The following is a 56,459-nucleotide window of genomic DNA, read 5'->3' as shown; positions in this document are numbered from 1 at the left end:
GATCGTCGCCGGCGGGAGCCCAGGCGAGATTCCCCTGCTGCTCGACAAGCTCTCGAGTATTTCAGATCTGGCGCGACATTTGAGTTTCAGTCATTCGCTTTGCCGGCTCCAAAACCCGGGCGCGCAGTCAGCTCTGCTGCAGACCGGTGATCATTGCGATGATCTCGTTCTTGTCGGTCTTCTTGGTCTCGCGCACGCCGATCTGCTTGCCGCGGCGAAGCACGCAGATGCGGTCGGAGAGCTTGAAGACCTGATCGAGGCTGTGGCTGATGATCAGGACGCCGATGTTGCGGGTCTTCAGCGAGGCGACGATCTCTTCCACCTTGGCGGTTTCCGCGACGCCAAGCGCGGCGGTGGGTTCGTCGAGCAGGATCAGCTTGCTGGCCCAATGCGTCGCGCGGGCGATGGCGACACCCTGACGCTGGCCGCCTGAAAGGTCGCGGATCGTTGAATGCGCGGAGGGGATGCGGACATCGAGTTCCGTCACCAGCTTTTCCGTCTCGGCGATCATCCGGCGCCGGTCGAGAAGGCCTAAGGCATTCGTCGGCTCGCGGCCAAGGAACATGTTCATATAGACCGTCTGCTGGTCGGCGAGCGCGAGGTCCTGGTAGACGACCTCGATGCCATGCGCACGCGCCATCGTCGCATTGGACATGGCGACGGTTTCGCCCTCGATGGCGATCGACCCGGAAGTCGGCAGGTACACGCCCGAGATGATCTTGATCAGCGTCGACTTGCCGGCGCCGTTGTCGCCGACCAGGGCGACGATTTCGCCTGGATAGACCTCCAGCGAAAAGTTCTCGATGGCGACGATGCCGCCAAACGTCTTGCGGATATCATTGAGCCCAAGAACGGGGCGGCCGCTGACGGCAGCGTTCGTCTTCATGCTCTGCCCTCTTCGATCGGCCAGGCGGTGGTTTCGCCGAATGAATTCTCGATGCTCTCCACCTTCGGCACGCCTGACGAAATGCCGGACACACCGACGACATAGGCCCGGGTGACAAACGCTTGTCCGCGGAATCCGAAGACGGCCGTGTCGCCGGGCTTTGGCGCGCCAGGGCCGGTCGCGTCGATCATCGCGTAGTAGTCGATGGCCGAGGGCGGCGGGATTTCGACGCTGCGCAAGGCGCCTGCCGCGACCGTCGGCTCGTCGGAGACGATGGCCTTGACGTCGTAGTCCGGGAAAATCGGGTCGATGTAGAAGCCACCACCGAAACAATAGGCCTTGCCGCCCGAGAGGTGGGAGACTTCGGTGAGATAGAGCATGGCGGGCAACTCCGGCAGGTCATCCACGACATGAAGGGCCGTGGTGCCATGCAGGCCATTGCCAGGCTCGCATTGCGTGGCGCCGGCTTCTGCCAGTGCGGCAAGCAGCACGCTTGAGGTCGTGCCGGGAGCGTTGACCTCGATATTCCGGCGCCCAACCCTCGCCAGCGCCTCAGCGGTTTTCGTCAGCGTTGCGAGATTGGGCGTCGGCAGGACCTTGCGGGCCTGGTGATCGAAGAGCAGCGCCGGGAAGGTGGTGATGCCGGCGAAACGGCCGCCATCGAGGCTGTCGAACATGCCGGCGACCTCAACGACGTCGGCCGCCTCGAACCCGCCTTCGTGACCGCGGTAGAACGTATCGCCTTCGGCATGGATGCGGGCGAGCAGGTTCTGTACGCGCCCGGCAGCCTTGGCGCCGGCTGCGGCCTCGCGCGCCTTTGTCTCATTGAACACGGTCCAGTAATCCGGCTGAAGCACCCTTGCAGCCCCATTGGCCTCGTGGCGGGCGACCTGCTGGAGATGGCCGAGATGGCCAAGCTTGAGGCCGGCCCTGTGGGTCGCCTTGGCACAGGCCATATCGACGGCCACGGAACGCTCGATGCCGCCGCGCAGGATCGCCTGGCAGGCCGAGCTCGAGCGGCCGAACTGCTTGGTCATGGCAAAGATCTTCAGGCCGAGCCGCGTCGCCTCGTCCTTGAGGACACCGGCGTTACGCTCGATCGTATCGAGGTCGATCACATAGGCATTGGCCGGGATCTTGCCCTCGCGGTGAAGTTTTTGCGCTGCTTCGACGAAGCCTGGATTGCGCCGGCGCAAGACGTCGAGAAACATTCGATCCTCCTCAGCGGGACTTTTCGCGCAGCGACACGGCGACTGCGGCAAGAATGATGAGACCGCGAACGATCATCTGGTCGGAAACGGAAAGGCCCATCAGGATGAGACCATTGTTGAGCATGCCCATCATCAGCGAGCCGACGAGCGCGCCGATGATCGAGCCCTTGCCGCCATTGAGCAGCGTGCCACCAACGATGACGGCAGCGATGACCGTCATCAGGTCGGTCTCGCCGAGCGTGTATTTCGCGGCTTGCAGGCGACCGGCATAGAGCAGGCCGGCAAGGCCGGCGAGCGCACCTGAGATCATCAGTACGGCAAGCCGCATCTTCGGCACCGAAATGCCGGAAACACTGGCCGCCCGGGCATTGTCGCCGATCGCCAGGACATGCGCGCCGAAACGGGTTTCACGATACAGGATATGACCGAAGGCGACCGCAATCGCCGTCCACCAGATGAGCGACGGAATGCCGAGCAGCGATCCGGAACCGAAGAAGCCGGTGAAGGCCTCATTAGTGACGGGAATGCTGCGCAGGTCTGTCATCGATCGCGACACACCGGCAAACAGTCCCAGCGTCGCAAGCGTGACAAGGAAGGACGGCAGCCTGACATAGGCGACGAGCACACCATTGACGAGGCCGATCAACAGGCCGCATCCGAGCCCCGCCAAGACGCCGGGGACGAGGCCGTAACCCTGCATGGTGACCGCGGCAGCAAGCGCTGCCACGGCAACCGTCGAGCCGATGGAGAGGTCGATCTCTCCCGCCGACATGACGAAGACGAGGCCGATGGCCATGATCGTCACCGGCGCGGTCTGCAGCACGATGTTCGAGAGGTTGCGGACGGTCAGGAACCCGCTGTCCTTCAGCACGATGGCGAAGAACAGGAAGATCGCCAGGAAGCCGACGTAGACGACATATTGCTGCAGGTTGACGCGGCCGGCCAGCCCCGCCGCGCGGACCGCGGCACCCTGATTGGTACTGGACATGATTTATCTCCGTGAATGAGAGCCGACCGGACGTGGCTTATTTCAGGGCATCGGCAATGGATTGCGGGACGTCCTTGTTCAGCGACGTCTTCCAGCCCTCCTTCACCGTGGCCTTGGTGACGGCTAGGGAATCGACGACGAGAAAGGGCGCAGCCTCCTTGCCGAGCATCGCGCCGGCCGCCGAGCGGGCTGCGGTTACGCCGATATTGTAGGCCTCGTCGGCGATCAGCGCCGCGACGCTGCCGCCCTTGACCATGTCGAGCGCCGCCGGCTCATTGAGGTCGAGGGTGACGATCCTGGTGTGGCTGTTGCCCGCCGAGCGCAGCGCGGACAGTACGCTCAGGGCCGGCTCAGCCCAGGTAACGTAGATGCCGTCGAGGTCGGGGTGCTGCGTCACCATCGCCTGGGCGATCTCCTCGCTGCGGGCGGGATCGGCCATGCCCTGCTCGGCGACGATCTTCATGTCAGGATAGTCCTGCTCGATGGTCTTCTTGAAGGCCTGGTCGCGCTGGTTGGTCACGTAGAAATCGGCGTCATGGAAGATGTAGCCGACCTTGCCCTTCTTGCCCAAGGCGTCGGCCATCGCGATGGCGGCCTTGCTGCCCATCTGGAACAGGTCGTCGGAAACGATCGTCACATAGTCCTTGCCATGTTCGTAGCCGGCCGGCGAATTGTCGACGAAGGCGAGCTTAACCCCGGCGGCGCGGGCTGGATCGTAGACGGCGGCGGCGCTGGCCGGATCGACCGGAAGCGACACGATGATCGATGGCTTCTTGGCCAGCACCGTCTCGACATCGGCCTTCTGGCGCGCGCCGTCAAAGCCGGCATCGGTCTGCGCAACGACCTCGATGCCGAGGCGCTTGAATTCGTCCTGGGCACCGGCATTCACCGCATTGGTGTATTCGCTCATCTCGTGCCAGACGAGGGCAGCGGTAAACCTGCCATCCTTGATGTTCTGTTCTTCCTCGGCTGTCAGTGTGACGGTGCTTGCGGCCGTCGGCCCTTCGCCATGCGGTCCTGTCGTCGCGCCGTCTGCCGCGTAGGCGTGAGCGCCAAGAAGGCCGGTCATCAAGGCCAGTGTCGTTGCAATGCGCATGGTTTCCTCCCGTGAAACTGCGATACTCGGGTTACGGGACTGCGGCGGCCTGGCGCCGCCGCAGTCAGGCGGTCACTTCGCTGCGTCGAGCACCGATTGCGGCGCGTCGCGGTTCAGCGAGTCTTTCCAGCCTTGGGACACATTGTCCTTGGTGACCGTCAGCGCCGGGGCAACGACGAAGGCCGGCGTCTCCTGACCGAGCAGCGACTTCATGCCGGCAGCCGCCATGGCGCGGCCGAGTTCATAGGCCTTGTCGGCGACCAGCGCCGTCACATTGCCGCCCTTGACCATGTCGAGGGCGACCGGCTCGGCGAGATCGAGCGTGACGATCTTCGTCTTGGTGTTACCCGCGCCGCGCAGCGCCGCCAACACGCCGTCCGCCGGCTCGGCCCAGGTGACGTAAATACCGTCGAGATCCGGATTTTTCAGCAGCATCGCATTGGCCAGCTCCTCGGCGCGCGCCGGATCGGAAATGCCCTGGTCCGCGACGATCTTGATGTCAGGATAGTCCTTCTCGATGGTCGACTTGAATGCCTGGTCACGCTGGTTGGTGACGTAGTAGGTGGCGTCGTGGAAGATGTAGCCGACCGTACCCTTGCCGCCGATGGACTTGGCCAACGCATCGGCCGCCTGCTTGCCCATCTGGTAGAGGTCGTCGGTAACGATCGCGGCGTAGTCCGTACCGTGCTTGTAGTCCTTTGGCACATTCGACAGGAACACCAGCTTGGCGCCGTCGGCGACGGCCTGGCGGAACGCTTCGGCCGACGTCACCGGATCGAGCGGCAATGCCAGGATGACGTTCGGCTTGGCGGCAAGTGCTGTCTCGATGTCGCTGCGCTGGCGCGCGGCGTCGAACTGGGCATCCGTCGTCACGGCAATGTCGATGCCGGCGCGCTTGAACTCATCGGTCGCGCCCTGGCCGACCGCATTGGTGAAGTCGGACGAGGTGTGCCAGAGCAGTGCTGCCTTGTAGCCCTTGTCCTTCAGCGCCGCGATGTCAGCGTCACTGAGCGTGACTTCGGAACTCGGCGTTGCTGCCTCACCGGCCGGGCCGACGGTCTGGGCAATGGCAGTTCCGGCGCTCATGATAAGACCGGCGGTCAAGGCTCCGGTCAGCCATTTTGTCATCTGCATGGTCTCACTCCCTTTGGTTCGGATGGTTCAGTCAACTGTTCCGCAAAAACGCGCCATGAAGGCCGCAAAGCCGATGACGCCCGCGAGAAATTCTTCGATCTCGACGTGTTCGTTGTAGGTGTGGCAATTCCGGATATCGCCGGGCGCGCAATAGACCGCGGGGATACCGAGCCGGTTCACGAAGAAGGGCGATTCCGACCAGAACGGCGCCCCTTGAATGGTGCCGCGCCCGGACAGCGCGCTACCGATCGCCTGCGACAGCATCGCGACCTCAGGGGAGCCCGCATCAATCTCGGCTGCCGTACCGCCGAGTGCATGGTCTCGGCCGGCAGGGTAGGAAAAGTCCACCGCGATATCCGGGTCGTCGATGGCGCCACGCACGGCGGCTTCGATCTCTGCGGCTGCCTGGTCGAGCGACTCGCCCGGCAGAAGCTTGCGGATCAGCGACAATTCGCATTTTTCCGGGACGGCGATGTAACCGCCACCGCTGAGCCCGGTGATCAGCAGGAAGGAACGGCCGACAAGCGCGTGCTCGGCGCGAGCGGAAATTACCTCGGAGTGTTTCCACAGTGCGCTCATCGCCGCGTGGCTGGCGCGCAGCGCATCCTTGCCGAGTTCCGGCACACCGAAATAGGCCGAGCGCCCAGTGATGGTAATGTCGGTGATGAAGAAGCCGATCTGCGCCGGGTAAACGGCAAGCTGCGTCGGCTCGACATAGATGACGAAATCAGGCCGCTCGACCTCGCCGGCCTCCATGCGTGCCACGTAGTCCTTGATGCCGGCCGAGACGCCGGTGCCCGGCTGGCCGCTCTCCTCGTCGCCGACAAAGGCGAAAGAAACGTCACCGGCAAGCTGGATCCCTGCCGCATCGAGAAGCGCCATGGCAGCAAGCGACGAAGTGATGCCGGCCTTGAGGTCGCCTGCCCCACGGCCCCAGATCGCGCCGTCGACGATGGCCGCGCCAAAGGGATCCTCACGCTCGGTACCGGCCCAGTTTTCGCGCCAGCCATCGACATGGACGACGTCGGTATGGCCGATGAAGAGCAGGCGTTTGCCGCCGCCGGCGCCTTTGCGCTCGCCCCAGACATTCGGCCGCCCGGGCAGGAAGTCTGCCGTCGTCACGTCGGAGAGGCCGAGCTTGCGCATCGCGTCGGCAAGATAGGCGACGACATTGGCCTCGTTGCCGGTGATGCTGTCGCGATGGATCGCACCGCGGAACAGGTCGATGGCTGCATCGCCATCGAGTGCCGCGCGAAGACGGCCGAAAAGGTCGCTTTCTACCGTCATTCTGCGGCCTCCTGGGAGGATTCCGCGCCGGTAGGCGGAAGGGAAAGGCCGGCATTCGGCGTTGCGACGCCGAAGAGCGTGTTGTGCAGCTGGCTGAGGCCAACCGCCGTCGCGCCGACAAGTGCCGCCCGCGCCCCAAGTTCGCCGGAGACGACGTCGACCGGGTAGGGAAAGCACTGCGGCAGGAAATGGCGTGCGCGCTCCAGGATTTCTGGTCGAAGGCCGATGGAGCCGCCGAGGATCACGAGTTGCGGGTTGGCGATGGCGCAGATAGCGGCAATGCCGCAGGCGACCTGGCGCGATGTTTCGTCGATGGCGGCAACGGCCGCTGCGTCTCCGGCTGCGGCGCGTTCAAATATGACGGGAACGCTTATGTTCTCGCCGGTGGTAGTTTCGTAGCGCTCGATGATACCGTGCGTGGCGACCGCGCGTTCATAGGCACCGACCCGAAGCGACTCCGGATCGAATGGATTGGCGCCAATCGGCAGGAAGCCCATTTCGCCGGCCGCGTTGGCAGCGCCGCGCACGAGATTGCCTCCAAGGATGAGCCCGCTGCCGATACCCGTGCCGAGCGCCACATAGGCAAGATTGTCGATACCCTGCCCCTGGCCTTGCCAACTTTCGCCGAGTGCCGCGAGGTTGACGTCGTTTTCAAGAACGACGTCGAAGCCAAGCGCTTGCCTGAAGGCCTCCAGCACATCCATGGTGTCGAAATCGCGGATATTCGGCGCAAGCAGCACCCGGCCGGTGCGGTTGTCGGGCGCACCGGGAACGCCCACGACTGCAAGCCGCAGTTTGTCACGCGCCACCTTGGCCCCTTCAGCGGCCGAAAGCGCCATACCGGCGATCTGCGTGACGAGCGGCCTGCCTCCGCGCAGATCAGTCGGAGCTGTATCTTCGATGACGATCTGTCCGGCAAGATCGGTCACCGCCACACGAACCTTGGTGCCACCCAGGTCGACGGCGACGATGAAAGCGGCATCGACGACCAGCTCATAGGTAACTGCCGTACGCCCGACATGACCACTCGTGCGCCCGGTCTCGCGCACCCAACCGCCATCCTCCAGGTCCCGGACGATTTCGGATATCGTTTGCTTCGAGAGCCCCGTCAGCTTGGCGATGGAGGCGCGCGAAATCGGCCCACCCTGAACGATCGCTTCCATGACGGAGCGCTGCGAGAATTGCCGGGAGATACGAGGTGCATCGGTCATATCGGCTCTATTAGTTCGTTCTGTCACCGAACTAAATATCAATATACCTGCTTCGTCAAGATGATTTCAAACTGTGTCGCCAGGCGAAGGCTTGCCTCCTCCTTCGGCGCCAGTCCGCAGTGTGGCGCGAGCGCAGACCGACCTGGCTGCAGCTCCGCCAACACGGGTCTTCCAGTACGACCGGCCCGATAGGCTCTTCAGGATGGGCGATGATGTCGCGTTCGAGATCGGCGATCTCAGTGTCCGATTACGCCGTCCGCATCGGGTAACAACGACGCGCGGATGGAAGAGTTGTCGAAATCGTTGACGGCGTTGGCGCAGTAGTCGTCAGATGCGTGCCAGGCACGCTGCACGCCCATGCTACGGCGCTCAGGCTGAAGGCGACGAAACCGGCTGCTGGCTCGCTGGCGCGCTGGGTCCGGCCGACGCCGGGCGCGATCCCGATGGCGGCGTTCGATGCGGCGAGCAGGAGGTTGCCGCGCACGATGTCGTCGGCGTTCGGCTCGGTCGGGAAGACCGAACTGTCGATCACCTGAGGCCCTCGATGCCCCTCACCTTCAGCTGGCCGTCGACGACGGCCATCGCATCCTCGCCCATGCGGCACGAGCCGCAAGGGTGGTAGGTGCTTTCCATCGTCTCGCGCACCCAGGCGTCGATATCGCCATTGTCGCGCACATGTTGGGGCCGGGGCGCACCTACGTGACCGAAACTCCAAATTGCGGCGTCGATTTCGCCTGGGCTGCGGCGACCCCGCACATGGAAGGCACGCTGCTGCTGTTGCTTTCCGGCGCCTACATCGGCTTTCTCCCCGACCATTATGCCGAGGAGTCGGTGGCAAATGCGATCTGCAGCTCCTGCTGCCCGAGCGCATGACCTTCGAGGATCCGTTTTACATCGCCTACCCCCGCTCGCGCCTCACGCGCGGCAGAGACCCTGGCCCAGGCGATCATCGGCCGCATTCGATGATCGCTTTACAACATCATCGAGCACCTGCGGTCTCTGGCGATGGTCCAAGTAGGCGGCGCCGCTCGACCGACACAGCGCCTTAAATGCCAATTCGCGAGTGAGGACTCCGGCGGGCGCTCCACCGTCCATGACCACGACGGCATCTTCATCCGCCAGGAGCAGAAAGCTCTGGCGAAGTGTCGCCGCAGCGTCGATGCATGCAGCCCTCTTCGCACTATCCGGCTCGCCTGAGGTAACAACGCGCATCTCCGTACCATGCGTGACGATCACCGCCGGATGTTGGCGCAACAGCGCGGCCGCCCGGCCGCCGGTGGCTTCCGCCTGCGCCAAAACGGGAACCTTGGCAAAGGCGTCGTTGGCATGGAGCGCGCGCGACAGGTCGACCTTGCGGACGAAACGCTCGACATAGTCGTCCGCCGGGCGGAACAGGATCTCTTCGCCGGTGCCGACCTGGCGCAGCTCGCCATCCTTCAGAATGGCGATGCGATCACCGAGATGCAGGGCTTCGTCGAGATCATGGGTGATAAAGATGATGGTCTTCTTCAGCCGTGCCTGGATCTGCTTCAGCTGTTCCTGCATGTCGCTTTTGATCAGCGGGTCGAGCGCGCTGAAGGCCTCGTCCATCAAGAGCACGTCTGCCTGCGTCGCAAGCGCCCGGGCGAGGCCAACCCGTTGCTGCATGCCGCCCGAGAGCTGGCGGGGAAAGCGGTGCTCGAACCCCTTGAGGCCGACGAGTTCGAGCTGCTCCATGCCGCGTGTCAGCGCCTCGCGCCGATCCACGCCCTGCAGGATCGGCCCGCAGATCGTGTTCTCCAGCACCGTCTGATGCGGCAGCAGACCGAAGCGCTGGAACACCATGGAAATGCCGCTGCGGCGAAACGCCAACAATTCCCTGGCGTTCATGTCCATGATGTTGCGGCCGTCGACCAGGATGCGGCCGGCCGTCGGCTCGATCAGCCGGTTGAAATGACGGATCAGCGTCGACTTCCCGGAGCCCGAAAGCCCCATGATGACAAAGGTCTCGCCGCGGCGGATCGAGAAATCGATCCCCCTGAGGCCAACGATGCAGCCGGTCTTCTTCAGGACCTCGGCCTTCCCGGCGCCAGCGTGGAGTGCAGCCATTGCATCGTCCGGCCGGCTGCCGAAGATCTTGTAGACCTCATCGACCTGAATTTTCACGTCCGAAACGGTCACGATCCTACTCCCCGTGCTCGAGGTGTTTCTGGGCACGCCTGCCGTAGGACTGTGCGATGCGGTCGAAAATCACGGCGAGGAAGACGATGGCGATGCCGGCGACAAGGCCACGGCTTGCCTCCAGCCGCTGGATCCCCTGCAACACCTGGTAGCCGAGCCCGCCGGCGCCGATCATCGATGCGATGACCACCATCGACAGCGCCATCATCGTCGTCTGGTTGATGCCGGCCATGATGGTCGGCAGGGCGAGCGGGATCTGGACCTTCACCAGCTTCTGGCTTGGTGTCGCACCAAAGGCGACAATCGCCTCGACCACCTCGCCGTCGACCTGGCGGATGCCGAGATCGGTCAACCTGATGACAGGTGGAATGGCGAAGAAGACGGTGGCGAGGATGGCCGGGATCTTGCCCGGCCCGAACAGCATGACGAAGGGGATCAGATAAACGAAGATCGGCAGCGTTTGCATGATGTTGAGCAACGGCAAGGCAATCGAGCGCAGCCTGTCGGACCGCGCCATGACGATGCCGAGCGGAATGCCAACCACAACGGCGACAACGGTCGCGGCGAGCATCAGCGCTACAGTCGCCATGGCGTCGTTCCACAGGCCAACAGCGCCGATGAAGAACAGCATGACGATCGCGCTGCCCGTCATTCGCAGGTTACGCGAGGCCGAGTAGGTCAAAAGGGCGATGCCGGCGATCGTGACATACCAGGGCAACCATTGCAGGAAGGCCTCCATGGCACCGAGCAGCTTGAGCAGCGGTGCAAGCAACCGCTCGAGCGTGTCGCCGTAATTGGCAACGACCCAGCTGAAACCGTCATCGATCGCGAAGCGGAGCCCGCGCGTGTCCAGAAGCTCGGGAAAATTGTCTGCCACGGCATGACCCTTTCAAGGTTGGCAACCCGCGGCTCTCGCGGAGGCGGCCAGTTGCCGACGTTCCGCGGACAAGCGCCATGGGCATCATATGCGAAGGGGCGGCCGCGCCCGGGGGAAGATACGCGGCCGCCAGGCTGCGATCAGAGCGCAGCCTTCACCTTCTCGGCGACATCGGCCGGGACCCATTTCGTCCAGATCGTTTCGTAGTTCTTGAAGAAATAGGCGGCGACTTCCTCGGGCGAAGCCTTGTTGTCGTCGCCCCAGGCCAGCACGTCGCTGATCTCGACGTTGGGCACCTGCATCTTCGACAGGAACTCGGCCACGGCAGGCGCCTTGTCCTTGAGGCTGGTGGTGGCCGCGACCGCAACTTCACCGACCGCCCAGCCCGTCAGTTCCGGCTTTTCGCATTTGGCATCGGTGAGGCAGGTGAATTTTGCCTGGTCGTAGGCCGGCATCTCGAGAACCTTGAGCTTGTACTTGCCGATCACTTCGGTCGGGCCCCAGTACCAGCCGATGAACGGCTTCTTGCGCGAGACCTGCCTGGCGATCATCGCCTTGAGGTTCGCACCCGAGCCGGTCGGATAGACCTCGTAGGTCGCTTCCAGGTCGAGCGCCTTGACCAGATTGTTGGTGATGATCTCGCAACCCCAGCCGGGCGGACAGGCATAGAAGCGGCCTTTGCCCGGGCTCGACGCGTCCTCGAACACCTGCCAGTTGTTCTTGAGATCGCTGACGGAGCGGATTTCCGGATGAGCCTCGGCGATGTAGTCAGGAATCCACCAACCTTCCTGGCCGCCGCTGGCGAAGATGTCTCCCGCCTTGTAGACGGTTCCCTTGGCCAACATCTGGTCCCATGTCGACTTGACGGTGGAGACCCAGAGCTCGGGTGCGATGTCAGGCTCTCCCTTGGCCAGCATGGAAGATGCGGTCGGCACGGTATCGCCGGGCACGATCTGGACGTTGCAGCCATAGCCTTCGGCCAGGATCTCCTTGGTGACATAGGCGAGCGTACCGGCAGACAGCCAGGTCATTTCGGCGATCGTGATCGGGTCCTTCGTCCCGCATTCCGTGGCCTCGGCGGCATTGCTGCCGAGCACCATGCAGGCAAGGCAAACTCCCGCAAGAATGGATGTCTTGAGCTTCATCGCAGTTCCCTTTGTTGTCGTTGTGATGGCCTCGAGGGATACGATGTCGAAAGCAGTCACTTTTATCAAACCGAAATAACTGATCCGGATTTCAGAAAAACTTTAGCGGCAGAGTGTTTCGATCCGATCCACGAGGCCGGCATCGACCCGCACGCCCTCCCGTTCATTGCGGCGCCGCGCAGCCTGGCGGCCGCTACCCGGGAGGCGGACATCGCCCTGATTGGCGATAGCTGCCACGAGACTTGCGACCTGATGTGAAAAGCCCGTCGAAAACGCCCTGGGGTCAAAAGCGATGAAACACTGTCCGGTTCTCGGCGGCCCGCCCGCCGTTCCGGAAAACGGACTGGCATCCTTGCTGAGAACGGCACCGGCAAGACAGGACGCCAGGATTTCGACGAGAAGTCCGACACCAAAACCCTTGTGGCCGCCGGCCGGCAGCATCGAGCCCTTCAGAGCGGCAGCCGGATCCAGCGTGTCAGCGCCATGTTCGTCGATGGCCCACCCGGGTTCGATCGGCCGGCCCTCCCGCGAGCGCAGAAGAATCTCCGATTTCGCCACCACACTCGCCGACTGGTCGAGCACCAGCGCGGCACCGCCTGCGCCATCCGGAGCGCCAAGCGCAAACGGATTGGTGCCGATCACCGGCAGGCGCCCGCCCGGCGGCGCTATCGACGCCGGCGCATGGGTGGTGCACAACCCGAGCAGTCCCGCCTCGGCGATACGCTCGGCATGGTGGCCAACTACGCCGCAATTGTAGGAATTGAACACCGTCATTGCAGCGACGCCGTTGCGCCGTGCGGCGGCAATGAAACGATCCCACCCGGCGTCGATGGCGGGATGGGCGAAACCGGTCGCCGCATCAACGACCACAGCGCCTGGGCGCGGCTGCGACACGGCGGGCCGTGCCTTTCCGTCGACCTTGCCGCAGCGGACATGATCGGCATAGATCGGCACATAGAGCAGGCCGTGGCTGCGGATGCCGTCGCGCTCCGCCAGCATCGTCGATCGGGCAACGGCCGCCGCATTGTCCTCGCTGGCTCCCGCTGCGGTCAGCGCACGCAGGCACAGCTGCTCGACCGCGGCGAGCGTCATTGTCCGCTCCGTCATGAAATCCCTCAATCGTTGTCGGTGGTGCCCGCGCCGGCGCCCTGGGCCCGCGACAGTTCCGAGGCCGGCACATAGGTCCTCGCCGCAAGGCCGAGCGCTGCCGCGTAGGCCGCAGCGTCCGTCGCAGCCGGTCGCGGCGATCGACGCGGCATAGGCATCCCGCCGTCGGGTGGGGAATGCAGCCGCAGGCTCAACGCCGACGCGGCCAGTTCCGCAGGATTCGCCGCCAGCGCCAGCGGCTCCACACCGCCATCATAACGCAGGGTGAGGTTCATCGCCGTATTGGCAGCCACCGCTCCGGCGAGGCCGATCAGCATCAAGCTGCAGCTTCGTCCCTCGAACGCAATCTCGGCAGTTTCACCACAGCAGAGTGCATCGATGGCCGACTGGTCGCCGAGAACCTCCGCTTGGCTGCCAAGCGCGTCGATCACGACCCCGACAGCGTCGATGCCGCGCGCCGAGAGCCAGACGGCTGCCTGGCCGACATCCTCCGCCACGCCATGAGGCAATCCGGCGCCGCAGGCTGCCTTGCGGGCGAGCGTCTGCACTTCGTTGTAGGACAGCAGGATCGTCGTCATCTGAGCACCGGAAGCCAGCAATCGTCGGTTTCGCCGGCAGCGATTTCGTCCCGCGTCGGCGCCCCCTGAAAAAGTGTGATGCGTGTCCAGCGATCCGAACGCGGGTCGAATTTCGATGCGCCGAAAAAGGCAAGCTTGCAGCGCAGCATGTTGATCGGCAGGCAGCGGTCCGAGAGCAGGTTGTCGCGGATTTCCGAATAGGGTGCGATCGCCGCCATCTGTATGCGGCGTACCGCATGGCGATGCTGAGGGAAGCGGGCAAGGAACGCGGCGACGGTTTGTGTTTCCGCCTCGTCCTCAAGGTCGGCGGCAAGGCGCTGCACCTGCCGGGCGATGTCGAGCGGAAGCTCGAGATCGGCGCCAGCTTCGGCGGCACGGCGGCCAAGCCGGGGCTCCAGCTTCTCCTCCGAAACATACCAGAACTGGGCGGTTTCCGCCGGCCTGTCGAACGCGATCGTCAGTGCCCAGCCATAGTGATCACGCAGCAGCCTGCGAAGCGCCGGAAGCCTCATGCCTGGCTGCAGCGTCGTTTCCCGCACCGCTGCCATGCCGTCTGTGAGATCGTCGTTTTCTGCCCCCGCCATTTCGATGACAAGCGCTGCAAGCAACTCCTGGAAGTCCACCGACATGAATTGCGAGCGCTCGAGCAGTGACGCCACCGGCGACGATACGGCCCGCAGGCGAGCGGGGTCGATCCATGCCTGAGCCTCGGCCCACTCTCCACGCAGGCCCAGGATGCGCGCCATCAAGGAATCGTCTTCGACCGACCATTGATCGAGATGCCTGCCCGCCTGCCGCCAGAGATCGCCGAGCCGATCCAGCGCGGCAGCATCCAGGTATCGTTTCGCCCGCACCCGCGCCAGCGCGGTCTCGCGCGCAAATACCCAGTTGTTCAGCAGCTGCGGATGATTGGCCAGGAACGGCGCCATGCCGAGACCGGTGGAGTTGCCGACTCCGATGTGGCGGCGCAGCTCCGGCGCAAGCGGCACGAAGGTTTCCGGCGAGCGGCGCCTGGCAACGTGCTCGACGAGATCGTGGGAGAATTCGCGGATCAGCCAGACCGTCAGCATCTCGGCCTGGAAGGGACCGGTGAGCCCCTCGCGTTCCGCCAGCACGCAACGGTCGGCGATGCCGAACTTGCCGTTGCCGTAGACGGCGGTGGTGCGCAGGAGATAGCCGACTTCACCAAGCCGGTCGCGTTCCGGCTGTCGCCCACGCGCCAGGCTGTCGACGACATGCTCGAAGAAACGCACGGACTTGTTGGCGCGGCTCAGCACCAGGTCGCGCGGTCCAAAACGCCCCGCCTCCTGGCGCGGCGCATTTTCCCGCAGCCGTTCGATCTCGGCCTTGTCGGGAATGCCGTCATAAAGCACGAAGCTGGTGTCCCAGGCCTCGGCGATGACGCGGTCGGAGCGCTGCTCGTCGGGAAGCGGACAGGAAAAGGCAACAAGGCTGTAGTCGTGCCCACCCAGCCTGAGCGTGTAGACCGCATCGCCGAACCCGTTGTCGTCCATGCTCCAGACCGGGCGGCGCACCGTCGCACCGCTTGAAGCAAGACGCCGGATCAGCGTGCGCAGGAAGCTGAGCCGTGTCGGAAAGGAAGCGCCCATCCGCCGCAGGCGCATGACGACGTCGGGCGAGCGCATGGCTAGCTGCGGCGCGGTCGCAATGGCTGTTGCCCTGTTGGCCATCACATCGGTCCAAACGATTGGGTGTAGAACCGAAGCCAGTTGCCACCCATGATGTCGCTGACTTCCTCATTGGAGAAGCCTACCTTGCACAGCCCGTCACGGAGATTGCCAAGGTCGGCATTGCTGGTGAACCAGCTCGGCTGCCGCGGAAAGCCGGCCGCCGAAGCCGAGCCTTCACCATAGTCCGTGACCTTCGACCAACGGCCATTGCGCATCCAGGCGACCACCGAGTCCGGTTGGTCCTGGCAGAGATCGCTGCCGATGCCGAGATGCGCGACGCCGTAACGCGAAGCGGTCTCCGCGACCATGGCGCAGAAGCTCTGCAGCGTGCAGTTCGAGCCGCCCTTCATGTGGTGGGGGTAGAGCGACAGGCCGAGCATGCCACCCGATCGCGTCAGCGCCTTAAGCACCGTATCGGACTTGTTGCGTAAGGCCGGATGCCACCAGTGCGGATTGGCATGGGTGATGGCGATCGGCCTCGCCGAGAGCTCGATTGCCTCAAGCGTCGAGCGCTCGGCGGAATGGCTCATGTCGACGACCATGCCGACACGATTCATCTCGGCGATCGCCTGGCGCCCGAAGCGGGTGATGCCGGGGTCTTCGCCCTCGTAGCAGCCGGTGGCAAGCAGTGACTGGTTGTTGTAACTCAGCTGCATGAAGCGCACGCCAAGCGCATGGCAGACCTCGATCAGGCCGATGTCGTCTTCGATCGGCGACGGGTTCTGCAGGCCGAAGAAGATGGCCGTGCGCCCCTCCCGCATCGCCCTTTCGATGTCGCTGCCGGCGCGACCTGGAAAGATGAGATCAGAATGGCGTTCGAAATGGCGGTTCCAGGCAATGATGTTCGCCACCGTCTCGCGGAAATTCTCATGATAGGCGATGGTGGCATGTACCCCATGCACGCCGCCCGCGCGCATCTGGGCGAAGACGTCCGCACTCCAGTTGGCATATTGCAGGCAGTCGACGACAGGGCTGGCGATCTTCGCGTCCATGACCTTACTCCGGCTCCCCTGCTCGAATATACGCTGTCTTGACCTGGGTGTAGAACTCGGCCGCCGAGCGGCCCTGCTCGCGCGAGCCGAAGCTCGAGCCCTTCCGGCCGCCAAACGGCACATGATAGTCGGTTCCCGCCGTCGGCAGGTTGACGGTGACACAGCCCGTCTCCGCATGTCGCCGGAAATGGCTGGCACGAGCGAGCGAGCGGGTGAAGATGCCGGCGACCAACCCGAAACGCGTGTCGTTGACGGCGGCGAGCCCTTCGTCATAGCAGCCGACCTTCTGCACGGCAGCGATGGGCGCAAACATTTCCTCGCGATTGAAGTCCATCGCATTGGTCGTCCCGGTCAAAAGCGCCGGCGCCATGTAGAAGCCGTCATGGGCAAGTTGCAGCCGCTCGCCACCAACCGCCACTTCGGCGCCAGCGGTCCGGGCACGATCCATCCAGGCAAGGTTCGCCGCAAGCTGGCGCGCGCTGACGACGGGACCGACCTGCGTGCCATCCGCCAGGGCGTGACCGACCTTCAAGCCACCGACGGCAGCGGCCAATTTCTCGACGAAGGCATCGTGGATGCTCTCATGTATGACGAGGCGCGAGGACGCGGTGCATTTCTGGCCTGTGCCCGAGTAACCGCCGCCAACGGCGGCCGCCACAGCCAGGTCGATGTCGGCATCATCCATCACCAGCAGCGCGTTCTTGGAGCCGAGCTCGAGCTGGAACTTCGTCAGTCTCGCGGCTGCAGCCACGGCCACCTGGCAGCCAACCTCGTAGGAGCCGGTGAAGGTGATGGCATCTACGCCTGGGTGGCCGGCAAGCCCGTTGCCGACAACCGCGCCTGGGCCCATCAGCAACTGGAACGCCCCATCCGGCAGGCCGGCGCGATGGATGATCTCTGCAAGAGCCCAGGCCGAGGCCGGTGTCTCGTTGGCGGGCTTCCAGATGACGGCATTGCCATAGGCAAGCGCCGGCGCGATCTTCCAGCTGGCGGTGGCGGTCGGAAAGTTCCAGGGCGAGACGACGGCCACCAGCCCCATCGGTTCGCGGCGCATGTCGATCTCGATGCCGGGACGCACCGATTCCGCGTTTTCGCCAAGCTGCCGCAGCACCTCGGCCGCGTAATAGGTGAAGAACTGGCCGGCGCGGAACACCTCGCCGCGACCTTCCGCCAGCGGCTTGCCCTCCTCGCGCGACAACAGCCCACCCAGTTCGGCTGACCGCTCCATCAGTTCATTGCCGATCCTGTTGAGGATGGCCTGACGCTGTTCGAGCCCGGTCGCCCGCCAGGCCGGCATCGCCGCCCGGCCAGCTGCGACCGCCTCGTCGACATCGCCCGTATCGGCCTGGGCATATAGACCGATCAGGTCGGTGACATCGGACGGGCTGCGATTTTCGTGGAAGCGATCGCCCTGCCGCCACCGGCCGCCGATCAGATTGGCGTAGCGTTCTGCCATGTCGATCTCCATTGCTCGCCTGAAAATCCGCCACCGCCCCACTTCAATCAAGCATATATTTCTGTTATCAATTTCAGAAGAATTGAAGTTGGTGTGATGATCAAACTGGAAGCATTGCGGGTCTTCGTCACGGTTGCCGAGAGCGGCAACATCAAGGACGCAGCCGATACGGTTGGCCGCACGGCCTCAGCCGTTTCGATGACCCTCAAGCAGTTGGAAGACGAGATCGGCGGACCGCTGTTCCAGACCGATCGCAAGAACAGCCTGACGGCGCTTGGCAATCTGATGCTCGATCTCGGCCGCGAGCAGATCCGCAGCTTCGACAAGTCGATCGGCATCATGCGGGCTTTCGCGCATAGCCGCATCGGCAGCCTGTCGATTGCCTCGGTACCCTCGGTCGCCACCAACGTGTTGCCGCCCATCCTGCAGCGGTTCCTGGAAACCCGACCACAGGTCGAGGTCGAACTGTTTGACATCGACAGTGCCCAGGTGCGGCGCATGGTGGAAAGCGGCGTCGCCGACATAGGCATTGCCGGCGAGAGCCGTGCTGGCGGCGGCGTCGAATTCACGCCATTGTTCAGCGACCGGTTCAAGCTGCTCTGCAAGGACGATCACGAACTCTGCCAGCTCGAACGTCCTGTCGAATGGAGCGATCTGCACGGCGCGACGCTGATCCGCAACGGCGCATCCGACAGGATCGATGCGGAGGCGTACAAGCAGCTCTCCGCACGGTCGCTGATGACCGTCTACAACGTCACCTCGCTGGTTGCTTTGGTGAAGGCCGGGCTCGGCCTGACCATCCTGCCGTCATTGACCATGCATGGCGCCCATGATGGCGTGGCGGTGCTCGAACTGGCCGATGCGGCGGCAAGCAGGCAAGTCGGACTGGTCGAACGGCGAGACGTCTCGCCCTCACCCGTGGCCGCTGCTTTCCGTGCCTTCGCCCTGAAAGAAATCCCGGCACTGGTTGCAAGTCGCCTCGAAGACTAGGTGATCGCCCTGACCGTTATGCCTCGCCGATCGGCTGTCGCTCTCTCATCGAGAGCGATCAAGCCTGCCAGCGCCACCGGGTCGATGAAGACGACCTCGGCTCCTGCCTTGCCTGTTGGCTATGCCGCGAAAGGCAGCCCTCATCAGCTCGGCCTGGCCATCGCCCAGGCGGTGACCAGATACCCGATCGTTGCGGCAGTGCCGGTGAGAGCGACGCCCCAGGCCATGTCGACGACGCTGACCGTCACCGACCAGTTCTTCAGCGTGGCCAGGTTTGTCATGTCGTAGGTGCCGTAGGCGACGAGGCCGAGAAGAGCGCCATTGATCAGCGCTGTCGTCCAGCTCGCGCCGTTCAGCGCCGGCATTGTCGCGAAGTGCACGATGCCTGCGACATAGACGAGGTAGAACAGGCCGGCGACGCCGAAATGGGGCTGGTCGAGAAGCAGGGCGCCGATGCGGCTGCGGTAGAAGTTCGTCGAGATGGTCGACAGCCACAGGAAATCGAGGCCGAAGAAGACGATGGCAGTGGCGACGTAGGCAGTGGCGTAGCTGGCGATCATAGGCTGCTTTCGAACAACGGACCGGTCAAATCCCAAGCAGAGGCTGGATCGCCCGCATGATCCAGCTGCGGAACTGCAGCGGCGCGTCGGTCACCGCAAGGCAGATACAGTCGGCTTCAGGCGTAGCTACCGGTTGGTGCGTCAGGCTGGCGTCGGCGTCCTCGAGGTCGCCACGCGCAAACAGACCCGTGCCATCATGAAAGCTGCCGGCCAGCACCAGCGTCAGCTCGCGGCCGCCATGGCTGTGCTCCGGCACCGGCTTGCCGGCGGGAATGCGCAGCAGCCTGACCATGGTTTCGCGATCGCCCGTCTTGATAGGGATCTGGTACGCGCCGCGTCCGAGCGGCCGCCATTTAAGCGTGTCGAAATCGCCACCGACATAGGAGCGCAACGGCTCCGGCAAGCCGCCGCTGTGCCCAACAGAGCTTTGGCGGGCGGCCGCGGTCTCGGGTTGCTGCAAACGGCTGCGCACGCTGGCCCAGGACTGGTCGACCGAGGCCTCGTCTTCCATCGTATCGAGCAACTCGCCGCCGACGGCCTCGGCCACTGTCAGGCGACGCCGGCAGGCTGGGCACAGCGCGAGATGCGTAGCCACCGCAATGCTCCAGCCCTCAGCCAGGCTGCCGGCGGCATAGCTGATGAGCAGGTCGTCGCTGATATGGTGACGAATGGTCACGACACGTCTCCGGAGCGGGCGAGCGCGGCCCGCAACTTGTCGAAGGCCAAGCGCATGCGCGACTTGACCGTCCCGAGGGGCAGGTTCAGGCGCTGCGCGATCGCGCTGTGCGACTGGTCTTCGAAAAACGACAGTTTGAGCAGCGACGCCTGTTCCGCAGGCAGGGCTGCAATTGCATGGTGAAGCTGTTCCGATGTCTCGCGCATGTCGAGCTCGGCATCGGCGGGAGCGACATCGTCGGGCACGAAGGCGGGATCTTCCGGGTCGAATTCCGGTCGCCTTTCACGCCGGAAAGCGTCGATGCGCAGGTTACGCGCAATGGTGAAGATCCAGGTCGACGCCGCCCCCTTCGCCGGATCGTAACGCTCCGCCTTGTTCCACACGGCGATCATGGTTTCCTGCATCAGTTCCTCGGCCTGCTGGCCGTTGCCACCCGTCCTCGCCATGTAGGCCTTCACGCGTGGTGCGAAGTGGCGAAACAGCTGTTCATAAGCTTCGATGTCCCGCCGGGCACCCACAGCGCACAGCAGTTCTCGCATGTCGGAACCATCGTCGACGCCAGTCGGGCGGTTCATGTCGGCAGTTCCCAAATCACCATGCCATGGCACGGAGCGCCAATGCCCCGCCTTGAAGCGTTTCTGCCACGCCGGAACGCCGATGGAAACGACCGTGTTCATGCTGTTGGTACGCCGGCGAGCGACCGCCGGATCACTCGCTTCGGAAAAATTTCGCGTCCCAGCGATCCGCCGGGGCCTGCGCTCCGTATCCAGCAGCATAAGGCGCAGCGGAAAGGCGAGACGTGAGCATCGACACCAGCAAGGAATTGCCCGATCACGCGCGCCGCGTCGCCGTCATCGGATCCGGCATATCAGGTCTTTCGGCAGCCTGGCTGCTCGGCCGAAAGCTTGATGTCACGCTCTACGAAAGCGAGCCTCGCCTTGGCGGCCATTCCAATACGGTCATGGTTCCGACCAACAACGGCGCCCTGCCCGTCGACACCGGCTTCATCGTCTACAACGAGCGCAACTATCCCAACCTCGTCGCCCTGTTCCGTGAAATCGGCGTGCCGACGGCAGCTTCCAACATGTCGTTCGCCGCCTCGCTCGAAGGCGGCAAGCTCGAATATTCGGGCTCCGGCCTCAACGGCCTGATCGGCCAGCGCGGCAATGTCATCCGGCCGCGCTTCTGGCGAATGATGCGTGACATCCTGCGCTTCTACCGCGAGGCGCCGGCGCTGCTCATTCGCGCCGACCTGCACGGCGTCAGCCTCGGCGAATATCTCGATCGCAACGATTATGCTCCGGCTTTCGTCGAGGACCATTTGCTGCCGATGGGAGCAGCGATCTGGTCAACAACGGCACGCGACATGCGCGCTTACCCACTGCTCGCCTTCGTCAGGTTCTTCGCCAGCCATGGCCTGCTCAGCCTGACCGACCGGCCGAAGTGGCGAACCGTGCTTGGCGGCAGCCGGGAATATGTTCGCCGGCTGAGCGCCAACTGCGCCGACAACATCAGGCTGAGCACGGCGGTCGGCAATATTGCGCGCAAGAACGGCCGGGTCGTCGTCACCGACACCAAGGGACATGCCGACACCTTCACCGATGTCGTCATCGCCACTCATGCCAACCAGGCGCTCGACCTGCTCTCCGACGCCGACCAGCAGGAGCGGGCTTTGCTTGGCGCCTTCCGCTACACCAACAATCTGGCGGTGCTGCATTCAGACGAGAACCTCATGCCGCGACGCAAGCGGGTCTGGTCAAGCTGGAACTATATCGGCGAGGACCGCGACGACAACAGCCAGCCGCTATGCGTGACCTACTGGATGAACCGGCTGCAGAACCTCGACATGCGCCATCCCCTGTTCGTGACGCTCAACCCGACGCGCCAGATCGATCCTGCAAAGATCATCGGGCGCTACGACTACACCCATCCGCTGTTCGACCAGCGCGCGCTCGACGCCCAGCAGCAGCTCTGGCGCCTGCAGGGCCGACGCCAAACCTGGTTCTGCGGTGCCTATTTCGGCTTCGGTTTCCACGAGGACGGCCTGCAATCCGGCCTCGCTGTTGCCGAAAGTCTCGCGGACATCAGGCGACCATGGAAGGTGCGCGACGAATCCGGGCGAATTGCGCTGATGCCCCGGCTGGAGGCAGCCGAATGAGCCTGCGCTCCGCGCTGTTTTCTGGCACGGTCACGCATACGCGGCTCAGGCCGCGTCGCCACAGGCTACACTACCGCGTCTTCTCGCTGCTGCTCGATCTCGACGAAATGCCCGGTGTCAGCGTGACTTCCCGACTGTTCGGCTACAACCGCTGCGCAATCCTCAGCTTCTGGGATGCCGACCACGGCGACGGCAGCGCCAGCGGCCTGCGCGGCTGGGTAGAGGCGCAACTGGCCAAGGCCGATAGGCTGGAGAGCGGCATGCGCATCCGGGTGCTCTGCTATCCCCGAATCCTCGGCTACGTCTTCAATCCGCTGACGGTTTATTTCTGCCACGCGCCCGATGGCCCGCTCAGGGCGATCCTCTACGAGGTCTGCAACACCTTCGGCGAACGCCACACCTACGTCATTCCGGTCGACGCCGGAGCGAGCGGCCCGATACGTCAAGGCTGCGCAAAGGAACTCTACGTCTCGCCCTTCATGCCGATGTCCTGCTTCTACCGCTTCCACATCGAGCCGCCCGGTGACAGGGTCCTGGTGCGCATCGATGAATCGGACGCCGAAGGCCCACTTCTTGCCGCCTCCTTTGCCGGCAGGCGTCAAGAGCTCACCGACCGCGCCTTGCTCGGCGCCCTCTTCCGCTACCCGCTGATGACGCTGAAGGTGACGCTTGGCATTCACTGGGAGGCGCTGCGCATCTGGTGGAAGGGCATCCCCGTCCACCGGCACAACGCCGCAGTTCAAAAGATCAGCACCACCGTCGTGACGACAAGGGTTCCGGAACACGCGCAATAGAGCCGGGTCCACCGACCTTCGCCGTGCCGTCAGTCGCGGACCATGCGCCGCGTGATCACAAAGCGCAGCCGCTCTGGCATCGCCGCCAGGAGCTTCATCGACAGCACCATCTTCCATGGAAAAGCGGTCATGAAACGCCGCGATTTCAGGCCAGCCATGATGTGGTCGACCGCAGCGTCTGCCGAGATCATGAACGGCATCGGAAAATCGTTCTTCCGTGTCAGGGGCGTGTCGACGAAACCCGGACAGACGAGGCTGAGCCGCACGTTCCGAGCCGCGAGTTCAGGGTGGAGCGCTTCACACATGTTGATCAGCGCTGCCTTGGTCGCGCCATAAGCTGCAGCGCCCGGCAGGCCGACGAAGCCTGAAACCGAAGACACCACGGCAACGTGCCCGCCCTGGCGCGCCAGCATGCGCGGCATCAGCGCAGCCAGGCAATGCACGCAGCCCATCAGATTGACGTCAACGGTGGCGCGAAAGGCGCCGGCGTCGAACTCAGCGGCGGCGTCGCGCGCATAGGTGCCGGCGTTCAGCACGGCGAGATCGATCGGCCCGATTTCGCCCTCTATGCGGGCAACCGTCTCGAGTACGGTCGCCTCGGCGGTCACGTCGAGCGGAAATGCACGGATACGACCCGGCGCCTCGGCGGCCAGTTCGGCGAGATCGCTCGCCGTCCGCGCGCTTGCCACGACCTGCCAGCCTTCGCTGGCAAGCCGCAACGCCAAGGCGCGGCCGATGCCGGAGCCGGCGCCAGTGACCCACGCCAGCCGCCTGTTGCTCACGACCCGCCCAGCATCGTTGTTCCGGCGCATGGCTGCTCCTCGGAATGCCCGTTCTCCCTCTCTTACGAGCAAAGCCGGGGATTGGTTCATGGCTCCCAGCATCTCGACGGCCGGCATAGCCGCGAGGGCACTATTGCTCATAGTTTATGCAAAAATCAGATCTGGGCAAAAAACTGGCAATATCTGCTGTGCAATGCACAAATCCTGGGACACCGGCTGGCGGCATGAGCAGCCATGCCTTCGGGTGCATTAGGCCAACCTTATGAAAATGCGCGACTTTCCCTGCCTCCAAACTGGCCCTGAGCGATTGGCATGACGGTTGCATGACATTGTTCAGTGCAACAAAGCCAAATGGGAGAATGGTAATGAGGGGACATTTCGCAAACTGGACCGCCGCAGCCATGGCCGGGATAGTCGGCGCCGGGCTCAGCCTGGCGTCGCCCTCCGCGGCGGCGGACGACACCATCAAGGTCGGCGTGCTGCATTCGCTGTCCGGAACGATGGCGATTTCAGAAACGACGCTGAAAGACACGATGCTGTTCCTCATCGAAGAACAGAACAAGAAGGGCGGGTTGCTCGGCAAGAAGCTCGAGGCCGTCGTCGTCGATCCGGCCTCGGACTGGCCGCTGTTTGCCGAAAAGGCACGCCAGTTGATCGAGCAGGACAAGGTCGCCGCCGTCTTCGGCTGCTGGACCTCGTCGTCACGCAAGTCGGTGCTGCCGGTCTTCGAGGAGCTCAACAGCCTGCTGTTCTATCCCGTCCAGTATGAAGGGGAGGAAAGCCAGCGCAACGTGTTCTACACCGGCGCCGCGCCCAACCAGCAGGCCATTCCTGCCGTCGACTATCTGATGAACGAAGAAGGCGTGCAGCGCTGGGTGCTCGCCGGCACCGACTATGTCTATCCGCAGACGACGAACAAGATCCTGCAGGCCTATCTGCAGTCGAAGGGCGTCGCCGCCGAGGACATCATGGTCAACTACACGCCGTTCGGGCATTCCGACTGGCAGACCATCGTCTCCGACATCAAGAAGTTCGGCTCGACCGGCAAGAAGACCGCCGTCGTCTCGACCATCAATGGCGACGCCAACGTGCCGTTCTACAAGGAGCTCGGCAACCAGGGCATCAAGGCCGAGGACATTCCGGTGGTCGCTTTCTCGGTCGGCGAGGAAGAACTCGCCGGCCTCGACACCGCGCCGCTGGTCGGCCATCTCGCCGCCTGGAACTATTTCCAGTCAGTCGATAGCCCCGCCAACGCCGAGTTCATCTCGGCCTGGAAGGGCTACACCAAGAACGACAAGCGGGTGACCAACGACCCGATGGAAGCCCATGTCATCGGATTCAACATGTGGCTGAAGGCGGTCGAGAAGGCCGGTACCACCGATCCGGACGCCGTCATCGACGCCATCGTCGGTGTCTCGGTGCCGAACCTCTCGGGCGGCTTCTCGACAATGATGCCCAACCACCACATCACCAAGCCGGTTCTGATCGGCGAGATCCAGGCCGACGGCCAGTTCGAGACGGTGTGGCAGACCGCGGGCCTCGTGGTCGGCGACGAATGGTCCGACTACCTGCCCGATTCCAAGGACCTGATAGCCGACTGGCGCGCGCCGATGTCGTGCGGAAACTTTAACGTCGCCACCGGCAAGTGCGGCGGCAAGGGCACGACCAACTAGCCCATCAAGGTGCCGGGCAGGCTATCTCGCCCGGCACCCCAATCCTAATCGCACACAGGTACCATTCCAGATGCAGTTCGTCCGCGGTCTAGTCCTGGCCATTGCCGTCATTTGCGCGAGCCTGCCGTCGCTTGCCCATGCCGACGAGGCGGGCTTGCGGGCATTGCTCACCCGGCTCGCCACGACGACAAACTTCCAGGAGACGGAATCCGTCGTCCGCGATCTTGCCGCCACCGGGGAGCCGGCCGTCGAGCGCATCCTGTCGGCCCTGGCCGACGGCAACCTCTATGTCAGAAAGTCCGACCAGGGCGTCTTCACAGGCAAGGAAGATGGCCAGACGCTTTCGCTGTCCGATCCGCTCGACGGAACGGCAGCCGGCACAGCTGCGAAGGCCGATATTGTCAAGGTCAAGGTCAACAACGCGCTCCGCCGCACCATCCGCGACGTCATGGGTGGGCTTACCCTCGGATCGGCCGATCCAACTGTGAGGCTGTCGGCGGCAAGCACCATGCTCAAGCGCCCCGACAAGACGGCGTTGCCAGCTCTCGACGCAGCGATTGCCGGCGAGACCGACGCCACGGTCAAAGCAGCGCTTGCCCAGGCCCGCGCCGCCGCAGTCCTGGTTTCCGACCTCGGCGAGGCCGAAAAACGCGCTGCCATCGCCGTTCTTGCAAACCGCGGCGACAGCGACGCGCTGGCCCAGCTGACAGCCTTCCAGGCCGCAAGCACCGGCGCATTGGCCGAGACGGCCGCCCGCTCGGTCGCGCAGATCGAGACCAGCATGGCCGCCTGGCAGGTGGCGCAAAACGTCTGGTACGGCATTTCGCTCGGCTCGGTGCTGCTGCTCGCAGCCATCGGCCTCGCCATCACCTTCGGCGTCATGGGCGTCATCAACATGGCCCATGGCGAGATGGTCATGCTCGGCGCCTACACCACCTTCGTCGTGCAGCAGGCGATCCGCGCCTTCGCGCCCGACCTGTTCGACTGGTCGTTGGCCATCGCTTTGCCTGCCGCCTTCCTCGTCGCCGGCGGCGTCGGCCTCGCCATCGAACGCGGCATGATCCGTTTCCTCTATGGCCGCCCGCTCGAAACGCTTCTGGCGACCTGGGGTGTCTCGCTGATCCTGCAGCAGGCTGTCCGCACCATCTTCGGCCCGACCAATCAGGAGGTCGGCGCACCGAGCTGGATGGCCGGCGCGTTCCAGCTCGGCCAGCTGACAATCACCTGGAGCCGGCTCTGGATCGTGCTGTTCTGCCTCGCCGTCTTCCTTCTGCTGGTCTTCATCATGAAGCGGACGAGCTGGGGCCTGCGCATGCGCGCGGTGACCCAGAACCGGCGCATGGCCGCCTCGATGGGCATCCGCACGCCATGGGTCGACGCCTTCACCTTCGCACTCGGCTCGGGCATCGCAGGGATCGCGGGGGTGGCGCTGAGCCAGATCGACAATGTCTCGCCCAATTTCGGCCAGGGCTACATCATCGACAGCTTCATGGTCGTGGTCTTCGGCGGTGTCGGCAATCTCTGGGGCACCTTCATCGGCGCGATGACGCTTGGCGTTCTGAACAAGTTCCTCGAGCCTTACGCCGGTGCGGTGCTCGGCAAGATCCTGGTGCTGGTGCTGATCATCCTGTTCATCCAGAAGCGGCCGCGCGGCCTGTTCGCGCTCAAGGGACGGGCGGTGGAAGCATGATCGCGCGTCGCCTGTTTTCCTCCGACCGGCGCATCGCCGTCACCATCGCCACGCTGCTCGCGGCTGCGGTCATCGTGCCAGTGCTCAATCTCGCGGTGCCGGCCGAGAGTGCCTTCCACGTGCCGAGCTACGTCGTGGCGCTGGCCGGCAAATATCTCTGCTATGCCCTGCTTGCGCTCGCGCTCGACCTCGTCTGGGGCTATTGCGGCATCCTGTCACTCGGCCACGGCGCCTTCTTCGCCCTCGGCGGCTACGCCATGGGCATGTATCTGATGCGCCAGATCGGCGCGCGCGGCGTCTACGGCAACCCTGACCTGCCCGACTTCATGGTGTTCCTCAACTGGAAGGAACTGCCCTGGTACTGGCTCGGCTTCGATCACTTCTGGTTCGCAGCGCTGATGGTCATGGCCGTGCCGGGCCTGCTCGCCTTCGTGTTCGGCTGGTTTGCCTTCCGCAGCCGCGTCACCGGCGTCTATCTGTCGATCATCACCCAGGCCATGACCTATGCCCTGCTGCTTGCCTTTTTCCGCAACGACATGGGCTTCGGCGGCAACAACGGCCTGACCGACTTCAAGGACATCCTTGGCTTCAGCGTCCAGGCAAGCGAAACGCGCTCGGCGCTGTTTGCCGCGAGCGCGGTAGCGCTGGCGCTCGGCGTGCTGGTCACCTGGCTGGTGGTCGGTTCGAAATACGGCAAGCTTCTGATGGCCGTGCGCGATGCGGAGAGCCGCACGCGCTTCCTCGGCTGGCGGGCGGAGAACGTCAAGCTGTTCGCCTTCACGCTGTCGGCCATGATGGCCGGCATAGCGGGCGCGTTCTACGTGCCGCAGGTCGGCATCATCAACCCCGGTGAATTCGATCCTGCCAATTCGATCGAGGTCGTGATCTGGACCGCAGTCGGCGGCCGCGGAACCATCGTCGGGCCGATTGTCGGTGCCATCGCCGTCAATGCCGCCAAGAGCTGGTTCACCGGCGCCTTGCCCGAACTCTGGCTGTTCGCACTTGGCGGCCTGTTCATCGCCTCCACCCTGTTTTTGCCGCGCGGCATCGTCGGCCTGTGGGACCGGTGGCAGCAGATGCGGGCCACGCGCGCGGTGCCGGCCGAAGGCAAGGCCGCCGCGCGGACCGAGCCCCAGCCGGCGGAGTGACGGGATGAGCATGAGCGGAACCATCCTCTATCTCGACGGCGTGTCGGTTGCCTTTGACGGCTTCCGCGCCATCAACGACCTGTCGCTGGTGCTCGACAGGGGCGAGATGCGGGCCATCATCGGCCCCAACGGCGCCGGCAAGACGACGATGATGGACATCGTCACCGGCAAGACCCGTCCCGACAGCGGCGAGGTCTTTTTCGACGGCCAGATCGACCTGACGCGTCATGACGAGGCCGAGATCGCTATGATGGGCATCGGCCGCAAGTTCCAGAAACCGACGGTGTTCGAGAACCATACTGTCGAGGACAACCTGCTACTGTCGCTCAAGGGGCAGCGCTCGATCTTCCCGGCACTCTTCTATCGCTCTTCGGCAGCCGACCGCCGGCGCATTGACGACATCCTCGGCGTCATCCGGCTCGGAGCCCGGCGCAACGAGCCGGCTGCCGGCCTGTCGCACGGCCAGAAGCAATGGCTCGAAATCGGCATGCTTCTCGCGCAGGACCCGAAGCTGCTGCTCGTCGACGAGCCGGTAGCCGGCATGACGGACGCCGAAACCTTCGAGACCGCCCGCCTGCTCAAGGACATCGCAGAGACGCATTCGGTCATCGTCGTCGAGCATGACATGCATTTCGTCCGCGAGCTCGGCGTCAAGGTGACCTGCCTGCACGAAGGCTCCGTGCTGTCGGAAGGCACGCTCGACTTCGTCTCGTCAGACGAACGTGTCGTCGAAGTCTATCTGGGGCGCTGACGATGTGGTGGCGCGGTACTTATCTAGCGACGGTCCCAAAGCGGGAAACTCCGGCATCGCCGCAGGCCATGTCGCAAACGAAATCCACCAACCTCCCCTGGCGCTCCGGAAGGGCCGCCACCCCCGTCCTGGCGACGGGGGCGCGGGGGGCCCAGTCGATGGAGCCGGGCGATGCTTGAGGTCAACGACGCCGTTCTCCACTACGGCGCGGCCGAGGCGCTGCGCGGCGTCTCGCTGCGTGCCGACGCCGGCAAGATCACCTGCGTGCTTGGCCGCAACGGCGTGGGCAAGACAAGTCTGATGAGATCGATCGTCGGCCAGCACAGGCTGACATCGGGTACGGTTGCCTTCGAGGGGAAGGCGCTCGACCGGAGCGCGGCATACGATCGCGCCCGGTCGGGCATCTCTTTCGTGCCGCAGGGGCGCGAGATTTTTCCGCTGCTGACGGTGCAGGAGAACCTGGAGACCGGCTTCGCGCCGCTGAAGCGGGGCGAACGCGCGGTGCCCGAACACGTCTTCGAGCTGTTTCCTGTTCTGAAGCAGATGCTGGCACGGCGCGGCGGCGACCTCTCGGGCGGTCAGCAACAGCAGCTGGCGATCGGCCGGGCGCTGGTCATGCGGCCGAAACTCCTGGTGCTCGACGAGCCGACAGAAGGCATCCAGCCGTCGATCATCAAGGACATCGGCCGTGCCATCCGCTACCTGCGCGACACCGCCGGCATCGCCGTGCTCCTGGTAGAGCAATATCTCGATTTCTGCCGCGAGCTCGCCGATGTCGTCTACATCATGGACCGTGGCAGGATCGTCCATACAGGCGCCGCCGGAGACCTCGATACGCCCGAAATCCGCAAGCTACTGACGGTGTGAGCCGCAAGGAGACTGGAAAACGACCCGACAAGGACAATACCAGTTTAACACCTGAAAAAAATTCTGCATAAAGGAGCGACTTTCCACAGGTGGCTCCGATGGGCGATCAGGCAATCCTCGACTTCCTCGCAAGACAGCTTTCCGGCGAGAGCGGCGAACCGCTGTACCGGCGGCTGGAGGACGCCATCAAGGAGGCGATCGGTGCCTCCCACCTCAAGCGTAGCGCCGTCATCCCCAGCGAACGCACGCTGTGCGATGCGCTCGGCATTTCGCGCGTCACCGTGCGCAAGGCGATCGACGGCCTCGTCTCCGACGGGCTGCTCGACCGCCGCCAGGGCGCAAAGACCGTCGTGTCGTCGCGCCTGGAGAAGTCGCTGGCAACCATGACCAGCTTTTCCGAAGACATGCGCTCGCGCGGGCTTGAACCCGGCTGCGTCTGGATTTCGCGAGAGATTTCACGGCCTTCGCCAGCCGAAATGATGGCCTTGGGCATCTCCGCCAGCGAAAAGGTCGTGCGCCTGCGCCGCCTGCGCACCGCCGACGACACACCCATCGCCATCGAGATCGCCACGCTGCCGGCACGTTTCGTGCCGGATCCCCAGGCGGTCGGGGAATCGCTCTACGAATATCTCGAGGCCACCGGCGCCCTGCCGGTCCGGGCACTGCAGCGCATGCAGGCCAAGCCCGCCACCGACGAGGAGCGCCAGCTTCTCGCCACGCCCGAGGACACCTCTTTGCTGGTCATGGAACGTCGCTGCTTCCTCGCCGACGGCCAGATCGTCGAGTTCACCCAGACCAAGTACCGCGGCGACGTCTACGACTTCGTCATCGAGCTGATGCGATAATACCAGTATAAAGCCTGTTGCAATCTGGTATTGGACTGCTACCGTCTGGGCATCACAGGAGATGCCCGCGTGCCGCTTGACTTCAAAGCCCTCGACAATGGCCTGATCGTGTCCTGCCAGCCGGTGAAGGGTGGCGCCATGGACAAGGCCGAGATCGTCGTGGGCTTCGCGCTGGCGGCCATCGACGGCGGCGCCGCTGCTCTGCGCATCGAATCCGCCGAATATGTCGCTGCCGTCCGCGCCGCCACCAACAAGCCGATCATAGGCCTGGTCAAGCGCGACCTTGAGGACACGCCCGTCCGCATCACGCCCTGGCTCGAAGACATCGACGCGCTGGCCGCCGCAGGTGCCGACGTCATCGCCTACGATGCCACCCAGCGCATCCGCCCGGTTGCGACCAACGCGCTGATCGAGCGTATCCATTCCCACGGCCGTGCCGCCATGGCCGACTGCTCCGTCATCTCCGACGCCGAGCAGGCGCTGGCCGAAGGCGCCGACGTCGTCGGCTCGACGCTCGCCGGCTACACCGGCCCGGTCGAACCGACCGAGCCCGACTTTGCGCTGATGGCGGCGATGCGGAAGCTGACGCCTCACGTCGTCGCCGAGGGCAATGTCCGCACCCCCGCCCAGGCGCAGCAGGCGCTGGCGTCCGGAGCCTCGATGGTCGTCGTCGGCTCTGCCATCACCCGGCCGGAATATGTGACCTCGTGGTTTCGCTCGGCGCTCGACGAAACCATCGCCAAGGCCGGAGCCTGATCACCATGGCTGAGGCCGTTCTTGCGCTCGACATCGGCGGCACCAAGATGCTCGCAGCCCTGGTGCGCGAGGACACGGTGGTCGAAACGCACAAGATGCCGACGCCGCGCAGCGGTGATCCGGAGCAATGGCTGACGTCTCTGTTCGACGCCATTTCAGGCTGGAGGGGCCGCTACGACACTGTAGGCGTCGCCGTTTCCGGCATAATCGACGACGGCTGCTGGTCGCCGCTCAACCGCAAGACGCTCGATATCCCCGACGGCTTCCCACTGGTCGCAACCGTCAAAAGGCTCGCCGGCACCGACGCGGTGCTCGCCGCCAATGACGCACAGGCCGCTGCCTGGGGCGAGTTCTCCTGCGGCGCCGGCCAGGGCGAGGACCTCGTCTTCCTCACCATCTCCACCGGCATTGGTGGCGGCATCGTCGTCAACGGCCGCCTGCTCGGCGGTCTATCAGGCCATTTCGGCCTGCTGCGCAGCCTCGACGAGAACGCCGGCGTCCTCGAGGACCACGTCTCCGGCAACTGGATGGCGGCACAAGCGGCACCGCGCCAGGCCGGTGCCACCGCGCGCGAGGTCTTCGAGGCAGCAGCTGCAGGCCAAGCCTGGGCGCAGGACATCATCAAGGCATCGGTGCGTCAGACCGCCCTTCTGTGCCGCAACATCCAGCTCATGCTCGACCCGGCCCGCATCGTCATCGGCGGCGGCATCGGTCTGGCACCCGGATATCTCGAATCCGTCCGGCAGGCACTGGGAAGCCTGCCGCCACGGCTCACCCCGCAGCTTCACGCGGCAGCACTCGGAGAGAGCGCCGGCGTCGTGGGCATCGCGGATCTAGTAAAACGTCAGAACTGAACTAGAGGGAGAACACGACATGACATTTTCGACGCTCAGAAAGGGCGGCCTGATCGCGGCTGCGATCGCCAGCCTGATGGCGAGCCCCGCCTTCGCCAAGGTGACCGTGCTCGGCTGGCCGGGCGGCCCAGAGGAGACCGCGCTGCGCGCCGCCGCCGACGCCTACAACGCCAAATCCGACACGTCCGACGCCAACAAGGTCGAGTTGCTGTTCTTCAACCGCGACGGCTTCTGGGACAAGCTGCAGGCCGACCTCGCCGCCGGCTCGAAGGCCTTCGACGTCAACCTGCTCGCCACATACTCCATCGGCCGCTATGCGCCGTTCATGGAGCCGGTCGAGCTTTCGGACGAGGCCAAGGCTGTCTATGGCGACTCCGTGCTCTCCACCATGCAGTATGAAGGCAAGCAGTTCGGCGTGCCGACCGATCTTTCGCTGCACTTCATGTATTACCGCAAGGACCTGGTCGAGGCGCTGCTCAAGGATGACGCAGCAAAGGCCAGATTCGCCGAGATTTCCGAGAAGCACCTCGGCAAGAAGCTCGAGCCGAAAAACCCGGACGAGTGGACCTGGGACGACTACGCGGCGACGGCGCTCTACTTCACCCAGGCCGTCAACCCGGACAGCCCGACCCGCTACGGCACCGTACTGCAGCTCAAGAACCTGCTGTTCAACATGATGGTGTTCCAGTCGCTGCCGCGTTCCTACGGCGGCAACTGGATGGACGAGAGCGGCAAGGTGACGGTCAATTCCGACGCCTATCGCAAGGGCCTCGAGACCTACAAGCTGCTCTATGACGCCGGCGCCACCCCGCGTGACTCGCTGTCCTACGAGTTCGCCGAAGCCAACGCCGCCTACGCCTCCGGCCAGGTTGCGGCAATGATGCAATGGAACGCGGCTGCCTCCGACCTGACCTCCAAGGAGAAGTCGCCGACGGTTGCCGAGGTCACCGAGACCATCGCCCCGCCGGCCGGACCCGAGGGCCGCTTCACCCACATCCATGGCCTCGGCTTCGGCCTCAACAAGAACGCCGAGAACAAGGATGGCGCCAAGGCCTTCATCAAGTGGCTGTCGTCGAAGGAAGCAGCGCTGATCTACGCCAGGAGCAGCGGCGCGCCGGCACTCACCCCCGACGTCGTGAAGGAAGTCGCGGCCGAGCGCCCCGACCTGGTCAAGCTCGGCGAGTTCGCCAGCAAGTATGGCTACGTCATGAACGGCGGCACCTCGGCCAAGGCGCTCTCGGTCTACGAACTCCAGGCCAAGGAGTTCACCGGCTACTGGTCGGGCCAGCAGTCGCTCGACGACGCCCTTGCCAACACCGAAAAGGGCATGACCGAGCTGCTCAAGTAATCGGCTGGCCGGCGGCAGCACCAGGCCGTCGCCGGCCACTCCTACAGGTTCGGGATTTCGGCACTTCTCCGCGCTTCTATGCCCCTGGTATGGCCGGGCGATCCTGGCATCCGTTTTGCTCCCACGGGTCCGAGGTGTCGAATCCTGAGCCCGTCCAGGTGCATGCCCCCGACACGACCGCCGCTTCGGGGGTCGGCCAGCCACCATTGCTTCCATTGGAACGCCGGCCTTAAATCCATTGGAACGCCAGCCTTAGATCGATTGATGACAACGCTTTCGCAACGCGCCCCCTCGTCCGAATTCCGTCTGCTGGCAGTGCCACTGGTGCTGTTCCTGCTCGTCTTCCTTGGCTTCCCGGCTGTCGTCAATCTCGTCTACTCGGTGTCCGAGGTCAGTTTCGAGACCCTGCGCAGGCCTGAGATCACGGGTTTCTCCAACTTCGCCGCCGTCTGGAACGACCAGTCGTTCTGGCAGGCGAGCTGGTTCTCCCTCCGCTTCGGCCTTCTGACCGCACTGCTCGAATGTGCGCTCGGCCTTTTCCTCGCCATCTTCCTGTCGCCGCTCATCGAAAAGCGCAGCTGGCTGATGGCGATCCTGATGTTGCCGTTGATGGTGGCGCCGGCGCTCGTCGGCCTGATGTACCGCCTCGTGCTGCACGAGTTCGTCGGCCCGGTGCCCAATTATCTCTGGACCTGGTTCGGCGCGAGCTTCTCGTTCCTCGGACCGGGCTCGGCTTTCTGGACGCTGGTCGTCGTCGAGACGCTGCAATGGACGCCGTTCGCCTTCCTGTTGTTCTACATGGCCTACCAGGCCATCCCCAAGGAGATCGTCGAGGCCTCCGCCATGGACGGCGCGCGCTACCGCCACCGTCTCTGGTACATCGAACTGCCGCTGATGGCGCCGACGATCGTGGTTGCCCTGCTCATCCGCTTCATCGATGGCTTCCGCGTCTTCGACAATGTCTATGTGCTGACAGGCAGCGGCCCGGGCGGCTCCACCGCTTCACTGTCGATCTATATCTACGAAGCCTTCTTCAAACAGGGAGCTATCGGCAAGGCGGTCGCGGCTTCGGTCATTCTGTTCGTGGTGTCGTTTGCCGTGCTCTACGGCCTCAACGCGCTTGCCGCCCGTCGCAAGGGAGCCCGCTGATGATCAACGCCCTCCGCTGGATCGTCTTCGCCATCGCCGCACTGGCGATGAATTTCCCGATCCTCGTCACGCTGTCGACCTCGTTCAAGAGCGCGCGCGAGCTGTCGACCAATCCGGGCCTCTGGGTCTACGCACCGACGCTCGAAAACTACGCCACCGTGTTTACGGTGTCCGACCGGTTGAACATTTTTCTTTATCTGGTGAACAGCGTGGCTGTCGCGGCCCTCGGCACGCTGCTTGCGGTGGCGCTGGCTTTGCCCGCTGCCTATGCGATCGCCCGCGGCAAGCTCGGCGAACGCACGCTGTTGCCGCTCATCGTCAATTTGCGCGCCGTGCCGCTGATCATTTTCGCCATTCCGCTCTACATGATGTTCCAGTGGCTTTCGCTGCTCGACACGCGCCTCGGCCTCGGCCTGATCCTTGCCATCGTCAATCTGCCGCTGGCGCTGGTCATCCTGGTCAACGCCATCCGCGACCTGCCCGGCGAACTCGACGAGGCGGCACTGATGGACGGCGCCACGCGTTTCCAGATCCTGACCAGGGTGATTGCGCCGCTCTGTCGCCCGGCCATCGTCACCAGCCTGATCTTCGGCTTCATCACCGCCTGGAACGAGTTCCTGTTCGGCCTGATGCTGACCACGTCCAAGGCCGTGCCCATCACCGTCGGCGCTTCGTTCTTCTTCGCCGCCAGCGGCGGCGGCGTGCAGTGGGGCGTCGCCTCGGCCGTCATGATCGTCGGCGCCCTGCCGCCGATGCTGCTCGGCCTCATCATGTATCGCCAGATCAGCGGCTCGATGACGGCAGGCGCGGTCAAGGGCTGAACGCATATCAGCCCGAAAATCCCGTGATTTTCGGCATGCGCGATGTGCAGAAGAGAGTTTCCAGGAGGATTCTATGGGTACGATTTCGCTCCAAAAAGCAGGCAAGCGTTACGGCGGCACCGAGATCATCAGGGATCTCGACCTCGACATTTCAGATGGCGAGTTCGTCGTCATTGTCGGCCCATCCGGCTGCGGCAAGTCCACGCTGCTGCGCATGATCGCCGGCCTCGAGGAAACCACCTCCGGCCACCTTTTGATCGACGGCCGCGACGTCACCAGGGCGCCGCCGGTCGAGCGCCAGCTTGCCATGGTGTTCCAGTCCTACGCGCTTTATCCGCATATGACCGTACGCCAGAATATGGGCTTTGGGCTCAAGCTGGCGAAACTCTCACCGGATGCGATCAAGGCCAAGGTCGACCAGGCCGCCGACACGCTGAAGCTCACCCATCTGCTCGAACGTTACCCGCGCCAGCTCTCGGGCGGCCAGCGCCAGCGCGTCGCCATCGGCCGCGCCATCGTGCGCCAGCCTGTCGCCTTTCTGTTCGACGAGCCGCTGTCCAACCTGGACGCAGCGCTCCGCGTCGACATGCGGCTGGAGATCGCCAAGCTGCACCGCTCGCTCGGCGCCACCATGGTCTATGTCACCCACGACCAGGTCGAGGCGATGACGCTGGCCGACCGCATCGTCGTGCTCAAGGAAGGCCGCGTCATGCAGCACGGCAGTCCGCACGAGCTCTACGAGCGGCCCGCCAATCTGTTCGTCGCCCAGTTCATCGGCAGCCCCAAAATGAACGTGCTCGCCTGCGCCCCTTCAGGTGACGGCAAGCTCGACCTGTCCGGGCAGGGCGCGCTGTCCCTCACCTTCGCTGGCAGGCCGACCCAGCTCGGCGCCCGCCCCGAGCACCTGACGCTCGTCGCCCCCGACAACGGCAACTGCCGCGGCACTGTCGAGGTCGCCGAATATCTTGGCGGCAACACCAGCGTCTTCGTCCGAAACGATCAGCTTGGCCTGATCAACGTCAATGCGCCCGCCGACACCCCAGTCCGGATCGGCGAGACTGTCGGCATCGCCATCAACGGCAAAAGGGTATCGCTGTTCGATGCTGACGGTGCGGCCATCGCCCGCGCGGCCTGACCGCCCATTCGGCTTGCGGCAGGCCGGCGTCAGCCGCGAGTCGGTGTGTCCGTCTCGCTCGACATACTCGGCGAGTACCTCAGCCGAGATGCCGCTCAGCCCTCGCGTGGACGCGCCACGTCGTTGGTGCCTTCGGCGTCGGGTGCCAGGCCATAGCTCATGCGGCGCATCTGATCGATCACCCTCCCCATCTCCTCGTCGGAAAGGACCGGCGGCTCACCGAGCATTAGCGCCTGGACATACATGCGCGACAGCGTCTCCACTTCGATCGCCAGCCACAGTGCGTGTTCGAGGTTGGTGCCGAGCGAGATCTGGCCGTGCTGGCCGAGCAGGCAGGCGAGCCGATCCTTCAGCGCAACAAGCGCGTTGTCCGACAGCGCCTGGGTGCCGAAGGTGGCATAGGCGGCACAGCGGATGGTGGTGCCGCCGGCAACGCCGGTCATGTAATGGAACGACGGAATGGTCCTGTGGTGGCAGGCGAGCGTCGTCGCATAGACCGAATGGCAATGCAGAACGACGCTGATGTCCTCGCGCGCCTTGAGTATGTCGCGGTGGAAACGCCATTCCGATGACGGGCGGCGGCCGACATAGGTGCCGTCGAAATCCATCTCGACGATGTCATCAGGGCCCATGATATCGTAAGGCATACCCGACGGGGTGATGAGGAAGCTGCGGCCCGACCGCACCGAAAGGTTGCCTGCCGTGCCCTGGTTGATACCGCTCGAATTCATGCGCCGGCAGATCGACACCATCTCCTCGCGCAGTGCCTTGTCAGTCATTGTCTACTCCAGATGAAAAACCTTGCGCAGCGGCACGACCAGCGGCTCGTCGCGGTCGGTGTACTGCATGATGTCGGCCATGAAGTCCCACCAGCGGCGGTTGACCTCGGTTTGCGGCAGCCTGTCCATATCGTGGTCATCGGTGCGGACCAGCGTGGCGAACAGGTGATTGGTCTCGGGATCGAGCCAGATCGTGTAGTCGGACACGCCCGCTTCGCGTAGCGCAGCACTGAGGTCCGGCCAGATCTCGTCGTGGCGTTTCTCGTACTCGGCGGCCTGGCCCGGATTGAGGACCATGCGGAAGGCGATGCGCTCGGGCATGTCCTGACCCCCTCAGACGATGCCGCCGCCACCGCCGACCGACGCCGGCCGCTCGGCCGCGACCTTCTGGCGGTAACCGCTGGCACGGTAGGCTGCGACCGGATCGATGGCGCCGCCCCGGTTCAGCCGCGCCATGGCAAGGATCGGCTCGACATCAGTACGGTAGGCCGCCTTCAGCGTCTGCGTCGCCATCAGTGCGTCATTGTCTTCCTGAAAGCCTTCGAGCGCCTTGCGGTCGACCAGCAGTGCGGCGGCATAGGCCCGCTGAACCTCGACGGCCGACAGCATCAGGCTTTCGATCGGGTCGGTGACGTTGTGGCTCTGGTCGAGCATGTGCGCAGGGTGAAAATCCTTGGCGCCGGAAAGCTCGGCGTCGACCAGTTCGTTGAAGACCAGGAACAGGCGATAGGGGTCGATCGATCCGGCATCGAGATCGTCGTCACCATATTTCGAGTCGTTGAAGTGGAACCCACCCAGCTTGCCGAACTGGATCAGCCGGGAGACGATCATTTCGATGTTGACGTTGGGGGCGTGATGGCCAAGGTCGACGAGGCAATAGGCCTTGTCGCCCAGTTCCTTTGATATGATGTAGTTGGTGCCCCAATCCTGCACGACGGTCGAATAGAAGGCCGGCTCGTACATCTTGTGCTCGGTGAACAGTCGCCAGTCACCTGGCAGCGCCGCATAGATGTCCTTCATCGCGTCAAGATAACGCTCGAAAGCCCGGGCGAAATTGACCTGGCCGGGGAAGTTCGAGCCATCACCGATCCACACCGTCAGCGCCTTCGACCCCAGGGTCTTGCCGATTTCAATGCACTCGATGTTGTGCTCGACCGCCTGGCGGCGGACGGCTGGGTCGGCGTGGCTGAGCGAACCGAACTTGTAGGACTGCCTCTGCCCCGACGCGTCGGAGAAGGTGTTCGAATTCATCGCATCGAAGCCGAGGCCGAAACGGGCCGCGGCCTGCTTCAACCTGCTGGCGTCGGCCTTGTCCCAAGGGATATGCAGCGAGACGGTCGGCGTCGCCCGCGTCAGCTGGTTGATGACGGCGCAATCCTCGACCTTGTCGAACACGTCGCGCGGTTCGCCCTGGCCGGGAAAGCGGGCAAAACGGGTGCCGCCGGTGCCGACGCCCCAGGACGGGATTGCGACGCCGAAGGCCTCGACCTTGGCAAGAATGGCATCGATGGTGATGCCGCGCCGGTCGAGCTGTTCTCCAAGGGCGTCATAGTCGGTGCGCAGGGCCCTCTCTCTGACGGCATTGCTGTTTTCGACGGCGCCGCCCGATATCATCGTTTCCATCATATCCTCCTCCCGCGCGGGCTCACCACGCAAATGTCCGCACAAGAAAGTCCGGGATAGCGGCATGTTCAGCGAACAGCCGTTCACGCTCGGTCTGACTGCTCGTCTCGAGAACGCCGGTCATGACAAGGGCGGTCCGCAGCCCAGCCCCTTGCCCACCTGATATGTCGTGCTCGATGCTGTCGCCGACGCAGACGACGCGCACCGGGTCGGGATTGCCAAGCATGTCGAGCGCAGCAGCGTAGATTTCGGGAAACGGCTTGCCGATCCAAGTCACCGCACCGCCAAGCTCGGCGTAGAGTTCGGCGATGCGTCCGGCGCCGAAGCGCGGTCCGACCGAGGTCAGCATGATCTTGTCGGGGTTGGTGCACAGGCACCTTGCGCCGCGCTCGGCGGCGGGCTGGAGCAGCCGGCGGTAGTGGTCGAGCTCGAAACGGTCGCCCTCGCTGGCAGAGAGCAGGACGATGTCGGCCTCTTCGCCGGTTTCGACCAAGGTCAGCGGCAGGTTTTCGACGGCGGACCGGTCGCCATCGCGGGCGATGAGCAGGCAGCGCAGGCCTGCTTCGCTGCCGAGCTGCTTGCACAGGCTCTGCCAGGCGACCTCGCCCGAGGAGAGAAAATGATCCCAGCTGCCGGGCACGAAACCGAGCCTGGCCAGCCGTGCCTCGTTGGGCGCCGAACGTTTGCCCGAATTGGACAGAAGCAGCGTCCGCTTGCCAAGCTCCTGCAGCCGCACCAACGTCTCGACCGCGCCAGGGTAAGGCGCCACGCCGTCGTGCAACACGCCGAACTGATCGAGGATGAAGACGTCGAAGCGCTCGGCCAGGTCGTGAATGCCTGCAAGCTGGAGGGCGGACATCACAGGTCTCCCACGGCTTCGAGGCCGATGAGCGCCAGTCGTGCGGCGCCGGCGGCGGCCTCCTGGGAATGCGCCGGCAGGAACGGCACGCCGAGCCTGTTCTGGCGGATCGCGGTCCAGGCTGGGTTGGATGCCCCGCCGCCGAGGCTACGCATGGACTGCAGAGGCGGTGCACCGAGTTCGGCCAACCTGTCATAACCGAGCTTCTCGATGGTGGAGATGCCCTCGAGCATGGCTTGCAGGAAGCCCGCATCATCGGCAGGGGGCGGCGTGAGCCTTGGCGGCCAGGCGGGATCAAGCACCGGAAAGCGCTCGCCCGGTTCGAGCAGCGGGTAGAAATCGAGACCGGTCGAAACATCAGGGTCGATGGCGGCGGACAGCCGTACGATCTCATCTGCGGAAAAGAAGTGGGACAAGACTTTGCCGCCGCTGTTGGAGGCGCCGCCGGCGAGCCACATGCCATTGAGGCGGTGGCTATAGATGCCGAATTCGGGCGCGAAGATCGGCCGGTCACACAGCAGCTTGAGCGTCAGCGTCGAGCCGAGCGCCGTGACGCCGTCGCCCGGCCTGTCGGCGCCGGTCGCCAGGAACGAGGCGCAACCATCGGTGGTGCCGGCGATGATCTCGACCTCTTCGCTCAGGCCGAGGGCCTTGGCCATGGCTGGCTCGATGGTTTCGATCGGCGCGCCCGGCGCCACCACGCGTGGCAGAAGTGCGGTCCTGAGCCCAGCTGCAGCGAGCCAGTCCGGCCAATGCCGGTCGATCGGATCGTAGCCGGTCTTCAGCGCATTGTTTTCGTCGGTGGTACCGAAATGGCCGGCGAGGCGTCCCGCGATCCAGTCGGCCTGGTGCAAGATTTTTGCGACGCCGGGCACGGATTGGAAGACCAGCGCCTTGGCCAGACCCGACGTGGTGCCGTGGGCCGCGCTTTCGGCCGGGATGACGGCGGCGATGCGGGCCAGCAACGCCTCATCACCGACCTTGTCGTCATACATCAGCGGTTCGGCGAGCGGCACACCCTGGCCGTCGACAGGCAGCAGCGTGCCGGAGGTGGCATCGACGGCAATGGCATGGACCCAGGTGCGGTCGACCTGGACAAGCACAGCCTTCAACGCCACCTCGACAGCCTGCCACCAGATTTTCGGGTCGCGCGGGTTGGCGCCGAAGTCCGCGAGTTTGGCCGCGCCCTGCGCCACGATCTCGAAGCCGGGCGTCATCACCACGGCGCGCGCACCTGACGTGCCGAGGTCGATGCCGATGGCGAGCGGGGTACTCATCTCAGGCGATCTTCTTGGCCGCGGCCTTGCGGGCGAGGTCCTGCCGGTATTTCTCGGCATCCCAGTCGGTCAGCTGCAGATGCTCTTCCGGTGTCAGCACCCGTACCGGCGCATTGTCCGGGACGCGTGCCAGGACATCGGCGAGGCAGCGGGCCATAGCATCGGCGCCCGGCGTCGCATCCCTGCGCATCAGCATACCCGTTCCGGGAAACAGGATCGAGACCGGCGACGTGCCCAAGCGTGCGACCACTGCAGCGACGTCTTCTCCGTCACGGGCGATGACTGAGCCGGTTCCAAGGAAGATCACGTGGTCCGGGTAAAGGCTGCCCTTGGCCGCCAGGTCGAGGCTCACGGGGTCGGTCGCAGCGGCATGCGCGGCATCGGCCGACGGAAGGCGATAATTCGTACCGTCGGCGAGTTGAGCGAGGCGAGCAGCATCGAGCGCAGGAGCGCTGCGCGGTGCCACCCGCAGCCTCGCCTTGACATCCTCAAGCGAGGCCTCAGCCCCCGCCACCGTATCGGCCGCGACGACGAGACCATGATTGCCAAGGATCAGCACGTCGGGCCTCTGGCCGCGATGTTCCGAGATGGCGAGCGCCAGCGGCAAGCCCGGCCGCGCATAAGGCACACAAGCCCAGTTCAACCCGGCGAGGCGCGGGCCAACCTGTTGGACGCAGTCATCGCGCACGGCCTGCGCAATGGTGTCGACGCAATGAACGTGCAGCACCACGCGCTGCGGCATCAGCGCATGCACCGTCGTCTCGATGGACGGGCGCAGGCCCGAGCTGTTGAGAGCAGCGATGGTGAACTGATGCGCTTGTTCGGCAGCGGGATCGATTGCCTCGACGGCCGCGATCAATGGCGCCATTTCCACCGGCACCATGATGTCGCGCTCCAGCGCATGCGCCAGCCAGGTGCCGGAGGCCTTGATCCAGAGCGTACCGCCGACCTTGAGCGAGGTGTTGCCGCCTGCGCCCTGCGTCAGCAGCGGGTCGCCGCCGATGCGGGCAGAGACGGCTTTCAGCTGTTCGAGTTCGGCTTGCCAGCCGGCCGCTTCTGGCATGGCGACGGTCCTTTCAAATGCGGGGTGAAGTTGGCCGGCAGCGCACTGCCGGCCAACCCCGAAATCAGAAGACGACCGGGGGGATGGCCGTCTCCCGTTTCGATCTCAGAAGTCGAAGTTGCCGATGTTGTCCTTGTTGAAGACGGTCGGTGCGCCGAGCAGAATTTCCGAGCCGTTGATGACCGAGAGATCGCCCAGCTTGCCGGCTTTCACCGAGGTCGCACCGGGAGCCAGCGTGCCGTCGGCGACCGCACGCAGCACGTAGGCTGCGGCATAACCGAGGTCGACCGGGTTCCACAGCACCACCGACTTGACGCAACCGGCGCCGACATAGGGCTTCATCGCATTCGGGGTGGCGAGGCCGACGACGGCGACGCTGCCGCACTTCTTGGCCTGGGTCACGGCGTCGGCGGCGGCCGGCGTCGCCACGCTGGTCATGCCGAAGATGCCCTTCAACTCGTCGCCATACTTGTTGATGAGCGTATTCGACTGATTGAAGGACAGGATATTGTCTTCCTGTGCCTCGACCGTCTCGAGCCACTTCATCTTGGGATGGCACTTGGTCTGGTAGGCTGCCATCTCGGCGATCCAGCGCGCCTGGTTGGGCGTGGTGAAGGTCGAGGTGACGATCGCGAAGGCACCTTCATCGCCGATCTCGGCGGCCATCGAGTCGACCATCGCCTTGGCAATGCCGTTGAACTCGGCCTGGTTGACGAACCACTGGCGAGCGTCAGGCGACGAGTTGGCGTCGTAGCCGACGACGTTGATGCCGGCGCCGAGCGCCTTCTTCAGCACGGGGGCGATGGCGACCGGATCGTTGGCGGCGAACAGGATGCCGTCGACGCCCGAGGTGATGTAGTTGTCGATCAGCGTGATCTGGTCGTCGATATTGGCCTTGGACGGACCGTCGGTCTTGGCGTCCATCGAGCCCATTTCCTTGGCGGCGTCGGCAATGCCCTTGGACGTGGCGTTGAAGTAGCCGATGCCGACCAGTTTCGGCACGTCGACGACCTTGATTGTCTTGCCTTTGCGGTCGGGCGCGTTGGTCGGCTGGCCGCCATCATAAGGCTTGGCGGCAGCGGTGGCCGGCGTGGCGTCGCAGGCCAGCGGGTTGGTCGGCAGGTCGTCGCCGCCCGTCCAGACAGACTGGGCATTGCTGAGGCTTGTCGAGAACGACAAGGCCAAGAGCGCGGAAAGTACTACGTTACGCATTCCATCCTCCATTGATCGTCCGGACACTGTAGAGCGGCAGTGAAGGACGTTGCTCTCCCTAGGTTCGAGTGCCGCTCCTCTCGAAGAGGTTGCTGGCGAGGATCGCCAGTATAAGTACCGCGCCGATCAGCATGATCGTGCCGTCACCCTTGATGCCGGCAAGTGACAGGCCGTTCTTCAGCGCCTGGATCAGGCAAAGTCCGATGATGGTGCCGATGATCGTTCCGCGCCCACCGAAGATCGAAGTACCGCCAAGCACCACCGCGGTGATGGCGTCGAGCTCGATGCCTGTGCCCATGTCGGAGCGCGTCGTGGAGACGCGGGAGACGAAAATGACGGCTGCCACCGCAGCCGCAAAGCCCGAGGCGGTGTAGAGCGCCAACTTGGTCTTCTCGACCGACAGGCCGGAGAAACGGCTGGCGACCTCGTTGGAACCGACCGCGTAGACCGTGCGGCCCCATGTCGTATAGGCAAGGATGACCGAGGCAACGACGGCCGCAAACAGCAGGATCCACAGTTGCGTCGGCACGCCGAGCACGTCCTTCTGACCCAGCACGTAGAACCATTCGGGATAGCCGCGCACCGAGCGTGCCTGGCTGATACCCTCGGCGAGGCCGCGATAGAGCGCGAGCGTGGCCAGCGTGGCGATCAGCGGTGGCACGCGGAAGCGCGTGATGATGACCCCGTTGACGAAGCCGGCAAAGGTTCCCGCTGCAATGGCGGCGGTAGCCGCCACCGGCAGCGGCAGGCCGACATTCTGCCAGAACACGCCAGTCAGGATCGCCGTCAGGCCAAGGATCGATCCAACCGACAGGTCGATACCGCCGGTAGCGATGACGAAGGTCATGGCGATCGCGATCAGCCCGATCTCGGTCATCAGCCGCCCCTGGTTGAGCAGGTTGTCGATGGTGAAGAAGCGGTCCGACTGGAACGACAACACGATCAGGACGACGACCAGCAGCACGGCCAGGAAGGTTTCGTGACGGATGAGGGATTTCAGCTTCATCTCATGCCCCTCTGCCGCGACGGCGCAGCATGTCGGCCAAAACGGTTGCCAGGATCAGCAGGCCGATGACGGCGCGCAGCCAGTAGGCCGAGACGTTGACGAAGATCAGCGCCGATCCGATGGTGGCGAACAGGATGGTCGCCAGCGTCGAGCCGATCACCGTGCCCGAACCACCGAGGATCGACACGCCGCCAATGACGGCAGCTGTGATGACGGTCAGCTCGAGATTCGGTGGTACGGTCGACTGGATGACCTGCAACTGGGTGGCGAACAGGATTGTTGCAAGACCGGCAAAGGCGCCGTGGATGACGAAGACGGCGACGGTTCGGCGCGCAATCGGAATGCCGGTCGCAAGGGCCGCTTCGGCGTTGCCGCCGATGGCATAGAGCGAGCGACCGAAGGCGGTGTAGCGCATCCAGAACGCAGCAAGCAGCGTCAACACCACCATGAAGACCAGCGGCACCGGCAGCCCGAAGATCTGCTTCTGGGCGATCAGGTAGTCGGGCGGCAGGTCGGTGATCCAGGTGCCGCCGGTGACGCTGATCAGGCCGCCGCGAAGAATGGACAGCGCGCCGAGCGTCACGACGATGGATGGTATCCTCGCATAAGCAACGAGGATGCCGATGATGGCATTGACCGCCATGCCGACAACCACCGGCGCCAGCCAGGCGAACCAGATCGGATAGCCCGCGACCGCAAGCGACCCCGAGATTGTCGCGAGCACGCCGATCAGCGCGCCGACCGAAACGTCGATGTTGCCGGTGACGATGACCATCGCCATGCCGATGGCGGCAACCGCGATATAGGCATTGCCGGAGAAGATGGTGGTCAAATTGTTGGCGCTGATGAAGCGCGGATTGACCATCGTGACTATGGCGAACAGCATGACGATGGCGGCAAGCACCACAATCTCCTGGCCGTACTCGGCGAAAAGCCGCTTGAAGAAGCCGGGGCGCTGAGGGGCCGTGCGTGAGCGGGCGGTCGCTTCGACTGTCGTCGTCATCATGCCGCCTCCCCGCTGCGATGCGCGGTCATGGCGGCGCCGACGCGCTCGGGCGTGGCGTCGGCGCGGTCGATCTCGCCGGTGATCTGGCCGCCGCTGATCACCAGCACGCGGTCGCTCATGCCGAGCACCTCAGGCAGCTCGCTCGAAATCATGATGATGGCCACGCCCTGTTTCACGAGCTCTCCCATGATGGTGTGGATTTCGGCCTTGGCCCCGACATCGACGCCGCGCGTCGGTTCGTCGAGGATCAGCACCTTGGGCATGGTCTCCAGCCATTTGGCGATGACCACCTTCTGCTGGTTGCCGCCAGAGAGTTCGCCGACCGGCTGACCGATGTTGCGGCAGCGGATGCTGAGCCGCTTGACCGCGTCCAGCGCGCGCTGTGCCTCCTCGCCGGCCTTGATGAAAATGCCCGACGACAGCCGCTCGATGGTTGCCATCGAGACGTTCTTGCGGATGGCCATGGCCTTGACGAGACCCTGCAGGCCCCGGTCCTCCGGCACATAGGCGATGCCCAGATCGCGCGCCTGGCGTGGCGATCCGATGCGCACCGCCTTGCCTTCCATTTCGATCTCACCCGACGTTGCCGGCGTCATGCCGAACAGGGTCAGTGCAAGTTCGGTTCGACCGCTGCCGACCAGACCGGCAATGCCGAGGATTTCGCCGCGCCTCAAAGCAAACGAGATGTCGCGCACATGACGGCCGTGATTGAGCTTCGTCACCCGAAGCACGGTGCCGCCGATGCTGGCTTGCGCTTTCGGGAACAGGCTTTCGATCGAGCGGCCGACCATCATCGACACGAGCTGGTTCTCGTCGACCTCGCCGATGTCCCTGGTGGCGACATGGGCGCCGTCGCGCAGCACGGTCACGCGATCGGCGAGCGCAAAGATCTCGGGCATGCGATGGCTGACATAAACGATGCCGACTCCACGTTCGCGCAACTGCCTGACGACCGCCATAAGCCGCTGGACATCGGACTCGACCAGCGACGCGGTCGGCTCGTCCATGATCAGGATGCGGGCATTCTTGCTCAGCGCCTTGGCGATCTCGACGCGCTGGCGCTGGGCGACCGACAGGCTCAGAACCTTGGTGTCGACGTCGAGGTCGAATGTGTCGAGCTGGTCGAGCAGATCGCGGGTACGGCGGCGCACCTCGGCCCAGTCGATGATGCCCGTGGCCGTGCGCGGATAGTTGCCGAGGAAGACGTTTTCCGCCACCGACAGCTCGGGGAACAAAAGCAGCTCCTGGTAGACGGTGGCAATGCCCGCCGCGCCGGCGTCGCGCGTCGTGGAGAATTTCAACTCCCTGCCGTCGACGGTGATGGTGCCGGCGTCGGGCGTATAGAGGCCGGACATCATCTTGATCAAAGTCGACTTGCCGGCGCCGTTTTCGCCCAGCAGCGCATGCACCTCGCCGGGGCGGACGTCGAAGCTGACGTCCTTCAGCACCTTCACGCCGCCGAAGGACTTGGACATGTCGGTGAGGCTGACATAGGCGGTCGAATTGCTCATCGGCTCGCCTCCTTCGCATCAGGCCTTGCCGCCCTGGCAGCGGCGCGCGCGCCGTCGGCCAGTTCGCGCCAGCGAGCGCGGTAAGTGTCGAGACCGGGAATCTGGCTCGCCGACACCGGCACGGTCTCGTCTCCGAACGGCTTCAGGCCAAGCGCCTTGAAGGCCAGTGCCGCGGCGCCCGTTGCCGACCCTTCGCTCATCATCGAACGCACGACCGTCTGCGTCGGGCGTAATTGCGCCAGCATGGCGGTGAACAGGTCGATCTTCGCCAGGCCACCGTCGATGACCAGGAGATTTTCCGACTTGATCAGGTCGAGCGACAGGTCGGTCATCATGGCGACATAGAGTGCGGCGACCGCCGCCCTCTCCTCGCCGCTGACGTCGCCGCCGACGATATGTCCCTTCGTCTCGGGGAAAGGTCCGCCGGCCGCCCATGACGGTATGGCGAAGATGCCACGCTCCATCACGTGCTCGACTGCGACCTGTGAGATCGACTTGTTCCAGTTGCCGCTGATGAGGTCGTATTCGCGCCCGCCCATGAAGCGCAGCGACGGCGCCGGTTCACCATTGACCGTCACATTGGCGATCATGTCGCGCTCCTGGTCGAGCGCGCCGAGCGGACAGTCGAGATTGATGATGATGACCCAGGTGCCGGTCGAAACCAGCGTGAAGTCGTGCAGCCCGGTCATGCGGTAATAGGCCAGCGCCGCGTTGGAATCATGCACGCCGTTATGCACGGCGATCGCCCGGGTGCTGCCATCCGCCATGGTGACGCTGGCCTCTCCGACGATCGCACCTGCCGGCGCTATCGCGGGGAAGCGATCACGCCAGCCGAGCCGCTCGACCAGCGAGCTGTAGTCTCGCTCGAGCGGTGCCCAAAGCTGGCTGTGCGCACCGAGATAGGACCATTCGGAAAGCTTGCGCCCGCTGAAGCGCCAGACCCAATATTGCGGATAGCACAGGATCGCCTCCGTGGAGGCGAACGCTTCGGGTTCTTCGACCTCAAGCCAGTAGATATGACGGGCGATGGAGAAACCCAGCGGCAGCCAGGGCGTGTAGGTCTCGGAGAAGTCTGGCAGGATCGGGTCGATCTTGCCGGCAATCGCCTCCGGCAGTTCCTGCTCATAGTCCAGGATCGGATGCAGCAGCTCATTGCCGCGCACCAGCGCAAAAGCGCATCCGTGAGCGGAGACCATCATCCGGGTCACGTCATGGGCCGCTGCAACCTCGGCCAGCTCATGGTTCATCCAGGAAAACAGGCGCTCGTCGTCGAGCACGCTCTTTCCGCGATAACTATGCCAGTCCGGCTTGGTGCGGCGTTCGTCGAGCAGCGTGCCATCGGGCGAGAACACGAACAGCTTGGAGTTCGTCTTGCCGAGATCGAAGACCGCCAGCGCCCCGCTCATGCCCCGCCCCCGTTGGACGCGATGCGCAGTGCGATACCCGCGCCCTCGAGCATCTTGGCATGCTGGTCAGACAGGCCGTCATCGGTGATGACCATGGCCAGCCGTGTCAGCGGCAGGGCGACGTTGCGCGCATGGATAGTGAACTTGCGGCTGTCGGCGAGGACGACGATCTGGTCGGCGTTGTGACTGAGCTCCTGGATCGAGCGCACCATCAGCGGATGCGATTCGAGCAGGCCGTCCGGGCTTATGCCCTGCGCGCCGAGGAAGAACTTGGAGGCATAGAAATTGATCGGCTGCGACGGCGAATAGATGACCCTTGGCTCGCGATGCAATTCGCCGCCCGCCAATGTCAGGCTGCACTTGCCGTGCTCGCCGAGATAACCCGCCAAAGGCATGGAGTTGGTGAACAGGCGGACATTGCGGTCGGCCAGCTTGACGCCGAGATGGAAGCAAGTCGAACCGCCGTTGACGATGACCGCGTCTCCGTCCGCAACCATGGTCGCGGCCAGTTCGGCGATCAGGCGCTTGGGCTCGACGGCCAGATCACGGTTCTCGTCATAAGGCCGCGCAAAGGCCGTGCCTTGCGCCGCGCCATCAAGTGCCGAGATGCCGCCATAGACCTTGCGGGCACCGCCGGCCTCGTCGATCTTGTCGATGTCACGCCGCACGGTGGCTGCGGAAACGCCTAGATGCTCTTGCAGATCACGCACCGACGCAAAGGGCCGGTCGCGCAAAAGCTCGACGATCTGTCGCTGGCGGACCAGGTCGTTCACGAAAACACCTCCCATGGCTTCGCGAAAAGGCAGTGCCATGAGCTAACTTACGCAAATCCAGTCGATGCGCAAGCGAATTGTGACGAAAATAACTCATATCGCGCTGCAACTAGATCATGATGCGCCGCACAATGATCAACTTCAATCTTTTTGCGATTGACAAACCGCATGGCTTGGCCTGATTTTACGGGCAAACGAGAGCGGCGCCCGATCTCGCGCCGGGAGGAATCCGACATGCCCGACACCAACGCCACGCGGCTTGCAAATCTGTGGGACGACGCCAGGGCGGCCGCCATGAGCGAGCCGGAGCGGCTGGTCTATCGCTCCAACATCCTGGGCTCGGACAAGCGTGTCACCAACTATGGTGGCGGCAACACCTCGTCCAAGATCATGCAGAAGGACCCGCTGACGGGCACAGAAGTCGAGGTTCTGTGGGTCAAGGGTTCCGGCGGCGACAGCGCGTCGATCAAGCTCGACGGTTTCGCTACCCTCTATATGGACAAGCTGCGCGCGCTGAAGGGGCTCTATCGTGGCCTTGCCCATGAAGACGAGATGGTCGGCTACCTGCCGCACTGCACATTCAATCTCAACCCGCGCGCTGCCTCCATCGACACCCCTCTTCACGCCTATGTTCCAAGGGCTTACGTCGACCACATGCATCCCGATGCGATCATCGCGATCGCGGCCGCCAAGGATTCACAGGCTCTGACATCAAGAATCTTCGGCGACGAGATCGGTTGGCTGCCGTGGAAGCGCCCCGGCTTCGAACTCGGGCTCTGGCTCGAAAAATTCTGCCTGGAGAACCCTTCGGCCAAGGGCGTCGTGCTCGAAAGCCATGGCCTGTTTACCTGGGGCGACACGCCCAAGGCGTGCTATTCCACCACCATCGACACCATCAACAAGGCGATCGGCTGGTTCGAAAGCGAGGCAAGGGGCAAATCGGCTTTCGGCGGCGCGGTCGCGACGTCGCTGCCGGCAGACGATCGCCGGGCTATCGCAGCACAGCTGATGCCGCGCATCCGCGGCATGATCTCGCAGCAGGGCGTGCGCAAGCTCGGTCATTTCGACGACAGCGATGCCGTGCTCGAGTTTGTCAACTCGCGCCATCTGCGCGATCTCGCGGCCCTCGGCACCTCCTGCCCAGATCATTTCCTGCGCACCAAGATCAGGCCGCTGGTGATCGACTTCGATCCTGCGAAGGCTGATGTGGACACAGTGATTGCAGCGCTGCCCAAGGCACTGGACGATTACCGTGCCGGCTACCAGGCCTATTACGATCGCTGCAAGCACGCAGACTCGCCTGCCGTGCGCGACCCCAACGCCGTGGTTTACCTGATGCCAGGCGTCGGCATGTTCACCTTCGCCGCAGACAAGGCAACGGCGAGGATTTCCGGCGAATTTTACGTCAACGCCATCAATGTCATGCGCGGTGCCTCATCGGTGTCGACCTATGTCGGCCTGCCCGAGCAGGAAGCCTTCGACATCGAGTACTGGCTGCTCGAGGAGGCCAAGCTGCAGCGCATGCCCAAACCCAAGTCGCTGGCAGGCCAGATCGCCTTCGTCACCGGCGGTGCCGGCGGCATCGGCAAGGCGACGGCCGTCAGGCTTCTGCGCGAAGGCGCCTGCGTCGTCATCGCCGACATTGACGAGGCCGCACTTGCCACCGCGCATGACGAACTCGGCAAGGCATTCGGCAAGGACTTCGTGCGCCCGGTCCGCCTCGACGTCACCGACGAAACAGGCGTGGCCTCGGCCTATGCCGACAGTGCGGTCGAATTCGGCGGCACGGATATCCTGGTCTCGAATGCCGGCATCTCGTCCTCGGCGCCGATCGAGGACACGGAACTCGCCATGTGGAACCGCAACATGGACATCCTTGCCAAGGGCTACTTTCTGGTGTCGCGCGAAGCGTTCCGACTGTTCAAGCAGCAGCAGATCGGTGGCAACATCGTCTTCATCGCCTCGAAAAATGGACTGGCCGCCTCACCCAATGCAGCAGCCTACTGCACGGCCAAGGCGGCCGAGATCCATCTCGCGCGCTGCCTGGCGCTCGAAGGCGCGGAGCATCAGATCCGGGTCAACACCGTCAATCCTGACGCCGTGCTGCGCGGCTCAAAGATCTGGACCGGAGAATGGCGCGAGCAACGCGCGGCAGCCTACTCGATGCAGCCCGACGACCTCGAGGAGCACTATCGCAAGCGCTCGATGCTGAAGCGCTCGGTCTTTCCCGAGGATATCGCAGAGGCGGTCTACTTCCTTGCGTCCGACATGTCGGCGAAGTCGACCGGCAACATCATCAACGTCGATGCCGGCAACGCACAGAGCTTCACCAGGTAGTGCTCGTTAGAATTCCCTGAGCCGGCAAAAGGGCGGCAAAAAAGTCAGCACCTGCCGGCTCCCGGTTTCGTGGGGGGTTTGACTGCGGTCGGATGACCGGAGTTGTGACCTGCCGCCTGGCAGCAGGTCATCGTCGATTTCAGTCGGGCATTTTCCGTCTCCAATGTTCGTCGGCCGGCTCATGCGGTCCTGACAGCCATGTCGTTCGTAGCGAAGTCGTGAACCTCGAGCAGCTCGACGCCTATCCTGCAAAAGGTGCACAGGCAGTCGTCTGCGGACGGTTTATCGAAGCGAACGGTCAAGCCATCCCCGGAGAGATCGACCATCGCATGATCGGCATCGCGCTCGACGACATGCGCGACAAGGAAATTGGCCTGCTCACCTCGTGCGGAACTGACAGGGTGCTTTCAATTCGCGCCACGCTTAATGGTGGATTTGCAACGCACCTGGCCACATGCGCGAAGACCGCTGAAGCGCTGATCGACCTGGCATAAGGCCGCAATTTGATCTGACGTTTCCGTGCTGTCGGGCCGCCAAATCCAAAACAAAGTGATTGGCTGGCGGGTAAGACGACGAGGGCGGCCCGGGTAGATGCTTGCACGCCGCGTTCCAACGTCACGTTCGGCGCCAGCTGCTGTCAGTCCGCGCTGAGGCCATGCAAGGTCGAAAGCAGGCCGATCAATCGTGAAAGCCGACGGATCAGCCCGCAAGGCGCGCTCGAAACAACGTGCAGCCGTCCGCCAGGCGCGACCTGGATATATCCCCGAATCCAGCCTCGGTCATCCACGCGCGATACTGGCCTTCGGTGTACGATTCGCCGTGGCGATAAAGGTTCAAGAAGGTGAGGTTCAGAAAGACACCTTCAGGCGGGCCGAGGCGGTCGTCGTCGACGACACCCCAGCCCGCAATCGCGATCTCGCCTCCCGGCGTGAGACAACGCGCCGCGTTCAGGATCGAACGGCGTGCCTGATCAGGCGGAAGGACCTGAACGACGGCTTTCAGGATCGCCAGATCGTGCCGACCGATTGATGGCGCAACGGTGATGTCCCCCTCTTCGACAACCACGTCATCGACACCGTATTCCGACAGGATTTCTGGCGCGGCCGCTGCAACCGTCGGAAGCTCCATCAGTGTCGCGGCGATGCGCGGCCATCGCTCGCGAAGCCCGACGAGGATGGTCCCGGGGCCCCCGCCAATGTCGATCACCGATCCGATCGCAGAGAGGTCAATCTCCTGGGCCAGGTATCGGCCGAAAATTGCGGCGCCTGGCGCCAGCTTTCGGCTGAAGGCCGCGGCGGCCTCAGGCCCCGCTTGCGAAAAGTCGTGCAGTGCAGCCGGCCGGCTCTGTCGCAGCGACTCTGCAGTCAGCAGGTCGGCTCCCCAGAGCTCGCGCAGAAGCGCATGATCACCACCACGATAGGTCTTCTTGGATGCGTCAAGAAAAGCCGACGCTTCGGCTCCATTTCGAAATCGACCATCCTCGACTTCGAGTAGACCGAAGCTGGCGAGCGCGTAGAGGAGCCGCGACAGACGATCGGGGGCGATGTTGAACAGGGTTCCGAGGCCGTCAGCCGTCAACGCACTGTCCCCGAGCTGGGTGAAGATGCCAAGGTCCAAACCGGCGCGAAGCGCCAAGGCGCGAGGCACCGCTGCGATCAGGTCGTCGATCCGGTCAGAACCTACCATCTCACGTCCCCTGCGCGAGCTAGGATCACTGTTGAAGCAGATCGGCAGATCGGGTTCAACCGTTGCAACCCTAACAAGCAGCGGCCAGAAATTGTGTCCCCAAAGCGAAGGGCATCGCATCTCAATTGTGCGGTTACGTTCGCTCTTGGCATCTAAAGCGCACAGCCTGTCGATCACGTCAAATGAACGATAATCTTGCCTTATCATTCATTTGATGGCCTACTGCCGAAATGGCCTCTAACGTCGAGCAAAATCCGGAAAACCATAGCAAACTGCGTTCGCCTCGACGAGAGAGCACCTCTGAAAACGCTATTCTGGATAAGAATCGCTGTCATGACGTTGTCTCCGTCGATGACCTGCCTGACATTGTCGATGTCGTGATGGCAATGGGCTGGCAAGCGGAGCCGGTGAATGCGCCGCAATCTGACGCCGTAGGTTCGGACGACAAGGCCCCCTCCCCTACCCTGCCATCTGTCGACGTCATGCCCTCCGGCGGCCTTATGGGCCAGCTCGGCGATCTGGCTGAACGGGCGCGCGGTTATGTCAAGGCGGCCAGTTCCGCCAACACCCGGCGCGCCTACGCCGCCGACTGGAAGCACTTTTCCGACTGGGCCCAGCGCCAGGGTTTTGCCACCATGCCGCCGGATCCCGAGACCGTCGGGCTCTACATCACCGCGCTCGCTTCCGGCGCCGGCATCGGCGACAAAAAATCCGTGTCGACCATCGAACGACGGCTCGCGTCCCTGAGCTGGAACTATGCCCAGCGCGGGACAGAAAAGCTCGACCGGAAACACCGTGCCATCGCGACCGTCATGGCCGGCATCCGCAATGCCCACGCCCGCCCTCCCCGGCAGAAGGAAGCGATCCTGCCCGAAGATTTGATCGCCATGCTGGAGACGCTCGACAGGAGGACCCTGCGCGGCCTAAGAGATCGGGCGATGCTGCTGCTCGGCTTTGCCGGTGCGCTGCGCCGCTCCGAGATCGTTGGCCTCGATTGCGGCCGCGATCAGACCCAGGATTCTTCGGGCTGGATCGAGATCTTCCCCGGCAAGGGCATATTGGTCACCTTGCGTGGCAAGACCGGCTGGCGCGAGGTTGAGATCGGCCGTGGATCGGCCGACTCCACCTGCCCTGTCGTGGCCCTGGAGACCTGGCTGAACCTTGCCCGCATTTCCCATGGCCCACTGTTTCGCCGCGTGACCGGTCAAGGCAAAAAGGTCGGCACCGAACGGCTCAACGACCAGGAAATCGCCCGTCTGGTCAAACGTACCGCCCTTGCCGCCGGCGTCCGCGGCGATCTGACCGAGTCCGAACGGACCGGGCTTTTTGCCGGCCATTCGCTGCGTGCTGGCCTTGCCTCTTCGGCCGAGGTCGAGGAGCGCTACGTGCAGAAGCAGCTCGGCCATGCCAGTGCAGAAATGACCCGCACGTACCAGCGCCGCCGCGACCGCTTCCGCGTCAATCTCACCAAGGCGAGTGGACTCTAGCGCCCTCCCCTCCAACTCCGGAATTGGACGCATTTGAGAATGCCGCCCCGGTCACACAAAGCACCTCGATGAGATCCGCGTGCGATTGCCACGGCATATCAGTAGCCCGCCGCAGATCCCTCCCCAAGCAAATTGCTGTGCCTGGTAGAACGCGGCCCGCTTCGGAGTTGTAGCTTCCTCTACCCGCCGCAGCTTCCCCAAGGCAGTGATCGATGTCCCGACCGGAATTCAGCTGCCACCCAGCTTCTGCCCGCCCGGCGTCATCCCGCTTTGGCCTGGGCCCCTCCCCTGCCGCGCAGCAGCGCCATGAGCACCGGCCCGATCGAGAATTCACCGGCCCGCGCTTTCGCCGTCAGGCTACGCAGATAGCCGCCCGGGCTGGAAATCGCCTCGCCCTTCTGCAGCATCGCCGCCACCATGATCGCTGCATCCACCGCCCCCATCGCCTCGCAGGCCTGGTTCCAGGCATCCGGACTGACGCCGAGCGCGCCGCGCACTAGATTTGCCGTTTCCACCAGATCCGCCCAGCCCGAAATGCCGTTTCGTGCGTAGTCCGCAATGTCAGGGCAGGCACGCAGCACCATGCCAAGCGGATAACCCGTTGGCGGCTGGCTCCTGGTTTCAGGTTTCACCGCAGCGGCCGTCCCTTGGCCTTTCTCGAGGCCGGGTTCAAATTCATGAGGGTGTGTATTTGAATTCTGTATGTGGCGCTCGGAATGAGACTCATTGGCGCTTGTTTCTTCAGTTTTTACGTGACTTTCCAGCGCCTTGCGTACCTCCTGGGCAAGCGCAGCCAGCTCGGCGGCAATCGGTTCGAGCTCAAGCCGGCTCGCCGTGCGTGGAATAGCCGCCACTATGTCACGATAACTGAGATGCAGGCGTGGCCAATCAGCCGCAATGCCCTCCTCGAGGCCGAATGCGATCATCTTGGCGATGTCACGACGCAGGATGGTGATGCGCTCGCGGACGAGCAGAAGCGACCGCCGCTCAGCCCTCACTGCCTCGGCCATGCGCTCGAATTCTTCGGCACGGGCCAGAAGCGGCGTCAGGTCGAAGCCAAAGGCCTGCTCGATCGCACCGTCAAAGCCTTTGCGGGCATAGCGCTTGCCATTGGGGCTGTCGCGGCGCACCACCAGGCCGCAGTCGACGAGCACCGAGAGATGCCGCCTGAGCGTCGCCGGCGCCATGCCATGCGCCCTCAGCGCCAGCTGGGCATTGGACGGAAATACCACCAGCCCCTCCCCTTCCACGAGATCCGTGTCGGGATGGAAGCTCAGCAGCGCGTTGAGAACGGCAAGGGCGCGATCGCTGGCGCCAAGCAATTGCTTGGCCTCGCAGACGGCACGGAACACCTGCCATTTGTTGGAGCTGGCGCCAGGCGCGCAGCTGTCGGCCGCCATCTGGCCTGCCACCATGGCAAGCGACAACGACCGCCGCCCAAAGGGCGTCGTCGAGATATGCTCAGTCATCCTTGTTTTACCTCAGTCGAGGCAAGCCAAAGGCATTCCGGAACGCGTCCAGTGGTTGACAAGTCGGCCCGGAAATGATTCTCTCACAATTGCTACATTGATGAGGGCTTCCGGAATGGCGACGTTTCGGGGGCCTTTTTCTTGCCGAT

General features: G+C 64.1%; 54 protein-coding genes. 20 read left to right on the top strand and 34 right to left on the bottom strand.

The genetic code is table 11. The annotated features are described in order from the left end of the window. Nucleotides 1-127: 127 nt before the first annotated feature. From HNQ95_RS17315 to HNQ95_RS17285, 7 genes are all read right to left on the bottom strand, one after another. A complete protein-coding gene (locus tag HNQ95_RS17315) occupies nucleotides 128-886 on the bottom strand; it encodes an ATP-binding cassette domain-containing protein (RefSeq protein ID WP_154384452.1) in 759 nt (252 codons plus the stop codon). Then, nucleotides 883-2,097: an alanine racemase gene (locus tag HNQ95_RS17310; RefSeq protein WP_067967301.1), complete on the bottom strand. Its 1,215-nt coding sequence runs from the start codon at nucleotides 2,095-2,097 to the stop codon at nucleotides 883-885. Before HNQ95_RS17310 ends, HNQ95_RS17315 begins: the two co-directional genes overlap by 4 nt. 10 nt (nucleotides 2,098-2,107) lie before the next feature. Then, entirely contained in the window at nucleotides 2,108-3,085 is a 978-nt protein-coding gene (locus HNQ95_RS17305) for an ABC transporter permease (protein ID WP_067967298.1), read from the bottom strand. A gap of 37 nt (nucleotides 3,086-3,122) precedes the next feature. Then, nucleotides 3,123-4,181: a substrate-binding domain-containing protein gene (locus HNQ95_RS17300; RefSeq protein ID WP_154384450.1), complete on the bottom strand. Its 1,059-nt coding sequence runs from the start codon at nucleotides 4,179-4,181 to the stop codon at nucleotides 3,123-3,125. A gap of 72 nt (nucleotides 4,182-4,253) precedes the next feature. Next, entirely contained in the window at nucleotides 4,254-5,309 is a 1,056-nt protein-coding gene (locus HNQ95_RS17295; protein WP_154384508.1) for a substrate-binding domain-containing protein, read from the bottom strand. Between the two features lie 33 nt (nucleotides 5,310-5,342). Next, entirely contained in the window at nucleotides 5,343-6,602 is a 1,260-nt protein-coding gene (locus HNQ95_RS17290) for a M20 family metallopeptidase (RefSeq protein ID WP_067967291.1), read from the bottom strand. Next, nucleotides 6,599-7,813, bottom strand: coding sequence for an ROK family transcriptional regulator (locus HNQ95_RS17285; protein ID WP_067967289.1), 1,215 nt, complete (start codon nucleotides 7,811-7,813; stop codon nucleotides 6,599-6,601). The genes HNQ95_RS17290 and HNQ95_RS17285 overlap by 4 nt, the downstream gene beginning before the upstream one ends. Nucleotides 7,814-8,148: 335 nt before the next feature. Here HNQ95_RS17285 and HNQ95_RS33695 point away from each other — a divergent pair, with 335 nt between their 5' ends. After that, on the top strand, nucleotides 8,149-8,349 hold the full coding sequence (locus HNQ95_RS33695; protein WP_067967287.1) for a hypothetical protein: 201 nt from the start codon (nucleotides 8,149-8,151) through the stop codon (nucleotides 8,347-8,349). Here the strand turns inward: HNQ95_RS33695 and HNQ95_RS34205 are convergent. Beyond that, a complete protein-coding gene (locus HNQ95_RS34205; protein ID WP_312883587.1) occupies nucleotides 8,342-8,488 on the bottom strand; it encodes a GMC oxidoreductase in 147 nt (48 codons plus the stop codon). The two genes, HNQ95_RS33695 and HNQ95_RS34205, sit on opposite strands and share 8 nt — an antisense overlap. Before the next feature lie 24 nt (nucleotides 8,489-8,512). Here HNQ95_RS34205 and HNQ95_RS34100 point away from each other — a divergent pair, with 24 nt between their 5' ends. Further along, complete coding sequence (locus tag HNQ95_RS34100; protein WP_246787058.1) at nucleotides 8,513-8,686, top strand: hypothetical protein; 174 nt, start codon at nucleotides 8,513-8,515, stop codon at nucleotides 8,684-8,686. A 42-nt stretch (nucleotides 8,687-8,728) separates the two neighbouring features. Here HNQ95_RS34100 and HNQ95_RS17275 read toward each other — a convergent pair whose 3' ends face one another. From HNQ95_RS17275 to HNQ95_RS17240, 8 genes are all read right to left on the bottom strand, one after another. Then, nucleotides 8,729-9,973: a quaternary amine ABC transporter ATP-binding protein gene (locus HNQ95_RS17275; RefSeq protein ID WP_067967283.1), complete on the bottom strand. Its 1,245-nt coding sequence runs from the start codon at nucleotides 9,971-9,973 to the stop codon at nucleotides 8,729-8,731. Between the two features lie 4 nt (nucleotides 9,974-9,977). Then, the gene (locus HNQ95_RS17270; protein ID WP_182574694.1) at nucleotides 9,978-10,850 is read right to left on the bottom strand and encodes an ABC transporter permease; all 873 of its coding nucleotides are present in this window, start codon (nucleotides 10,848-10,850) and stop codon (nucleotides 9,978-9,980) included. 140 nt (nucleotides 10,851-10,990) lie between these two features. After that, a complete protein-coding gene (locus HNQ95_RS17265) occupies nucleotides 10,991-11,995 on the bottom strand; it encodes a glycine betaine ABC transporter substrate-binding protein (RefSeq protein ID WP_154384449.1) in 1,005 nt (334 codons plus the stop codon). Nucleotides 11,996-12,097: 102 nt separating this feature from the next. Continuing rightward, nucleotides 12,098-13,087: an Ldh family oxidoreductase gene (locus HNQ95_RS17260; protein WP_246670716.1), complete on the bottom strand. Its 990-nt coding sequence runs from the start codon at nucleotides 13,085-13,087 to the stop codon at nucleotides 12,098-12,100. Nucleotides 13,088-13,110: 23 nt separating this feature from the next. Continuing rightward, nucleotides 13,111-13,680 (bottom strand): DUF3726 domain-containing protein, encoded by a 570-nt coding sequence (locus HNQ95_RS17255; RefSeq protein ID WP_154384448.1) that lies wholly within the window; start codon nucleotides 13,678-13,680, stop codon nucleotides 13,111-13,113. After that, entirely contained in the window at nucleotides 13,677-15,371 is a 1,695-nt protein-coding gene (locus HNQ95_RS17250; protein WP_182574695.1) for a hypothetical protein, read from the bottom strand. Before HNQ95_RS17250 ends, HNQ95_RS17255 begins: the two co-directional genes overlap by 4 nt. After that, the gene (locus tag HNQ95_RS17245) at nucleotides 15,371-16,363 is read right to left on the bottom strand and encodes a membrane dipeptidase (protein ID WP_067967262.1); all 993 of its coding nucleotides are present in this window, start codon (nucleotides 16,361-16,363) and stop codon (nucleotides 15,371-15,373) included. Before HNQ95_RS17245 ends, HNQ95_RS17250 begins: the two co-directional genes overlap by 1 nt. Nucleotides 16,364-16,367: 4 nt before the next feature. Next, complete coding sequence (locus HNQ95_RS17240; protein ID WP_154384446.1) at nucleotides 16,368-17,819, bottom strand: aldehyde dehydrogenase family protein; 1,452 nt, start codon at nucleotides 17,817-17,819, stop codon at nucleotides 16,368-16,370. Nucleotides 17,820-17,915: 96 nt separating this feature from the next. Between HNQ95_RS17240 and HNQ95_RS17235 the strand changes: the two genes are divergently transcribed. Beyond that, the gene (locus HNQ95_RS17235; protein ID WP_154384445.1) at nucleotides 17,916-18,809 is read left to right on the top strand and encodes a LysR family transcriptional regulator; all 894 of its coding nucleotides are present in this window, start codon (nucleotides 17,916-17,918) and stop codon (nucleotides 18,807-18,809) included. A gap of 143 nt (nucleotides 18,810-18,952) precedes the next feature. On the opposite strand, the gene HNQ95_RS17230 is transcribed toward HNQ95_RS17235, so the two are convergent. The 3 genes from HNQ95_RS17230 to HNQ95_RS17220 are packed head-to-tail and all read right to left on the bottom strand — an operon-like array spanning nucleotide 18,953 to nucleotide 20,584. After that, on the bottom strand, nucleotides 18,953-19,369 hold the full coding sequence (locus HNQ95_RS17230; protein ID WP_067967258.1) for a DUF2177 family protein: 417 nt from the start codon (nucleotides 19,367-19,369) through the stop codon (nucleotides 18,953-18,955). Nucleotides 19,370-19,394: 25 nt separating this feature from the next. Beyond that, on the bottom strand, nucleotides 19,395-20,045 hold the full coding sequence (locus tag HNQ95_RS17225; protein ID WP_182574697.1) for a ChrR family anti-sigma-E factor: 651 nt from the start codon (nucleotides 20,043-20,045) through the stop codon (nucleotides 19,395-19,397). Then, on the bottom strand, nucleotides 20,042-20,584 hold the full coding sequence (locus HNQ95_RS17220; protein WP_067968396.1) for a sigma-70 family RNA polymerase sigma factor: 543 nt from the start codon (nucleotides 20,582-20,584) through the stop codon (nucleotides 20,042-20,044). Before HNQ95_RS17220 ends, HNQ95_RS17225 begins: the two co-directional genes overlap by 4 nt. A gap of 260 nt (nucleotides 20,585-20,844) precedes the next feature. On the opposite strand from HNQ95_RS17220, the gene HNQ95_RS17215 reads away from it, so the two are divergent. Both HNQ95_RS17215 and HNQ95_RS17210 read left to right on the top strand, forming a co-directional pair. Then, on the top strand, nucleotides 20,845-22,203 hold the full coding sequence (locus HNQ95_RS17215; RefSeq protein ID WP_312870941.1) for an NAD(P)/FAD-dependent oxidoreductase: 1,359 nt from the start codon (nucleotides 20,845-20,847) through the stop codon (nucleotides 22,201-22,203). Continuing rightward, nucleotides 22,200-22,997 (top strand): DUF1365 domain-containing protein, encoded by a 798-nt coding sequence (locus HNQ95_RS17210; RefSeq protein ID WP_067967248.1) that lies wholly within the window; start codon nucleotides 22,200-22,202, stop codon nucleotides 22,995-22,997. Before HNQ95_RS17215 ends, HNQ95_RS17210 begins: the two co-directional genes overlap by 4 nt. Nucleotides 22,998-23,026: 29 nt before the next feature. Here the strand turns inward: HNQ95_RS17210 and HNQ95_RS17205 are convergent, their stop codons facing one another. Continuing rightward, the gene (locus HNQ95_RS17205; protein ID WP_154384444.1) at nucleotides 23,027-23,809 is read right to left on the bottom strand and encodes an SDR family NAD(P)-dependent oxidoreductase; all 783 of its coding nucleotides are present in this window, start codon (nucleotides 23,807-23,809) and stop codon (nucleotides 23,027-23,029) included. A gap of 371 nt (nucleotides 23,810-24,180) precedes the next feature. On the opposite strand from HNQ95_RS17205, the gene urtA reads away from it, so the two are divergent. The 12 genes from urtA to HNQ95_RS17145 all read left to right on the top strand — a co-directional run bounded on the left by urtA (nucleotide 24,181) and on the right by HNQ95_RS17145 (nucleotide 36,816). Further along, nucleotides 24,181-25,452 (top strand): urea ABC transporter substrate-binding protein, encoded by a 1,272-nt coding sequence (urtA, locus tag HNQ95_RS17200; RefSeq protein ID WP_246340830.1) that lies wholly within the window; start codon nucleotides 24,181-24,183, stop codon nucleotides 25,450-25,452. Nucleotides 25,453-25,522: 70 nt separating this feature from the next. Next, a complete protein-coding gene (gene urtB / locus HNQ95_RS17195) occupies nucleotides 25,523-27,142 on the top strand; it encodes an urea ABC transporter permease subunit UrtB (RefSeq protein ID WP_154384442.1) in 1,620 nt (539 codons plus the stop codon). Then, a complete protein-coding gene (gene urtC, locus HNQ95_RS17190; RefSeq protein WP_182574699.1) occupies nucleotides 27,139-28,290 on the top strand; it encodes an urea ABC transporter permease subunit UrtC in 1,152 nt (383 codons plus the stop codon). The genes urtB and urtC overlap by 4 nt, the downstream gene beginning before the upstream one ends. Nucleotides 28,291-28,294: 4 nt before the next feature. After that, nucleotides 28,295-29,041, top strand: coding sequence for an urea ABC transporter ATP-binding protein UrtD (urtD, locus tag HNQ95_RS17185; RefSeq protein WP_067967237.1), 747 nt, complete (start codon nucleotides 28,295-28,297; stop codon nucleotides 29,039-29,041). Nucleotides 29,042-29,212: 171 nt separating this feature from the next. After that, entirely contained in the window at nucleotides 29,213-29,908 is a 696-nt protein-coding gene (gene urtE / locus HNQ95_RS17180; protein WP_154384440.1) for an urea ABC transporter ATP-binding subunit UrtE, read from the top strand. A gap of 98 nt (nucleotides 29,909-30,006) precedes the next feature. Beyond that, nucleotides 30,007-30,753, top strand: coding sequence for a GntR family transcriptional regulator (locus HNQ95_RS17175; RefSeq protein WP_154384439.1), 747 nt, complete (start codon nucleotides 30,007-30,009; stop codon nucleotides 30,751-30,753). 69 nt (nucleotides 30,754-30,822) lie between these two features. Next, a complete protein-coding gene (locus tag HNQ95_RS17170; protein WP_246787054.1) occupies nucleotides 30,823-31,509 on the top strand; it encodes an N-acetylmannosamine-6-phosphate 2-epimerase in 687 nt (228 codons plus the stop codon). Nucleotides 31,510-31,514: 5 nt separating this feature from the next. Further along, on the top strand, nucleotides 31,515-32,363 hold the full coding sequence (locus HNQ95_RS17165) for an ROK family protein (RefSeq protein ID WP_154384438.1): 849 nt from the start codon (nucleotides 31,515-31,517) through the stop codon (nucleotides 32,361-32,363). A gap of 19 nt (nucleotides 32,364-32,382) precedes the next feature. Then, nucleotides 32,383-33,711, top strand: a complete 1,329-nt coding sequence (locus HNQ95_RS17160; RefSeq protein ID WP_154384437.1) for an extracellular solute-binding protein — start codon at nucleotides 32,383-32,385, stop codon at nucleotides 33,709-33,711. Nucleotides 33,712-33,975: 264 nt separating this feature from the next. Continuing rightward, a complete protein-coding gene (locus HNQ95_RS17155) occupies nucleotides 33,976-34,860 on the top strand; it encodes a carbohydrate ABC transporter permease (protein WP_154384436.1) in 885 nt (294 codons plus the stop codon). Beyond that, nucleotides 34,860-35,681 carry a carbohydrate ABC transporter permease gene (locus HNQ95_RS17150; protein ID WP_067967215.1) on the top strand — a complete coding sequence of 274 codons (822 nt, stop codon included), beginning with the start codon at nucleotides 34,860-34,862 and terminating at the stop codon, nucleotides 35,679-35,681. The genes HNQ95_RS17155 and HNQ95_RS17150 overlap by 1 nt, the downstream gene beginning before the upstream one ends. Before the next feature lie 73 nt (nucleotides 35,682-35,754). After that, nucleotides 35,755-36,816: an ABC transporter ATP-binding protein gene (locus HNQ95_RS17145; protein ID WP_154384435.1), complete on the top strand. Its 1,062-nt coding sequence runs from the start codon at nucleotides 35,755-35,757 to the stop codon at nucleotides 36,814-36,816. Between the two features lie 95 nt (nucleotides 36,817-36,911). On the opposite strand, the gene HNQ95_RS17140 is transcribed toward HNQ95_RS17145, so the two are convergent. The 12 genes from HNQ95_RS17140 to HNQ95_RS17085 all read right to left on the bottom strand — a co-directional run bounded on the left by HNQ95_RS17140 (nucleotide 36,912) and on the right by HNQ95_RS17085 (nucleotide 49,331). After that, the gene (locus HNQ95_RS17140) at nucleotides 36,912-37,595 is read right to left on the bottom strand and encodes a class II aldolase/adducin family protein (protein ID WP_067967210.1); all 684 of its coding nucleotides are present in this window, start codon (nucleotides 37,593-37,595) and stop codon (nucleotides 36,912-36,914) included. 3 nt (nucleotides 37,596-37,598) lie between these two features. Continuing rightward, the gene (gene rhaM, locus HNQ95_RS17135; RefSeq protein WP_154384434.1) at nucleotides 37,599-37,916 is read right to left on the bottom strand and encodes an L-rhamnose mutarotase; all 318 of its coding nucleotides are present in this window, start codon (nucleotides 37,914-37,916) and stop codon (nucleotides 37,599-37,601) included. Nucleotides 37,917-37,928: 12 nt separating this feature from the next. Then, on the bottom strand, nucleotides 37,929-39,218 hold the full coding sequence (gene rhaI / locus HNQ95_RS17130) for an L-rhamnose catabolism isomerase (RefSeq protein WP_154384433.1): 1,290 nt from the start codon (nucleotides 39,216-39,218) through the stop codon (nucleotides 37,929-37,931). Between the two features lie 22 nt (nucleotides 39,219-39,240). Then, nucleotides 39,241-40,077, bottom strand: a complete 837-nt coding sequence (locus HNQ95_RS17125; RefSeq protein WP_154384432.1) for a TIGR01459 family HAD-type hydrolase — start codon at nucleotides 40,075-40,077, stop codon at nucleotides 39,241-39,243. Further along, a complete protein-coding gene (locus HNQ95_RS17120; protein ID WP_154384431.1) occupies nucleotides 40,077-41,354 on the bottom strand; it encodes an FGGY-family carbohydrate kinase in 1,278 nt (425 codons plus the stop codon). The genes HNQ95_RS17125 and HNQ95_RS17120 overlap by 1 nt, the downstream gene beginning before the upstream one ends. A gap of 1 nt (nucleotide 41,355) precedes the next feature. Continuing rightward, nucleotides 41,356-42,417, bottom strand: coding sequence for a class II aldolase/adducin family protein (locus HNQ95_RS17115; protein ID WP_154384430.1), 1,062 nt, complete (start codon nucleotides 42,415-42,417; stop codon nucleotides 41,356-41,358). Between the two features lie 105 nt (nucleotides 42,418-42,522). Further along, nucleotides 42,523-43,629, bottom strand: coding sequence for an autoinducer 2 ABC transporter substrate-binding protein (locus tag HNQ95_RS17110; RefSeq protein WP_154384429.1), 1,107 nt, complete (start codon nucleotides 43,627-43,629; stop codon nucleotides 42,523-42,525). A 58-nt stretch (nucleotides 43,630-43,687) separates the two neighbouring features. After that, a complete protein-coding gene (locus HNQ95_RS17105; protein ID WP_154384428.1) occupies nucleotides 43,688-44,635 on the bottom strand; it encodes an ABC transporter permease in 948 nt (315 codons plus the stop codon). A 1-nt stretch (nucleotide 44,636) separates the two neighbouring features. Then, nucleotides 44,637-45,641: an ABC transporter permease gene (locus tag HNQ95_RS17100; RefSeq protein WP_154384427.1), complete on the bottom strand. Its 1,005-nt coding sequence runs from the start codon at nucleotides 45,639-45,641 to the stop codon at nucleotides 44,637-44,639. After that, nucleotides 45,638-47,152: a sugar ABC transporter ATP-binding protein gene (locus HNQ95_RS17095; RefSeq protein WP_154384426.1), complete on the bottom strand. Its 1,515-nt coding sequence runs from the start codon at nucleotides 47,150-47,152 to the stop codon at nucleotides 45,638-45,640. Before HNQ95_RS17095 ends, HNQ95_RS17100 begins: the two co-directional genes overlap by 4 nt. Beyond that, nucleotides 47,149-48,558: an FGGY-family carbohydrate kinase gene (locus HNQ95_RS17090; RefSeq protein ID WP_154384425.1), complete on the bottom strand. Its 1,410-nt coding sequence runs from the start codon at nucleotides 48,556-48,558 to the stop codon at nucleotides 47,149-47,151. Before HNQ95_RS17090 ends, HNQ95_RS17095 begins: the two co-directional genes overlap by 4 nt. Further along, nucleotides 48,555-49,331 (bottom strand): DeoR/GlpR family DNA-binding transcription regulator, encoded by a 777-nt coding sequence (locus tag HNQ95_RS17085; protein WP_067968385.1) that lies wholly within the window; start codon nucleotides 49,329-49,331, stop codon nucleotides 48,555-48,557. The genes HNQ95_RS17090 and HNQ95_RS17085 overlap by 4 nt, the downstream gene beginning before the upstream one ends. A 234-nt stretch (nucleotides 49,332-49,565) precedes the next feature. On the opposite strand from HNQ95_RS17085, the gene HNQ95_RS17080 reads away from it, so the two are divergent. Together HNQ95_RS17080 and HNQ95_RS17075 are read left to right on the top strand one after the other, a co-directional pair. Continuing rightward, on the top strand, nucleotides 49,566-51,668 hold the full coding sequence (locus HNQ95_RS17080) for a bifunctional rhamnulose-1-phosphate aldolase/short-chain dehydrogenase (protein ID WP_154384424.1): 2,103 nt from the start codon (nucleotides 49,566-49,568) through the stop codon (nucleotides 51,666-51,668). Between the two features lie 92 nt (nucleotides 51,669-51,760). Next, nucleotides 51,761-52,162, top strand: coding sequence for a sugar-binding domain-containing protein (locus HNQ95_RS17075; RefSeq protein WP_083948807.1), 402 nt, complete (start codon nucleotides 51,761-51,763; stop codon nucleotides 52,160-52,162). Between the two features lie 205 nt (nucleotides 52,163-52,367). On the opposite strand, the gene HNQ95_RS17070 is transcribed toward HNQ95_RS17075, so the two are convergent. After that, nucleotides 52,368-53,354, bottom strand: a complete 987-nt coding sequence (locus tag HNQ95_RS17070) for a methyltransferase (protein ID WP_154384423.1) — start codon at nucleotides 53,352-53,354, stop codon at nucleotides 52,368-52,370. A 386-nt stretch (nucleotides 53,355-53,740) separates the two neighbouring features. Between HNQ95_RS17070 and HNQ95_RS17065 the strand changes: the two genes are divergently transcribed. Beyond that, entirely contained in the window at nucleotides 53,741-54,841 is a 1,101-nt protein-coding gene (locus tag HNQ95_RS17065) for a site-specific integrase (RefSeq protein WP_417281680.1), read from the top strand. Nucleotides 54,842-55,101: 260 nt separating this feature from the next. Here the strand turns inward: HNQ95_RS17065 and repC are convergent, their stop codons facing one another. After that, nucleotides 55,102-56,310 (bottom strand): plasmid replication protein RepC, encoded by a 1,209-nt coding sequence (repC, locus tag HNQ95_RS17060; protein WP_182574704.1) that lies wholly within the window; start codon nucleotides 56,308-56,310, stop codon nucleotides 55,102-55,104. Nucleotides 56,311-56,459 lie beyond the last annotated feature (149 nt).

Source organism: Aminobacter ciceronei, from assembly GCF_014138625.1.
Taxonomy (GTDB): Bacteria; Pseudomonadota; Alphaproteobacteria; order Rhizobiales; family Rhizobiaceae; genus Aminobacter; species Aminobacter ciceronei.
The sequence above is the reverse complement of the archived record's forward strand: the minus strand, read 5'-3'. Positions and strand labels throughout refer to the sequence as shown.

Coding starts and splice junctions, on each gene's coding strand:
- HNQ95_RS17315 (WP_154384452.1), bottom strand. CDS start 886: ATGAAGACGAACGCTGCCGTCAGCGGCCGCCCCGTTCTTGGGCTCAAT.
- HNQ95_RS17310 (WP_067967301.1), bottom strand. CDS start 2,097: ATGTTTCTCGACGTCTTGCGCCGGCGCAATCCAGGCTTCGTCGAAGCA.
- HNQ95_RS17305 (WP_067967298.1), bottom strand. CDS start 3,085: ATGTCCAGTACCAATCAGGGTGCCGCGGTCCGCGCGGCGGGGCTGGCC.
- HNQ95_RS17300 (WP_154384450.1), bottom strand. CDS start 4,181: ATGCGCATTGCAACGACACTGGCCTTGATGACCGGCCTTCTTGGCGCT.
- HNQ95_RS17295 (WP_154384508.1), bottom strand. CDS start 5,309: ATGACAAAATGGCTGACCGGAGCCTTGACCGCCGGTCTTATCATGAGC.
- HNQ95_RS17290 (WP_067967291.1), bottom strand. CDS start 6,602: ATGACGGTAGAAAGCGACCTTTTCGGCCGTCTTCGCGCGGCACTCGAT.
- HNQ95_RS17285 (WP_067967289.1), bottom strand. CDS start 7,813: ATGACCGATGCACCTCGTATCTCCCGGCAATTCTCGCAGCGCTCCGTC.
- HNQ95_RS17265 (WP_154384449.1), bottom strand. CDS start 11,995: ATGAAGCTCAAGACATCCATTCTTGCGGGAGTTTGCCTTGCCTGCATG.
- HNQ95_RS17260 (WP_246670716.1), bottom strand. CDS start 13,087: ATGACGCTCGCCGCGGTCGAGCAGCTGTGCCTGCGTGCGCTGACCGCA.
- HNQ95_RS17255 (WP_154384448.1), bottom strand. CDS start 13,680: ATGACGACGATCCTGCTGTCCTACAACGAAGTGCAGACGCTCGCCCGC.
- HNQ95_RS17250 (WP_182574695.1), bottom strand. CDS start 15,371: ATGGCCAACAGGGCAACAGCCATTGCGACCGCGCCGCAGCTAGCCATG.
- HNQ95_RS17245 (WP_067967262.1), bottom strand. CDS start 16,363: ATGGACGCGAAGATCGCCAGCCCTGTCGTCGACTGCCTGCAATATGCC.
- HNQ95_RS17240 (WP_154384446.1), bottom strand. CDS start 17,819: ATGGCAGAACGCTACGCCAATCTGATCGGCGGCCGGTGGCGGCAGGGC.
- HNQ95_RS17235 (WP_154384445.1), top strand. CDS start 17,916: ATGATCAAACTGGAAGCATTGCGGGTCTTCGTCACGGTTGCCGAGAGC.
- HNQ95_RS17230 (WP_067967258.1), bottom strand. CDS start 19,369: ATGATCGCCAGCTACGCCACTGCCTACGTCGCCACTGCCATCGTCTTC.
- HNQ95_RS17220 (WP_067968396.1), bottom strand. CDS start 20,584: ATGCGAGAACTGCTGTGCGCTGTGGGTGCCCGGCGGGACATCGAAGCT.
- HNQ95_RS17210 (WP_067967248.1), top strand. CDS start 22,200: ATGAGCCTGCGCTCCGCGCTGTTTTCTGGCACGGTCACGCATACGCGG.
- HNQ95_RS17205 (WP_154384444.1), bottom strand. CDS start 23,809: ATGCGCCGGAACAACGATGCTGGGCGGGTCGTGAGCAACAGGCGGCTG.
- urtA (WP_246340830.1), top strand. CDS start 24,181: ATGGCCGGGATAGTCGGCGCCGGGCTCAGCCTGGCGTCGCCCTCCGCG.
- urtB (WP_154384442.1), top strand. CDS start 25,523: ATGCAGTTCGTCCGCGGTCTAGTCCTGGCCATTGCCGTCATTTGCGCG.
- urtC (WP_182574699.1), top strand. CDS start 27,139: ATGATCGCGCGTCGCCTGTTTTCCTCCGACCGGCGCATCGCCGTCACC.
- urtD (WP_067967237.1), top strand. CDS start 28,295: ATGAGCATGAGCGGAACCATCCTCTATCTCGACGGCGTGTCGGTTGCC.
- urtE (WP_154384440.1), top strand. CDS start 29,213: ATGCTTGAGGTCAACGACGCCGTTCTCCACTACGGCGCGGCCGAGGCG.
- HNQ95_RS17175 (WP_154384439.1), top strand. CDS start 30,007: ATGGGCGATCAGGCAATCCTCGACTTCCTCGCAAGACAGCTTTCCGGC.
- HNQ95_RS17165 (WP_154384438.1), top strand. CDS start 31,515: ATGGCTGAGGCCGTTCTTGCGCTCGACATCGGCGGCACCAAGATGCTC.
- HNQ95_RS17160 (WP_154384437.1), top strand. CDS start 32,383: ATGACATTTTCGACGCTCAGAAAGGGCGGCCTGATCGCGGCTGCGATC.
- HNQ95_RS17155 (WP_154384436.1), top strand. CDS start 33,976: ATGACAACGCTTTCGCAACGCGCCCCCTCGTCCGAATTCCGTCTGCTG.
- HNQ95_RS17150 (WP_067967215.1), top strand. CDS start 34,860: ATGATCAACGCCCTCCGCTGGATCGTCTTCGCCATCGCCGCACTGGCG.
- HNQ95_RS17145 (WP_154384435.1), top strand. CDS start 35,755: ATGGGTACGATTTCGCTCCAAAAAGCAGGCAAGCGTTACGGCGGCACC.
- HNQ95_RS17140 (WP_067967210.1), bottom strand. CDS start 37,595: ATGACTGACAAGGCACTGCGCGAGGAGATGGTGTCGATCTGCCGGCGC.
- rhaM (WP_154384434.1), bottom strand. CDS start 37,916: ATGCCCGAGCGCATCGCCTTCCGCATGGTCCTCAATCCGGGCCAGGCC.
- rhaI (WP_154384433.1), bottom strand. CDS start 39,218: ATGGAAACGATGATATCGGGCGGCGCCGTCGAAAACAGCAATGCCGTC.
- HNQ95_RS17125 (WP_154384432.1), bottom strand. CDS start 40,077: ATGTCCGCCCTCCAGCTTGCAGGCATTCACGACCTGGCCGAGCGCTTC.
- HNQ95_RS17120 (WP_154384431.1), bottom strand. CDS start 41,354: ATGAGTACCCCGCTCGCCATCGGCATCGACCTCGGCACGTCAGGTGCG.
- HNQ95_RS17115 (WP_154384430.1), bottom strand. CDS start 42,417: ATGCCAGAAGCGGCCGGCTGGCAAGCCGAACTCGAACAGCTGAAAGCC.
- HNQ95_RS17110 (WP_154384429.1), bottom strand. CDS start 43,629: ATGCGTAACGTAGTACTTTCCGCGCTCTTGGCCTTGTCGTTCTCGACA.
- HNQ95_RS17105 (WP_154384428.1), bottom strand. CDS start 44,635: ATGAAGCTGAAATCCCTCATCCGTCACGAAACCTTCCTGGCCGTGCTG.
- HNQ95_RS17100 (WP_154384427.1), bottom strand. CDS start 45,641: ATGATGACGACGACAGTCGAAGCGACCGCCCGCTCACGCACGGCCCCT.
- HNQ95_RS17095 (WP_154384426.1), bottom strand. CDS start 47,152: ATGAGCAATTCGACCGCCTATGTCAGCCTCACCGACATGTCCAAGTCC.
- HNQ95_RS17090 (WP_154384425.1), bottom strand. CDS start 48,558: ATGAGCGGGGCGCTGGCGGTCTTCGATCTCGGCAAGACGAACTCCAAG.
- HNQ95_RS17080 (WP_154384424.1), top strand. CDS start 49,566: ATGCCCGACACCAACGCCACGCGGCTTGCAAATCTGTGGGACGACGCC.
- HNQ95_RS17075 (WP_083948807.1), top strand. CDS start 51,761: ATGACCGGAGTTGTGACCTGCCGCCTGGCAGCAGGTCATCGTCGATTT.
- HNQ95_RS17070 (WP_154384423.1), bottom strand. CDS start 53,354: ATGGTAGGTTCTGACCGGATCGACGACCTGATCGCAGCGGTGCCTCGC.
- HNQ95_RS17065 (WP_417281680.1), top strand. CDS start 53,741: ATGGGCTGGCAAGCGGAGCCGGTGAATGCGCCGCAATCTGACGCCGTA.
- repC (WP_182574704.1), bottom strand. CDS start 56,310: ATGACTGAGCATATCTCGACGACGCCCTTTGGGCGGCGGTCGTTGTCG.